The organism is Cytobacillus sp. BC1816, from assembly GCF_051353635.1.
GTDB lineage: Bacteria > Bacillota > Bacilli > Bacillales > Cytobacillaceae > Cytobacillus > Cytobacillus oceanisediminis_C.
In genome coordinates this window covers 3,130,207-3,187,877 of sequence record NZ_CP195611.1, presented here as the reverse complement: position 1 = coordinate 3,187,877, position 57,671 = coordinate 3,130,207, and the positions used below count along the sequence as shown (strand labels likewise).

40 protein-coding genes and 3 pseudogenes (1 of these 43 running past the window's edge) are annotated in these 57,671 nt (G+C 38.6%); 38 read left to right on the top strand and 5 right to left on the bottom strand.

The features are described from left to right. The first annotated feature begins 70 nt into the window (after window positions 1–70). Window positions 71–932: pseudogene (gene vanY, locus ACR42H_RS16150) on the top strand (VanY-A/VanY-F/VanY-M family D-Ala-D-Ala carboxypeptidase). Window positions 933–1,019: 87 nt separating this feature from the next. Here the strand turns inward: vanY and ACR42H_RS16145 are convergent. Further along, entirely contained in the window at window positions 1,020–1,751 is a 732-nt protein-coding gene (locus tag ACR42H_RS16145) for a DUF421 domain-containing protein (protein ID WP_436371842.1), read from the bottom strand. A 256-nt stretch (window positions 1,752–2,007) separates the two neighbouring features. Between ACR42H_RS16145 and ACR42H_RS16140 the strand changes: the two genes are divergently transcribed. The 4 genes from ACR42H_RS16140 to ACR42H_RS16125 all read left to right on the top strand — a co-directional run bounded on the left by ACR42H_RS16140 (window position 2,008) and on the right by ACR42H_RS16125 (window position 5,657). Further along, the gene (locus tag ACR42H_RS16140) at window positions 2,008–2,571 is read left to right on the top strand and encodes a TetR/AcrR family transcriptional regulator (RefSeq protein ID WP_113881627.1); all 564 of its coding nucleotides are present in this window, start codon (window positions 2,008–2,010) and stop codon (window positions 2,569–2,571) included. A gap of 83 nt (window positions 2,572–2,654) precedes the next feature. Next, window positions 2,655–3,815 carry an MFS transporter gene (locus ACR42H_RS16135; protein ID WP_436376967.1) on the top strand — a complete coding sequence of 387 codons (1,161 nt, stop codon included), beginning with the start codon at window positions 2,655–2,657 and terminating at the stop codon, window positions 3,813–3,815. A 278-nt stretch (window positions 3,816–4,093) separates the two neighbouring features. Next, window positions 4,094–4,558, top strand: a complete 465-nt coding sequence (locus tag ACR42H_RS16130; protein WP_436371840.1) for a hypothetical protein — start codon at window positions 4,094–4,096, stop codon at window positions 4,556–4,558. 136 nt (window positions 4,559–4,694) lie between these two features. Then, window positions 4,695–5,657 (top strand): DUF3231 family protein, encoded by a 963-nt coding sequence (locus ACR42H_RS16125; RefSeq protein WP_436371838.1) that lies wholly within the window; start codon window positions 4,695–4,697, stop codon window positions 5,655–5,657. 134 nt (window positions 5,658–5,791) lie between these two features. Here the strand turns inward: ACR42H_RS16125 and ACR42H_RS16120 are convergent, their stop codons facing one another. Further along, entirely contained in the window at window positions 5,792–6,631 is an 840-nt protein-coding gene (locus ACR42H_RS16120; protein WP_436371836.1) for an isocitrate lyase/PEP mutase family protein, read from the bottom strand. Between the two features lie 518 nt (window positions 6,632–7,149). Here ACR42H_RS16120 and ACR42H_RS16115 point away from each other — a divergent pair. Next, window positions 7,150–8,967, top strand: a complete 1,818-nt coding sequence (locus ACR42H_RS16115) for a LysM peptidoglycan-binding domain-containing protein (RefSeq protein ID WP_436371834.1) — start codon at window positions 7,150–7,152, stop codon at window positions 8,965–8,967. Between the two features lie 319 nt (window positions 8,968–9,286). Here the strand turns inward: ACR42H_RS16115 and ACR42H_RS16110 are convergent, their stop codons facing one another. Further along, window positions 9,287–9,790, bottom strand: a complete 504-nt coding sequence (locus ACR42H_RS16110) for a DinB family protein (protein WP_252245094.1) — start codon at window positions 9,788–9,790, stop codon at window positions 9,287–9,289. Between the two features lie 259 nt (window positions 9,791–10,049). On the opposite strand from ACR42H_RS16110, the gene ACR42H_RS16105 reads away from it, so the two are divergent. Beyond that, on the top strand, window positions 10,050–11,114 hold the full coding sequence (locus ACR42H_RS16105) for a tetratricopeptide repeat protein (protein ID WP_436371832.1): 1,065 nt from the start codon (window positions 10,050–10,052) through the stop codon (window positions 11,112–11,114). A gap of 128 nt (window positions 11,115–11,242) precedes the next feature. Here ACR42H_RS16105 and ACR42H_RS16100 read toward each other — a convergent pair whose 3' ends face one another. Further along, entirely contained in the window at window positions 11,243–12,277 is a 1,035-nt protein-coding gene (locus tag ACR42H_RS16100; RefSeq protein ID WP_436371830.1) for a GIY-YIG nuclease family protein, read from the bottom strand. 263 nt (window positions 12,278–12,540) lie between these two features. Here ACR42H_RS16100 and ACR42H_RS16095 point away from each other — a divergent pair, with 263 nt between their 5' ends. From ACR42H_RS16095 to ACR42H_RS15965, 27 genes and pseudogenes are all read left to right on the top strand, one after another. Then, window positions 12,541–12,912 carry a glycoside hydrolase family 30 beta sandwich domain-containing protein gene (locus ACR42H_RS16095; RefSeq protein WP_436371828.1) on the top strand — a complete coding sequence of 124 codons (372 nt, stop codon included), beginning with the start codon at window positions 12,541–12,543 and terminating at the stop codon, window positions 12,910–12,912. 587 nt (window positions 12,913–13,499) lie between these two features. Continuing rightward, window positions 13,500–13,946, top strand: a complete 447-nt coding sequence (locus ACR42H_RS16090; protein WP_061794443.1) for a YaiI/YqxD family protein — start codon at window positions 13,500–13,502, stop codon at window positions 13,944–13,946. Between the two features lie 35 nt (window positions 13,947–13,981). Then, window positions 13,982–14,173, top strand: a complete 192-nt coding sequence (locus ACR42H_RS16085; protein ID WP_048008527.1) for a hypothetical protein — start codon at window positions 13,982–13,984, stop codon at window positions 14,171–14,173. Between the two features lie 239 nt (window positions 14,174–14,412). Further along, window positions 14,413–14,940: pseudogene (locus ACR42H_RS16080) on the top strand (glycoside hydrolase family 30 protein); the annotation flags it as partial. Next, window positions 14,929–15,201 carry a glycoside hydrolase family 30 beta sandwich domain-containing protein gene (locus ACR42H_RS16075; RefSeq protein WP_436376964.1) on the top strand — a complete coding sequence of 91 codons (273 nt, stop codon included), beginning with the start codon at window positions 14,929–14,931 and terminating at the stop codon, window positions 15,199–15,201. The pseudogene ACR42H_RS16080 and the gene ACR42H_RS16075, both read left to right, overlap by 12 nt. Before the next feature lie 298 nt (window positions 15,202–15,499). After that, window positions 15,500–17,284: a sigma 54-interacting transcriptional regulator gene (locus ACR42H_RS16070; RefSeq protein WP_436371825.1), complete on the top strand. Its 1,785-nt coding sequence runs from the start codon at window positions 15,500–15,502 to the stop codon at window positions 17,282–17,284. A gap of 263 nt (window positions 17,285–17,547) precedes the next feature. Beyond that, on the top strand, window positions 17,548–18,528 hold the full coding sequence (locus ACR42H_RS16065; RefSeq protein WP_436371823.1) for an aminopeptidase: 981 nt from the start codon (window positions 17,548–17,550) through the stop codon (window positions 18,526–18,528). Window positions 18,529–18,544: 16 nt separating this feature from the next. Then, complete coding sequence (locus ACR42H_RS16060) at window positions 18,545–20,062, top strand: tripartite tricarboxylate transporter permease (RefSeq protein WP_436371821.1); 1,518 nt, start codon at window positions 18,545–18,547, stop codon at window positions 20,060–20,062. Continuing rightward, window positions 20,059–21,102, top strand: coding sequence for a tripartite tricarboxylate transporter substrate binding protein (locus ACR42H_RS16055; protein WP_436371819.1), 1,044 nt, complete (start codon window positions 20,059–20,061; stop codon window positions 21,100–21,102). Before ACR42H_RS16060 ends, ACR42H_RS16055 begins: the two co-directional genes overlap by 4 nt. 15 nt (window positions 21,103–21,117) lie before the next feature. Next, entirely contained in the window at window positions 21,118–21,564 is a 447-nt protein-coding gene (locus ACR42H_RS16050; protein ID WP_436371817.1) for a tripartite tricarboxylate transporter TctB family protein, read from the top strand. A gap of 118 nt (window positions 21,565–21,682) precedes the next feature. Continuing rightward, window positions 21,683–22,807, top strand: coding sequence for a 2-keto-3-deoxygluconate permease (locus ACR42H_RS16045; RefSeq protein ID WP_404324473.1), 1,125 nt, complete (start codon window positions 21,683–21,685; stop codon window positions 22,805–22,807). Window positions 22,808–22,823: 16 nt separating this feature from the next. Next, entirely contained in the window at window positions 22,824–23,588 is a 765-nt protein-coding gene (locus ACR42H_RS16040; RefSeq protein WP_436371815.1) for an enoyl-CoA hydratase/isomerase family protein, read from the top strand. 46 nt (window positions 23,589–23,634) lie between these two features. After that, the gene (locus ACR42H_RS16035) at window positions 23,635–24,630 is read left to right on the top strand and encodes an aminopeptidase (protein WP_436371813.1); all 996 of its coding nucleotides are present in this window, start codon (window positions 23,635–23,637) and stop codon (window positions 24,628–24,630) included. A gap of 37 nt (window positions 24,631–24,667) precedes the next feature. Continuing rightward, window positions 24,668–25,813: a CaiB/BaiF CoA transferase family protein gene (locus ACR42H_RS16030; protein WP_436371811.1), complete on the top strand. Its 1,146-nt coding sequence runs from the start codon at window positions 24,668–24,670 to the stop codon at window positions 25,811–25,813. 45 nt (window positions 25,814–25,858) lie between these two features. After that, a complete protein-coding gene (locus ACR42H_RS16025) occupies window positions 25,859–26,386 on the top strand; it encodes a gamma carbonic anhydrase family protein (protein ID WP_436371809.1) in 528 nt (175 codons plus the stop codon). Continuing rightward, window positions 26,383–27,690, top strand: a complete 1,308-nt coding sequence (locus ACR42H_RS16020; protein ID WP_436371807.1) for an aspartate aminotransferase family protein — start codon at window positions 26,383–26,385, stop codon at window positions 27,688–27,690. The genes ACR42H_RS16025 and ACR42H_RS16020 overlap by 4 nt, the downstream gene beginning before the upstream one ends. Beyond that, window positions 27,677–29,101: an NAD-dependent succinate-semialdehyde dehydrogenase gene (locus ACR42H_RS16015; protein WP_436371805.1), complete on the top strand. Its 1,425-nt coding sequence runs from the start codon at window positions 27,677–27,679 to the stop codon at window positions 29,099–29,101. The genes ACR42H_RS16020 and ACR42H_RS16015 overlap by 14 nt, the downstream gene beginning before the upstream one ends. 17 nt (window positions 29,102–29,118) lie before the next feature. Continuing rightward, window positions 29,119–30,519, top strand: a complete 1,401-nt coding sequence (locus tag ACR42H_RS16010; protein ID WP_436371804.1) for an FAD-binding oxidoreductase — start codon at window positions 29,119–29,121, stop codon at window positions 30,517–30,519. After that, window positions 30,516–31,814, top strand: coding sequence for a (Fe-S)-binding protein (locus ACR42H_RS16005; RefSeq protein ID WP_436371802.1), 1,299 nt, complete (start codon window positions 30,516–30,518; stop codon window positions 31,812–31,814). Before ACR42H_RS16010 ends, ACR42H_RS16005 begins: the two co-directional genes overlap by 4 nt. Window positions 31,815–32,263: 449 nt before the next feature. After that, window positions 32,264–33,271 (top strand): hypothetical protein, encoded by a 1,008-nt coding sequence (locus ACR42H_RS16000; protein ID WP_436371800.1) that lies wholly within the window; start codon window positions 32,264–32,266, stop codon window positions 33,269–33,271. A gap of 361 nt (window positions 33,272–33,632) precedes the next feature. Then, complete coding sequence (locus ACR42H_RS15995) at window positions 33,633–36,662, top strand: DEAD/DEAH box helicase (protein ID WP_436371798.1); 3,030 nt, start codon at window positions 33,633–33,635, stop codon at window positions 36,660–36,662. Window positions 36,663–37,696: 1,034 nt separating this feature from the next. Beyond that, on the top strand, window positions 37,697–42,229 hold the full coding sequence (gene avs2 / locus ACR42H_RS15990; protein ID WP_436371796.1) for an AVAST type 2 anti-phage system protein Avs2: 4,533 nt from the start codon (window positions 37,697–37,699) through the stop codon (window positions 42,227–42,229). A gap of 78 nt (window positions 42,230–42,307) precedes the next feature. Next, window positions 42,308–42,788 (top strand): annotated as a pseudogene (locus tag ACR42H_RS15985) (DEAD/DEAH box helicase family protein); the annotation flags it as partial. A 255-nt stretch (window positions 42,789–43,043) separates the two neighbouring features. Further along, a complete protein-coding gene (locus tag ACR42H_RS15980) occupies window positions 43,044–44,522 on the top strand; it encodes an ATP-binding protein (RefSeq protein ID WP_436371794.1) in 1,479 nt (492 codons plus the stop codon). Further along, the gene (locus ACR42H_RS15975; RefSeq protein WP_436371792.1) at window positions 44,509–47,154 is read left to right on the top strand and encodes a Z1 domain-containing protein; all 2,646 of its coding nucleotides are present in this window, start codon (window positions 44,509–44,511) and stop codon (window positions 47,152–47,154) included. The genes ACR42H_RS15980 and ACR42H_RS15975 overlap by 14 nt, the downstream gene beginning before the upstream one ends. Window positions 47,155–47,179: 25 nt before the next feature. Next, window positions 47,180–48,202: a PD-(D/E)XK motif protein gene (locus ACR42H_RS15970; RefSeq protein WP_436371790.1), complete on the top strand. Its 1,023-nt coding sequence runs from the start codon at window positions 47,180–47,182 to the stop codon at window positions 48,200–48,202. Window positions 48,203–48,205: 3 nt separating this feature from the next. After that, on the top strand, window positions 48,206–50,017 hold the full coding sequence (locus ACR42H_RS15965) for an AIPR family protein (RefSeq protein ID WP_436371789.1): 1,812 nt from the start codon (window positions 48,206–48,208) through the stop codon (window positions 50,015–50,017). A gap of 12 nt (window positions 50,018–50,029) precedes the next feature. Here the strand turns inward: ACR42H_RS15965 and ACR42H_RS15960 are convergent, their stop codons facing one another. After that, the gene (locus ACR42H_RS15960; protein ID WP_436371787.1) at window positions 50,030–50,476 is read right to left on the bottom strand and encodes a very short patch repair endonuclease; all 447 of its coding nucleotides are present in this window, start codon (window positions 50,474–50,476) and stop codon (window positions 50,030–50,032) included. A gap of 191 nt (window positions 50,477–50,667) precedes the next feature. Here ACR42H_RS15960 and ACR42H_RS15955 point away from each other — a divergent pair, with 191 nt between their 5' ends. The 4 genes from ACR42H_RS15955 to ACR42H_RS15940 all read left to right on the top strand — a co-directional run. Beyond that, window positions 50,668–52,398, top strand: coding sequence for a DNA cytosine methyltransferase (locus ACR42H_RS15955; protein WP_436371785.1), 1,731 nt, complete (start codon window positions 50,668–50,670; stop codon window positions 52,396–52,398). A gap of 538 nt (window positions 52,399–52,936) precedes the next feature. Then, on the top strand, window positions 52,937–54,385 hold the full coding sequence (locus ACR42H_RS15950; protein WP_436371783.1) for an ATP-binding protein: 1,449 nt from the start codon (window positions 52,937–52,939) through the stop codon (window positions 54,383–54,385). Beyond that, a complete protein-coding gene (locus ACR42H_RS15945; protein WP_436371781.1) occupies window positions 54,386–57,100 on the top strand; it encodes a Z1 domain-containing protein in 2,715 nt (904 codons plus the stop codon). Next, on the top strand, window positions 57,090–57,671 hold the 5' portion of the coding sequence (locus tag ACR42H_RS15940) for a PD-(D/E)XK motif protein (protein ID WP_436371779.1). The gene runs 354 nt beyond the window's last position; the window shows 582 of its 936 coding nt (coding positions 1–582); the start codon lies at window positions 57,090–57,092; its stop codon lies beyond the right edge, outside the window. The genes ACR42H_RS15945 and ACR42H_RS15940 overlap by 11 nt, the downstream gene beginning before the upstream one ends.

Genomic DNA, 57,671 nt, shown 5'->3' with positions numbered 1-57,671 from the left:
TTACCCTACTCTTTTTTTAAATAGTTTTTCCTATTCTTTAAGCAAGGAAGAATAAGGAGGAAGCTGAAAAATGAAGAAGTGGGTTTTTTACTAGTAGTTTGCCTGGGGGTAACATTCGTAAATATGGACTCTTTTTTTGAACCAAAAGTAAAAATACAAAATAATGATCAACTTGAAAGTGACATAGAGGATAACAGGACTTCTGAACATAGCCAAAAAGAGATGACAGAAGAACAAATCTATCAGGGAAGTTTGCTTTTGGTTAATAATGAATATCCGGTTCACCCGGAAAGTATTAAATCAGATGTCATCAATCTATCTGATCAGAGTGAACGGACAAAGGGATATGGCATATTAAATAGCGAAACTTATTTGTCTGAGGATGTTGCCCGTGAATTTTCAGAGATGATCGCTGCAGCAGAAAAAGAAGGAGTTCGAAATTTCTCCATTACCAGCGGCTTTCGAGGCTTTGAAGAACAAAGTGTCCTTTATCAGGAGATGGGTTTTTATTATGCCTTGCCGGCTGGTTATAGAAGCATAATTTGGGTTTATATCTTGATGTAGGATTTACTCAAATGAAAATGGCCGATGCACCTGAAGGAAAGTGGATCGAAGAAAATGCCTGGAAATACGGGTTCATCCTGCGCTATCCAAAGGACAAGACAGACGTTTCAGGAATTCAATATGAACCTTGGCATATCCGCTATGTTGGCCTGCTGTATAGTGCGATTATGATGGAAAAAATTTTGTTTAGAGGAATATTAGATTATCTAAAAGAAGAAAAACAAATCTCTGTTGGAATGAATGGGGAAAAATACACGATTACTTATTACCCCATACCTCAAACCAGGACGATTAACGTACCGGACGATAGCTATTTTGAGATTTCAGGCAACAATATGGATGGGGTATTTGTGACCGTCTACGAATGATTTCTTCATAAATAAGAAGCTGAATAAACCCCTACTTATAGTTAGGGGTTTATAATTAGAGATATAAAACTTCAAAACCTTGCTTTTCTAATGTTGAATAGGCGGAAGGTTTTGAAGATTATTTGTGGTTTTAATACTTACATATAGTTCATTCATATCGTTAACAGCTGCATAAAAGACATCCTTTACATCGAAAATATTTTTTCTTTCCAACTCCTCATAAAGCCATGATTCATTTAAATTCCTTGAGTATAGGACTTTTTCATAAATCTCTCCATCAATAACAACTGGTACATCAATTCCCTTATTAAGAACATTCGGTTGAGGAGGAATATGTTCAACTCGTGCAACTTCCTTTTCAGCATACAATTTAACAGATAAATTTCCATTTGCTTCAACTATGGCTAATTCAACATCCTGGACATTAAAAATTTGATGTTCTCTTAACATCTGTAAAATGGTATCAATCGAATACTGTATTTTTTTCATTTTGTTCACTAAAAATTGTCCTTGATAAATGACCATTGTAGGTTCAAATGTTAACAAACGGCCTATCTTACGATTTTTGATTTTCCAGGTTGTAATTAATTTTTGTAGTAAAGCTATTGCAATTATGGCAATCGCTGTAAATATATGATTTATCTTTGGGTCTGCAATATCAGCACCAACTACAGCACCTAAAGTTAAAATGACTAAAAAATCAAATACCGGCAATTCACCTATGGATCGTTTTCCCATATAAAGTGTTGCAAATAATGCTAGCGGCAAAATGGTGACAATTCGTCCTAAAACTTTTAATATTTGAAATGCATATTCCATAATATCACCTCATATAGGGAACTTTACATTTTAATATGACACAGATAATTATTAATTATTTACTTGTCATCAATAATAGGGTGCTATAGTTGAACAAGCACTTAAAGGATCTTTAACTGATTTTCCGAATATGTTAATCATAAGTATTAAATGCCAAAGCTCTGAAGCAAAACAACGAGAAAGAGAGAATTTATTTGACTTTTGACTCTGGATCTCTCATCTTGACACTTACTTATTAGTAAGTTACTATTGGGGCATGGAAAACAGAAAAAAACAAATTGTAGACTTAGCCATTAAATTGATCCAGCAAAAAGGGTATGTAGCCTTCAGCTATGATGACATTTCTAAACAGCTTGGGGTGACCAAAGCAAGCATTCACTATCACTTTGAAAAGAAGGAGGATTTAGGAGTCGCAGTTACAGATCGTATGTTATTGAGACTGCAGGAATCATTAATGTCAATTAAAAATTCGCCGGCTTCTGCTGAAGAGAAGCTAAAGCAGTTTATCCAGCAGCAGGCTCAAAGATTCGAGTGTACTGAAATTTGTCCTATTTCTTCGCTGCAGACGGATTATGAATCTTTGCCATCCATCGTACAAGAGAAGATTGGGGAAGTCAGCAGACTGGAGCTCCGAGTAATGAAAGAATTAGTTGCCGAGGCACAAGCTGAAAATATCTTAAATAGCTCTGATGATGCCCATCAAGTAGCGATAACAATATTATCAAGTGTTAAAGGAGCTTTATTATACAGGCGTGTTCTGGGTGATGATGTATTAGCCGATGTACTAAATCAGTTAAATCGTTTCTTAAAAAAACCGTAGAAACGGTTTTTTTAAAGGAAAAAACTTACCTTCTAGTAAGTAACTTTTATTAAAAGAAAGTGGGGATTACCACAGTGAAAAGAATGCTATTGGTTTCTCTATTGATGTCGTGTGGGGCTACCTTTATTACTCCATTATTCCCTCTATATAGTGAGACTTATCAACTGAACAGTCTGCAAATCACGATCCTGTTTGCTATTTATGCTGCATTTCTATTGCCGACTTTGTTGGTTACTGGAGAAAAAGGCAGCACGTGGGGATTAAAGAAGGTGGTTCGCATCAGTATATGGATATCCATTGCATCTACCTTGTTCTTTCTGGCAGGCAAAAATCCTTGGATGCTTTATGTCGCCAGATCATTGGAAGGAATCGCATACGGATCTTTTACTGGTACAGCTGCTGCTTTGCTAATGAAGCAAACGTCTCCGAGCCAAATAGGTGCAGCTCTCAAATTATCAGGTGTTACGATTCTCATTGGTTTCGGTCTGGGGCCAGCTATCGCAGGCTTGATCCTGCAATATATACATTTCCAGCCACTCCAATTGCCATTTTGGCTTCTGCTCGTCCTGCTTATCATCTCACTAATCGTGCTGGAATCTATTCCTAAAGATGCTGCTTCCAGTGAACAAAAACGCGTAAAGGCTAAGGTATCGCTTGGTGTGCCAAGCAATATCCGTTCTGCTTTCTTCTCAATGGCCGGATTGCCGATCTTCACAGTTTTCACCATCCAAGGTATAGCATTTGCTCTTATTCCTAATTTCGTCAAGAATGTCATTCATACGTCCAACCTTGCTGTCTCCGGATTAATTATTTTCGTGCTTCTCAGTGGAGCAGCAATGGCTCAGTTCATCCCCTGGCCGAGTCATCCCGTTACGCGTATTAGATTGGGCATCCTGCTTCTTGCTATGGGGTCATGGGTTATTGTTTCATCTGGATTAACATCAAGTTTGCCGCTGCTCTGGACAGGCATTTTCATCCAATCTATCGGAGGCGGGTGGACTTTTCAAATTGCCTTACGACTTGCCGGACAGTTACCGGAACCAAAAGAACGGCCAAGAGTCATATCGGCCTTTTACTTGTGTGCGTACTCTGGATTTATTGTTCCCGTTATTGGAGTCGGAATGCTTACTCAATTTTTCAATTTGAACTTTTCGCTGATTATACTAAACCTGTTTGCTGCATTTATTGTTGTATATGTCCTGCTTTATTCCGTAAAATTTAAACGCACTTATCCGAACATATAATTATTAATGCATTATCAACTAATAATGAGATCTTCTAAATCTAATCATATATGCTTTAAAATCCAGCTGCCGGTTCGGCGGCTTTTTTTCTCCTATTAAAAGGGAGTTTAGTTTGAGAAGAGTGCTTACATAATAAAAAGTGTACTGATGAGTAATAGTGAATTGTTATCTTCAAGAGCTGCAGAAAAGGATAATACGGTAAATATATTGCTGCTATTTAAAAGGGGATTATATAAAGAGAATGTGATCACATTGAAATGGTAAGGGGTCAGAATAGAATGGGGACATCTATAGAAAGGCTATTATGGAGTATTGCACTTCCTGGTTTTGGGCAATTTTTAAATGGAAAACTGATAAAGGGAATAGTTATTGTATTTTTAGAGTTCCTTATCAATGTGCAAGCGAATTTTAACGGGGTCATTATTTCAAGTTTTCATGGAGATATTGAAAAGGCAATAGCAGAAACCAATTATTTGTGGCTGATGTTTTACCCTTGTTTGTATTTCTTTGCTATGTGGGATTCCTTTAAAGATGCCGGAGGAGGGAAAAACAGTTATTCTTTTCTTCCGTTTGTGTCTTCAGCATACTTTGTTACGGTGGGATGTATATATTCCTCTACCTTTAAGGTTTTTGGGGTATTATTAGGGCCTATTTGGCTTCCCATATTGTGTGTAATACCAGGTGTCAGTGTGGGATTCTTGTTAATGAAGATAATAAGGAAAATACACATCGAACCATTCTAAACAAGGCAGCATTTTATTGTTAAGCCCTTAGAGGATTGTCACTGTCAGATATTTAAACCTAATACAATTTAATGAATAATTAGCATTTTCAATTACAAACTAAGAAAAGAAAATAAATTGTGGAGGGGCCTTTTAAATGAATTTAAACGAATTAGGCTTTCTTTGGTACTTACATTCAAGTTCAAATATGGTCAATATTTTTTTGGGAAATCTGATTGAGACTGCTGAAGATACTGATTTGAAAGATGTATTAACGGAGATTAAAACACTTTCAACATTTCAGGAACAAGAGGCTTGGCAGTTCTTAGCTGATAATGGATTAAATATTACACCGTTTTTTAGTGAAAATGATTTACATAGCCCTACAGAAAAGTTATTTTCTGATCAATTAATGATAGAAATTCTAAAGCATATAACAAGTAATGGACTGGGTGTACTTTCTTTTCAATATACAGACTTAACCGTCCCAAAGGTTAAGAACTTTTACAAAGAAATACTCAATAAGTTAATTAAAATTGACATTTCTATATTGAATTTGCTGGAGCACAAAGGTTTACTGCAAAACAGGTCTTTTTCATACAAGGATGCTGAAGACAGAGAAAACAAATTATTTAAAGTGGCATCAACCCAGCAGAGGCCGCTTAATGCTGTTGAATTAGCCAGTATGTTTGGTTCATTTCAATGTAATAATGTTGGTTTAGCTCTATGTACTGCTTTTTCGGATGTGGCAAAGGATGAAGATACAAAGAGTTTTTTGCAGGATGGGATCAAATTGTCCTATCATCAAGTGGATGTTTTATCCGAAATATATAGAGAAAACGGAGTCCCGACAACCACCGGATTAGAGTCTCACGTTTATAAGGTGAATAATTCCCCATTTTCAGATAAGCTAATGGCTAACTTAACCATGTTCTTAAATCCCATTGGAATCGGCAATCTGCAAACTGCTGTGATTTCCAGTTATAAAAAAAGTCACGTGAAAACACTAAAGGAATTAATTGAACAGGTGGAAAGCTATTCGGAGCAAGGGTTTAAGCTATTGGTAAGGAAAGACTGGTTTAATGAGCCGCCGGTAACCAACAGGTCAATTGATAGTTAATATTTAGAGTCAAACAATCTAAAACATTCCCTGAAAATCATCAAAATGGGAAGGAGAACAAAAAGCCGATTTGTTGATTATAGAAAAATCGGCTTCTCAAAATTCATCATTTTGTTGTTGGGTATTAGAAGTTCTTATTGAATGAATTCAGTTAATCTTCTATAAGAAAGAACATCCCCATTTGTCATTTGATGAAAGGTCTGGCGGTTTATAATCTCTTCACTGATAGACCGTAAATAAGTTAATGTCGCTCTGAATGGGCTGGAACCACAGCTAAGCCTTTCAATTCCGATCTCAGATAACTCCGATAAAGAAGGCATCTCTGGGTCAACCAATAAGTTAATCGGACAAGAAATTTCCTCCCTAATCCTTTTAATAATCTTCCTATCAGTTAAACCAGGAATGAAAATGCAATCTGCCCCTGCATCTTGATAGGCTTTTGCCCGCATTACAGCTTCTTGTAAACGCGTTGAAGAATCCCCAGCATTTAACCAATATAAATCTGTCCGTGCATTGATAAATAACGGCATATTTCTGGATTCCGATAGTTCTTTGATAGCTGCTATTTTTTCCACTTGGGATGAAATATCAAATATTGGCCGGTTAGGATCACCTGTACCGTCCTCCAGATTTATCCCGATAGCTCCAGCAGCAGCTACTGCTTTTACGGTCTCTAAAACCTCTTCAACCGTATTTCCATAACCTGCCTCAATGTCTGCGCTCACAGGAACATTTACTGATTTGGCGATATTTTCAATCGTTTCAACCATTTTGTTAAGAGGTATACTTTGCCCATCCAAATATCCCAAAGAAGCAGCAATGCCAGCACTTGTTGTCCCGATCGCTTTAAAGCCGCATTCTTCAAACATTTTTGCACTGATTACATCCCATGCGTTTGGCAGAACAAATGTGGACGCTTGCTGATGTAAGTGGTGAAAGGTTTTTGCCTTTAATGATTGTTCTTTGCTACTCATAATATTAGGCTCCTTTTCCTGATTTGGATTTAAGTTTCTTATTGCTTCATTTCTATTATAAGAGCTAAATAATACGATTTTCATCGAAATATGGAATGCATATTGTTTTCTCAAATGAAGTCACAGTGGAAGTCCTCTTAATGACGAGGCTATGGTTCGAAACCCCGGATGGTGTCCTTGGAGGTGCGGGGATCATCGAAATCTTTAGACATTATCTTTTAGAGCTGGCGATTACGAAGCGAAGAGGGCTGCATAGTAAAAGACCTTCCTATTTGAAGGTTTTTTATTTTTTCACCACAATTTTTTTCCGTAAATATGATTCTTTCAAGTTTTTCTTGAATCGAATCATGCTATACAGATTTGTAATAGAGCTATCTATATAGGAATTAAATTTCTTTTTTATCTAATTCTTCCTCATTTGCACTGAACCTCGCACTTTCTAATGAATAGTATATGGGCAGATAGTGTGTGCACATTTAATTCCTCAATGGAAATTTATTCTTTGGGAAGTGAAGATCATGCAAATTTTTTATACAGTACGTTCAGGTGATACGCTGTATGAGATTTCCAGGAGATGGGAAATACCGGCCGATTCCCTTATTGCGGCAAATAATTTGAAGCCCCCTTACACGATTTATATAGGTCAGCAGCTGTCCGTTCCACCTGGTGTTGATGCTGTGCGTGTCAAGCAAGGAGATTCAGTGTATCGAATTTCACAATTTTACAAAGTTCCGCCTTCAGTGATCATAGAGGCGAATCAGCTTCAGCCACCCTATGTCATTCAGCTCGGTCAATTATTAAAAGTTCCGCCAGGTGTTCCATATTATATCGTCCAGCCAGGGGATACACTTTATCAGCTTGCCATTCGTTTTAATGTCATTACGAATGGGGAGCCAAATACTGAGCTTATTCGTTTTGTAAACCAGCTTTCATCCTCACAGCTATTTCCCGGAATGAAATTAAGGATTCCATACGCCCCTCCTGGTGGCCAAGGCCTGATTGCCTATACTGCTGATCGAGGAGGGCAATATGATATTTGGTTATATAATCCCCGGACAGGGGAGAACGTGCAGCTCACCAGTGGATTGGGTGACTCTTTTTCAAGTCCAGAATGGTCACCTAATAGCAGGAGAATTGCGTTTATTGGAAAGAACAGAATTATATATGTTGTGGATGTTGCATCTGGTGCGATCGCTCAAATCGACCAGATGGAAGAAGGTGCTGAATTCAAATTGGATTGGTCGCCTGACAGCAGCCAAATTGCTTATACGAAGCAAGGTCACATTATCATGTACAACGTTCTGTCTCATCAAGCGCAAAGCATTCAACAGCCTGACTCAACAGATGTTCAATGGTTTCCGAGCGGCAGGGAACTGCTTTTTCAGGCACCGGATGAATCAGGAATTAGCCAGCTTTTCCGAATTCAAACCGATGGATCCGGGAAACAGCAAATTACACGTAACACAGGAGGGCGGCTTAATAATGCCCAGCTATCGCCCAACGGAAGCTTTGTTCTTTATACAACACCAGGTGTCAGCATCTCCATCATTCACACCATCGAGCTTTCAACAGGCAATGTGGTTGAAGTAAAAGGCGGGCCCCTTGCAAAAAATTATTATCCGACATGGTCACCTGATTCTTTGAAAATTGCCTATAGCTCTACCGCCTTTGAAGATCGCGGGTATTTTTCACAAATTCGAACAGTGGGGAGGCGAGGAGAAGAGGATCGGATTTGGGCTATTTCTAATTGTTTTGCAACGCCTGTCACATGGTCAACAGACGGAACAAAAATAGCCTATCTTAGTGGATGCAAGGAACAGGAATTTGCAAGTGAAATGTGGGTTATCGACCTCCGTCACCCTGTCCCGATAAGGCTAATTGCAGGAGTTAACATTCAGTCACTTCAATGGTCTCCAACTGCCATATTGGATGGTGCCCAAAAGACCTATACGAACACGACCTACAAGGTTACTTTCCAATATCCGTCAAACTGGCGAAAAGTGAACGAGGAAAGATACGAAAGTGCTGACGGCTTTTTTCAAATATCAGCGATTTCAGCAGGTGAAAACTTAGATGAGGTGTGCCATGGAGAAGCGTTCCATCCATTAATGCCCTATGGATCCATGCCAAGCATCTTGAAGACTCGAATTCAAAACCAGGAAGCCTGCTACATTTTTCCCTCTGCGGACCAGCCAGCAGAAATGCTGAATCAATCCGCTTTAATCGTAAGGTATCCAACTCCCATTACAATCCAAGGTCAAACCTACAATTACTTCATCTTATGGGCAGACCAGCCGCATCTAAAGGAGATAGCTTTAAGTTTAATCTTTTTATAAACATGTGGGCCTGTCCTTCGGTTCGATGAAGTATTAGCCGTACTGTGGAGGCTAGGCTCTTTTTTTGTTCCTATTCAGGGCAGCTGCCCTAAAAGACTTATACCATTTTGAAAGATCGACAATTATCCTCGGGTTCTTATATATAGTGGCGCTGCTTGGATTTTCTTCTGGTTTAACAGAATTTATTAATATGGTCATTTGATAAAAGGGGAGGAAGGAGAAGAAGAAAAGGGAAATAGAAAGGGCTGCTTAGGATAGCCCTTTATCTAGAAACTAAGAAAAACGCCCGGCCATCTCCGAGCGTTTTCCTCATTCCCTTTTAAAGCGGCGGATTAGTGACACCTAAATTAACCCAATCTTCTTTTGGCGGACCATACACCCCAAATGGCTTTAATCCTGCCTGGCGGATGAGAATGGTCAATTGCCCCCGGTGATGCACAATGTGTTTGATTAATCCCATCAAAATTTGGGCATTGGTTTCTTCTCTTCCAAATGCATTCTGTGTCTGGCTCAATGAGTCATCTGTCCATTGCTGTTCAATCGCCAGAGCAGCTTCCTCACTCAACTTTTTAAATGTATCCGCAATTTCTTTTGCCGAAGCGGGGACATTTTCTTCATTGACAGCCTTTTCTATTTTTAACCCGAAATGAGCTAAATAATCTGGAATACTTGCTGTTAAATGCCAGGCAATTCGCCCTAAGGTGCGTCCTTCCGGGTAAACCTGCTGCTTTAAAGAGTCATCTGTTAATCCGTCCAACACCTTTTGCGTCAGCACTGCCTCTCTTTTCCATTCATTAATAAAGTCTGAAATGGTTACATACATTAATCGTTCCTCCATTCGTTGGATATTATAGGTAAATCATAAAACATTTGTTCGTGTTTTTCAAGCTCAAGTAAATATGGGAGAAATTAAAAGATCTATGCCACCTATAATGTATGAGATTTGCTACAAAAAATTCATATTTCATTCGACAATATTCGCGCGAAACGGAGGAATGATTTCTATATAGTTGAAAGTGTTCCTGATACAAGATAGATGCGGTGTCAATGCTGGCACCTTTGAATAGAAATGAGGTGTAGGGATGAGGACTTTAAAGATAAAAGACTTAACCCTGGACGAGCTGGAGCTGCTTGAACAGGATCTTCACGAAAACGGGGAAAAAAGCGATTACGGCTTTTACATGCAGCTTGTGATCGTTTATGAAACTATGTATAAAAAACTAAGAAGCTTAGCCAGAAACAGCGGTCCGGAATATGATAATGCACTTCAGTACACGAAGAAACTGCTTGTTTCCCATCTTATCAAATTCGGAGCATATATAAAAATGAATCATTTCAAGGATGACGGTGACGCTGTAGAGTCTCTCATCAAGGCCATCGGTTTAGAGCAAAAACTTCCCATTGCCTATTATCGTCTTGGTTTTCTGGCTTATAAACATGGCAAGTATGGATCAGCTGTACGCTATTTTCAGCAAGCCCTGAATAAGCAGCTTCTGAATGACCCAAGGTACGCCCTTAATCAGCAGCAGGAATTCCATGCACATATGTATCTGGCCAACAGTGCTTTATATGTTGCCAGCCAAACCTATGATACTATGGGAAAACTCCCCTTTTCGCCTGAGGAGCAGCTGCCGAATCCAGAGCTGTCGCCATTATTTGAAACATTGGCATCGAATGAAAAATACTTACAAAACCATGCGTTCTACAAAATAACAAAAAATAAAACCGAAACATGTTCAAAGGAAGCATGTGAAGACCTCTATGAAAACAGTGAATCCAATGAACTAGTCCTGTACTTTAATGACCGCGAAAATATTCTCTTATTTAATGGAGAGGAAGTCATTGTCACCCCAACCCAGGCCAATATGATCAGACACTTCCTGCTCTCCTCCAGCAAGGAAAATCCCTGCACGAGAATCACCATGCGTGATTTCTATGGTAGAACGGGAACCGATGGAGAGGTAAAGAAGAACACCTTTATCAAATCTATTGAAAGACTGAGAGTATCTCTGAGATCAATTGATATACCTGAGGTTATTGATGTTACTCAGTACAGGGGGGAGACTGCTTATTATTTTAATGAGTCGGTACCTTTTACTGTTTTGTTTAGGGTGGATGAGGTTTTTGAGAATGAGTATGTGAGCTGAAATGTACGAATGAGGAGCCTAATCAGCGGTTATTATAACCTGCCGATTAGGCTCCTTTGCATGGAATGCATGTCACAGATCGGTCTTACCTGGAGGGAAATGCAATAAGAATAGCCCCCATATTCATATTAGATAAGGGGCTGGAAGTGTTGAAGGTTATTTAGTAAATTCTTTACTTCCTGACCCAGTGTGGAATGATTCTCAGGGTCCAGCCAGCTTTCTGGAATGATTAGATAAGAGCAGCTGTCGCTGTGTAAATAACGGTAAATAATATGCGCTGCAGCGATTTCATGTCTCCTAATGTCTCCGGCAGCATTTCCTTCATCTTTTTTAAAATAAGCTAAAATGCTCGTTTTTATTTTTTCCTCAATGCCGCCTACTTCTGAATAGTTGTGGCTGAACAGAATCTCCGTCCTTTTCATAAGGAAAAGTTTAATCGTTGAATCTGTTAATCTTTCGATAGCGGCGATATTATGATTTTCTTCGGTGAATTCGATCACTTTTTCTTTTCTTAACAGGGAGCTTACTGCCTGTATATGATCCCGATAGGCGGAGGCCGCTTCAAATTCAAATGCTTCAGAGGCGTCCAGCATCATTTGATTCATGTCCTCCAGAATACTCATGTCAGTGCCTTTCAGAAAACCGATAAACCTGTCCAGGATGTCATTGTACTCTTGTTCCGGTGGCCCGCCAAGACACCGGCCAAGGCAGGAGCCTAAGGAATAATTCAGGCAGGCGGAGTTCGTTCCATTGGGATTGCTGCAATTCAGCTTAAAGCATTCCTTTAAACCCCGGAGAGCTCTTTCCACATTGCTTCTGCTTGTAAAAGGGCCAAAATAAATCTTGCCGTCATTCTCAATGGGATTAAAGGTAATATCAATTTTACGGTGATTGCCAGTAAGGCTGATCGAGATATAAATGAATGACTGCGGACTCTTCATCATTCGATTATATAGCGGCTTAATGCTTTTAATTAATTGGCATTCAAGCATAAAAGCCTCGAATTCAGTATCTGTCAGGATATAGTCGAAATCCCTTAAGTGTTTGACCAGCTTTTTAATCTTTGGTGAATGATTTGTGGAGTCCCGAAAATAAGACTGAACCCGATTCTTTAGATTTTTCGCCTTCCCCACATATAGAATTTGACCTTGGGAATCCTTCATCAAATATACGCCTGGAGTTAAGGGCAGGTTTTTCACCTTGTCAGGGAGATTAATAGGGATTCATTCCTTTACTGGGATATTTATTTAGTATTTTATCATGGGATGGGATTTGGGGGCTATTTCTCTGATTTGGGTGTTGGCATGGATATGTACTGCTTGTGAAGGCATGAATTTGAAAACTTAGTTAGTCAATTGCAACCGGCGGCGGTAAGGCAGGAGAATGGCATACCGGAAAGCAGTATGGCCGAAACATCATCGGCGACTTGAACAATCACCTTGAAGCATGGATTGACTGGAATCTAGTGCTGAATGAAGAAGGCGGACTGAATCATGTAGGGAACTATTGCGATGCGCCAGTGATTGTGGATACGAAGAAGGACGAGGTGCACTATAACAGCTCCTACTATTATATTGGGCATTTCAGCAAGTTCATTAAGCCTGGAGCCAGGCGAATTGGCAGCCAGACATTGAGTAACCGCATATTAGCCACCGCCTTTGAGAATATCAATGGTGAAACGGTGGCGGTTTTGATGAAAGAGCATGACAGAGAAGAAGAAGTGTCTTTATCCTTTGGGGGGAAAATTATGATGGTGGTTCTTCCTGAGCATTCTATTGCGACGGTTTTTATTCATTGATTGAATAGAAGGGCATGACCCCGGCTATTTAAATAAGTTGCAGGTTGGATTTCTATTTTTTCGGGGACCCTTAAGACAATAAACGTTAAAAACACCCTTTTGAAGGGTGTTTTTAACTGTACAGTACAAATATACTATGATTTATTAAAAGTGTTACCGCATTAGCAAAGTAAATTTGTGAACTATTGTACCTATACAAACGGGATCGAGAGTTGATCAACAATAAACAATATTGTTATTGTGGTAAATGATGTCTTTTGTTGTATAAAAAGGATAGATGTATACAGGTGATCATCCTGTTCATTTATCCTTTTTCTTTTACACCTATAAAATGTGTGACTTTCTAATCAAGTATTTAGTTCTAAGGTATCCTAGAGATTTAATATAAGCAGATGATTTAGCTACCTATTTTGTAGGCCATTGAACGACCATTTGCCAACAAAATTCTATAAAGTATAATATGAGGATAGAAAAATACAGCAAAAGGAAGAACTCTTGATTATTTTTAAACAAAAGTCACCAGACTCTTTTATAGTTGAAAAAGATTAAGTTAAATAGTAAGTCGAACTTCTTAACAGGAGGGAAAGATGAAAATTTATGTGGATGCAGATGCTTGTCCGGTGAAAGATATTATTATTGCAGAAGCAAGGGATTTTGAAATTCCGGTTATCCTTGTTACAAGCTTTTCTCATTTTTCTAATGCAGAACAGCCATCAGGAGTGAAAACCATTTATGTTGATTCTGGAGCAGATGCTGCAGATTATCGGATTGTGAAGTTAGTGGAAAAAGGAGATATTATCGTGACGCAAGATTATGGTCTTGCGTCACTAGGTTTAGCAAAAGGAATTATCGTCCTCCACCATAAAGGATTTAGATATACAAATGAAAATATTGACCAATTATTACAAACACGTTATTTAAGTGCAATGGCTAGAAAAAGCGGACAGCGAACGAAGGGACCAAAGCCTTTTACAGCAGAAGACCGGGAGCAATTTAGGGATCTTTTTAAACAGGTTATTTCACGTAAAATTTAAGCTGAACTTAGAGATTCAGAAAGGAGCTAAATATTTTGAAGTATTTAAAATCGCAAATGCAACAACTAATTAAGGAAAATAAAGAACTCCATACACGCTTTAAAGAACTGAAGGCTGAGCATGGTCTTGAGAAAAACAATGCCCTCAAGGCCTTGTACCATTCAGAAGTTGCGGATGGAGGAAAGTATCAGGTAGCTTACCAAGCACTTGATCAGCCCAAAAAGTAGACTCTTATATCTAATTATACTTACTAAAAATTCTGTTATAAATGCTGGATGGTATAAGTGGATTAAGTTAGTGACCAAATTATGAAGTGGGTTGCTACGCAGTACAACGATACTGCGTATTCGAACGACATATAATTGTTCTCTTTGTAGAAGAATGTACTTATTAACGAGGGCTTGAGTTTAATAAATAATAAACTTGAATCACAGAGGGACGGTATTATTCGAAGTACATAGCGGCGATGGAAGAGGAAGGGGTGCCCATCTGGGGAATCACCATTCAGAACGAACCTGAAGCAAAGCAGGTATGGGACTCCTGCCTGTACACAGGTGAAGAAGAACGGGATTTTATCAAAAATCATCTTGGTCCATCCTTTGAGAAACATGGCCATGGTGATGTGAAGATTATCATCTGGGATCATAACCGGGATGTCATTTTCGACAGAGCCCAAGCCGTCCTGTCCGATCCAGAAGCTGCTAAATATGTGTGGGGAACGGGAGTCCATTGGTAAGTGTCTGAGGAAATTTAGAATCTTTCCAGGGTTCACGATGCTTTCCCTGACAAGCACTTAATTTTCACAGAAGGGTGCATAGAAGGCGGTCCTCAGCCAGGCGAATGGCATACCGGAAAGCGGTATGGCCGAAACATCATTGGCGACTTGAACAATCATCTTGAAGCATGGATTGACTGGAATCTCGTTCTGAATGAAGAAGGCGGACCGAATCATGTCGGGAACTATTGCGATGCGCCAGTGATTATGAATACGAAGAAGGATGAGGTTCATTATAACAGCTCCTACTATTATATTGGGCATTTCTGCAAGTTCATTAAGCCAGGAGCCAGACGAATTGGCATCCAGGCATCGGATAATCGCCTATTGGCCACCGCCTTTGAAAATATTAATGGTGAAACGGTGGCGGTTATGATGAATGAGAATGATAGCATAGAAGAAGTGTCTCTATCCCTTGGTGGGGATAGTATGATGCTGGTTCTTCCGGAGCGTTCTATAGCGACGGTTATTATTCATTAATAGGAGAACAGCCCTGATTGGGGGCTGTTTTTTTGTATATTGTGTAAGACTTGTAAGCATGTATCAGGTGCTTTTTCTTAATACAATTTTGTAGGGTGTCTTATCCATTTCTTAACTATTTTATCGATATATTTCTTTCCAAAGAGATATTAAAAAACACTAAGACTTAATGAATATTCAGAATTTTCCAGAGGTTTTTCTCCTTTCGAATCGAATGATATATATTATCCTGCAATTTTGTAATGACTGATAAACTGTCCTGCTAATTATGAGGATTTAATGTACGAGGAGGATGGGAATGGGTAAATCGATCCTTTTTGAAATTCAAGAAGAAGTGAACTTAGTAGCAGAAGCCATTAAATCTGTTCTGTCTTTAGAAGTAATTATTTATGATAAAAATAAAGTTGTTGTTACGGCCACAGGCGGGGGCACGCATGCAGTTGTGGGTGAGCCGGTTCGAGGGCATATCATCGCAGAAGTCTTAAAAACAAATCAGCCTGTTTACAACTTTGAGCCAGGTTTTCATGACGTGTGCAAAAGCTGTATCCTTCATCAAAATTGCCCTGAAAAATCAGATGTTTCATATCCATTAACACATGAGGGTGAAATTGTCGGGGTTATCAGTTTAACGGCGTTCTCTGAAAAACAAAAAAATGAATTTAAAGAGAAGCATCGTATTTTGTCCAATTACCTCGGTAAAATGGCAGATTTAATCAGCAGCAAAATAAATGGAACATCGCTTTTAAAGAAATATTTATCCACCTCTCAAATGCTGCAAGTGACGATTCAATCCATGTACGAGGGAATCATTGCTGTTGATCAGAAAGGGTACATTTTAGAGATGAATCCTTCTGCAGAAAAAATACTAAATATAAGAAAACACAATGTTTTAACTTTGAATATTTCAGAAGTTATTCAAAACCTTCCGATTACAAAAGTATTTTCAACAGGACAAGGATACTTGGATAAAGAATGTTCTCTTATAGTAAATGGAAAACTGATTCAAGTCATTATCAGTGTTAACCCTCTGATCCATAACAGCCAAATTATTGGATGTGCCATTACCCTCAAAGATTTAGCCGAAGTTCAAAAGTTTGCCTATTCTATAACATCTGAGGTAGATGATTCCACATTCGATATTATTGTGGGAAAAAGCCCTGCTATATTGCAGACAAAGGCTGCAGCCAAAAAAGTTGCGGCAACAGATTCTACAGTCATCTTTTTGGGGGAGAGCGGAACAGGGAAGGAGCTTTTTGCCAGAGCACTGCACCAAGAGAGCAAAAGAGTAAATAAACCATTTCGGGCCATTAATTGTGCAGCCATTCCTGAACATTTACTGGAAAGTGAATTGTTTGGATATAGTGAGGGTGCGTTTACGGGTGCAAGGAAAAGTGGAAAGCCCGGAAAATTTGAAATGGCACAAGGAGGTACTATTTTTCTGGATGAAATAGGTGATATGCCATTGCATTTGCAAGTGAAGCTGTTAAGAGTGTTAGAAGAAAGAAAAATTGAACGGATTGGTTCGAATAACTCAATAGATATTGATATCAGAGTCGTTGCAGCAACCCATAAAAACTTAGAAAAAATGGTAGCTGACGGAGAATTTCGGCAGGATTTATTTTTCAGGCTAAGCGTCATTCCGCTTCATATTCCCCCGTTGAGGGAAAGGGATGGGGATATTCTCGTCCTGCTCCAGCATTTTGTGCAGCACTATGACAAAATTACGGGAAAGAAAGTGAGAGGTTTCACTCCTGATGCGGAGAATCGGCTATGTTCGTACAACTGGCCAGGTAATATACGTGAACTTCAAAATGCTGTGGAATATGCCATAAACATGGCAACTGACCACTGGATTAGAGTAGAAAACCTTCCTCCAAGAATCCGTGAACAAAATCACCTGAAAGCTGATAAAGAAAATATTACTCTGGCAGAAATGGAAGAAAGAATGATCATGGACGCATTAAAGAGATATGGTGATACATTGAATGGAAAGAAACAAGCTGCAGATGAACTTGGTATAAATGTAGCAACTCTATACAGGAAAATTAATAAATACGAGCTTAATCGCAAAATGCAATTATAGTTCGCAAATTGCAATTATAGTTCGCAAATTGCGATTACGTTAAAAACATAGCAGATTTGTCTTTTCTTCTTAATTTGGACAGATCTCCTATGTTTTTTTTGCAATTTGCGAACAATGGACCTTAGTGATGTTTTCGATAAAAGAGAAGTTGTCTTGTATATCCCTTATAAACTGGGAGTCTTAAAGAAAAATAAAGAAAAATCATAACTTGGCACGGTACTTGCATTCTAACTAGTTGAAGTAAAAAAACGAGGGGGAGTGCAATGAGAATCATCAATAAAATGTTTATGATGAAGTCCGTTCAGACTTTATTGCAGACATGTCTAAATGTAAAGCCTGGAGAAAACCTATTGATTCTAACGGATACAAATACGACAGAGATTGGAGAGGTTTTCGCACTTGCCGGGGAAGGGATGGGAGCAGAGGTTGTTATGACAATTATGAATCCCACCACAAGGCATGGGGATGAACCGCCAAGAATCATTGCAGAGGCAATGAAAGCAGCTGATGCGATTGTTGCACCAACGACTTTTTCTATTAATCATTCTACTGCGAGAAAAGAAGCAAGTAATGCAGGAGCAAGATTAATATTTATGCCCGATGCGAATGACGAGGTTTTCTTAGATGGTTCACTGGATATCGATTATTTTGCACAAAAGAAAATAATCGATAAGGTATCCGCCATACTTGAAGAAGGAGAACGGTTGAGCATAACAACCCATCTAGGTACAGAGCTTTCTATGTCCATATCAGGACGTCATGCTGTACCTCAAACTGGAATTTGCCATGAACCTGGAAGTATTTCACCCCCGCCTTGCATTGAAACAGCAGTGGCACCAATAGAAGGGACGGCAGAAGGAGTCATGTACATTGATGGGGCCATTGTGCCGGGAAGGGCATGTGAAGATCCGGTTAAAGTCGTCTTTAGAGAAGGAAAAATCATTTCCATTGAAGGAAAAGAAGATGCTGAAATGCTTAAGCAAACGCTGGAAAGTTACAATCATCCCAATGTATATTGCGCAGTGGAAATGGGAATTGGCATGAATCCAAAGGCGAAAATTGGAAGAGGAGGGCAGCTGGAAGACGAGGCAGAGTACGGAACGATGCATATTGGAATTGGCAATGGCATTACATTTGGAAGCAGTATCAGAGCCCCGGGGCATTGTGATTTAGTGATTCGAAAACCGACAATCAAAGTGGATGGGAAAATCCTTATGAAAGATGGAGAACTCTATATAGATTAGGGGGAGGGAGGTTTATTTGGGAGAATTAAGTCTAATTGGCGAATCACTGGCCAGTTTCTTTACAGTTAAAATCATGCTTTTGTTTCTTTTTGGGACAGTTGCCGGAATGGCAGTAGGCGCACTCCCGGGTCTTACCACTACCATGGGAGTATCCTTGCTGATTTCATTTACCTGGGGGATGGAATGGATCGAAGCAATGGTTTTAATTGTGTCGGTTCATATAGGAGGAACCTATGGCGGGTCCACGCCAGCCATCTTCTTAAATATCCCTGGTACGCCTGCATCAGCTGCAACTGCTATGGATGGCTATCCAATGGCCCAGCGGGGGGAAGGAGGACTGGCAAGAGGACTAGCAACCTTTCAATCCTTTTTAGGTACGATTCTGGCAGCTGTTTTATTTCTGATCGGGGCGCCGCTCCTGCTGGATTTAAGTATGAACTTCGGGTCATGGGAGTATTTTCTGCTTGCCATGTTTGGAATTATTCTCAGCGCAAACCTAACGGCAGAATCACTGTCCAAGGGGCTTATTTCCGGGGCCTTAGGGTTAGCGCTAGCCACTGTAGGCGTGGACAAGATCACAGGTGCCCAGCGTTTTACTTTTGGAGAAAGTTCTCTAATGGATGGTTTTAGTCTAATTGCCGTTTTAATTGGAGTATTCGGAATAGCTGAGGTAATCGACTCTATTATGCAGCTGAAGAAGCCTTTAAAAGCGGAGAAATTCCAATCTATAATTCCACCGTGGAAGATGATAGTTAAGTTTTTGCCCGCGGGCGGAAGATCTTCTGTTATAGGAGCAACGATAGGAGCGATACCGGGGGTTGGGGCTGATGTAGCAGCCTGGGTTTCCTACGATGTGGCCCGCCGAAGAAGTAAGAAGCCTGAGACCTTTGGCAAGGGAAATCCAGAAGGAATCGTTGCAGCAGAAACGGCGAATAACGCTTGTGTGCCAGGTACATATATACCGATGTTAATACTTGGTATCCCTGGTGACGCAGTCACAGCTGTTATTATAGGAGGCCTTTTGCTTCACGGATTGCAGCCGGGTCCGCTTTTACTGACACAAAATCCGGATATTTTAAATCAATTTTTTATCATTTTAACGATATCCGCTGCGTTTATGCTTGTGTTTGGATTATTTTTCTCTTATTTGTTTCAGAAAATCCTATCTGTTCCCAGAAGTATAGTTTTGCTGATTGTAACGGTATTTAGTGTGGTAGGGACTTTTGCAGTAAATAACCGGCCATTTGATATTGGAATTATGTTTCTTTTTGGCATCATCGGTTTTCTTATGCGCAAAGTCGGGCTGGCTGCCCCTCCTTTAGTGTTAGGGCTGATCCTTGGTTTAATGGCGGAACAGAATTTCCGAAGAGCGATGGTGAGTGCGGATTATTCATTCGGGCCATTCTTCACACGGCCAATTAGTCTTTTCTTGCTGGTCTGTATTGTATTTCTGCTTTTAAATCAAAATTCATTCCTGACAAAACGCTTAAAGCATTTGTGGGGGAAAATAAAGCCTAAGGGGGCAAACGGATGAAACTAAAAATGATGTATCTGACTCTATTTTCAGGGGTTCTGATATTGAGTGCATGTGCTGGTAACCAATCAAATCAAAAGGCATCTGGAAACAGCAAGGAAGCCGAAAATAATTACCCTTCACAGCCAATTGAAATTATTGTCGGTTTTGGTGAGGGAGGAGGCACTGACACAATGGCCAGGACCCTGCAGCCGATCCTTCAGAAAGAATTGGGAGAATCCATTGCGGTGAGAAACATGCCTGGAGCCTCCAGTGCATTGGCCCTTGAATATGTTAACGAACAGGAGTCGGACGGACACACCATCCTATTCCAAACCGATCTGGTCCGAGTATTTCCAACAATGGGCATGACAGATTTAACATACAAGGATTTCGAGCAAATTGGAATTGGCGCAATGGGGATTGCCAATTTTACAGTTAAAGACAACTCTGACCTGAAAACGTTTGATGATGTGGTTCAGCTATTAAAAGATGGAAATGCGAAGGTTGGTGTGGCAGCGATTGGGGACCCATGGCACCTCACTTTGGAGATTGTGAATAGTGTCGTGGGTGGAGATGCCGAAATTATCACATATGACTCTGGTTCAAATGCTGCCATGGCTGCCATGAAGGGCGAGGTGGATTTCTCAATCAGCGGGGTTAATGAGGTAGTGGATCTGCTTCGGGCAGGGGATTTGCGTTCACTGGCTGTTATGGATAATAAAGCTTTTGAAGTGGATGGCCTTGAATCAATTCCGCCGGTCACTGAATTTGTTTCTGATTTGGAAAAATATGTACCGGAAGGAACCTGGTGGGGGCCAGCTGTGAAGCGCGGAACACCTGAAGAAATCGTAACCAAAATTAGAGACGCATACAACAAAGCGATCAGCAGTGATGAATTTAAGGAATTTACAAAGAAACGGGCAATTGTCCTAACAGATATTGAAGATAGTCAAGAATATACAAAACAAATCACCGAAAAAACAAGCTGGCTGCTTTGGGATATTGGTGTGGGAAAACGGTCACCGGAAGAAGTAGGAATCAGCCGGCCAAAAGAGTGATAGAAAGGAGAAAAGATGCGGATAAATAAAGATTATCTTTTGGCGGGAATTGTTTTCGCGATTGGTCTCTTTTTTGTAATAGGCAGCTATAATTTCCCGCCGGGAGAACATTTTTTAAATTCATCTCGTTCATTTCCCATGCTGCTCGGCTATAGTTTGACAGGTCTATCAATCTGGCAGTTTGCCCAAACGTTCAGAAAGAAAAAAGAGGAGGAAGAGGAAACAGCTTCTGTCTCCATTCAGGAAGTTAAAAGAGGGATACTATATCTGCTTTTAACAGTTGTTTATATCTTTCTGTTAATACCTTTCATAGGGTTTCTGTATTCTACTTTAATCTTTTTACTCATTGGCATGCTGTATTATAAGGAAGTTCGCTGGTATACGGCCACATTAGTATCCATAGGGATGATTGGATTCATATATGTGGTGTTTGAAAAACTCATGTATATTCGATTACCTTAAAAACGAAATTATTATTTACTCTCTTACATGATCCAATGATTCAATGAAAGACGAGGAGACAGGATTTAAAGAATTCGCTGTAAAAGGAAATCAAATAATAGATATGGCGGTGATTTAAATGAGGATAAAGCAAACAATTGAAAGAGTTCCCGGAGGACTGATGGTCATCCCGCTGATGCTTGGCGCTTTATTTAATACGATTGATCAGCTTCACATTCCATTTATAATGAATTTCCTTAAAAGCATAGGGGTATCGCCGGTTGAAGAAGGAATTTATGAGTTTATGAAAATCGGAGGATTCTCGGAAGCACTCTTTAAAACTGGAACGTTAACACTCATTGGCTTGTTCTTATTTTGTGCAGGCAGCCAGATGAATTTGCGGGTAGGCGGAAAGGCTTTAAAGAAAGGAATTCTATTAACAGGAAGCAAGTGTTTGACCGGGATTGCAATCGGAATTTTATTTGGGATGTTTTTTGACCCAATGAATGGTCTGCTTGGATTATCTACCCTGGCTATTATTGCCGCCATGACCAACGGAAATGAAGGAATGTATGCAGTGTTGACAGGGCAATATGGGAATCGGTCAGATGTTGGAGCCATTTCCGTCCTGACTCTGAATGACGGTCCTTTTTTCACCATGCTGGCTTTGGGGATGGTTGGCGTTAATTTTCCTTTAATCGCATTCATAGCTGTCCTGCTTCCAATTGCTTTAGGGATGCTGTTAGGGAATCTGGATGAAGACATTCGGGAGTTTTTAAAGCCTGGAGAAACGCTGCTTGTACCATTCTTTGCTTTCTGTCTTGGTGCAGGGATGAATTTCATGAGTTTCTTTAATCCTGAAGCTGTTTGGGGAGGTTTAGCTCTCGGGTTTGCCACAGTCATTTTTACCGCATTAACCGGAATCCTGGTCTATAGGCTATTTGGAGAAAAAAGTACGATTGGCCCTGTTGCAGAAGCATCGACTGCGGGGAACGCAGTGGGTACACCTGCTGCAATCGCAGCGGCAGCATCAGTGGCAGCGGGTGCCGGTCTGATGACGGTGGAGAAGGCTCAAAGTTTTCAGGAAATTGCCAATTTAGCCACAATACAAATTTCCATTTCTACTATTACTACCTCGATATTATGCCCAATAGCCGTCATTTTATGGGATAAGTATCAAAGAAGCAAAGGCATAGATGGACGTCTGGAGGATATACCCGGAAAAAAAATAAAAATCTCTGCTGAGCTCGAACAGGAATCTTAGAAGGGTGATGAAAAGCTTGGAAAAAATTCATGCTGAAATATCCGATTTTATTTGCACCATTACCATTAAGAACCCGCCAATGAATATCTTGACAAAAGAATTTCGGGAAGAGTTCGTTCCCTATATGGAGAAGCTGAAAACCTCTTCGGATGTCCGGGTTATTATCCTTACGGGAGAAGGGGATCGGGCATTTTGCGCGGGAGCCGATTTAAACGAAGAAGGAGAGCTGACTCCTGAATCTGTCCGGCATTTCTTAGAGGAAGATTGCAGAATTTACGATATTGTCAATGAAATGCCCCAGCCTGTCATTGCCGCAGTTAATGGCTATGCGTTTGGCGGAGGGTTTGAGCTTGCCTTAGCCTGTGATATTCGTATCATGTCGGAACGTGCCAAGCTTTGTGCAGCAGGGGTAAAGGTTGGACTGGTTGTCGGGCCAACTCGTTTAGTAAGGCTGTTGGGTGAAGCATATGCCAAAGAAGTGATTTTGACAGGCAGAACGATAACAGCTGAGGAAGCGTTGCAAAGAGGTTTGGCAAGCAGAGTGGTATCCCATGACAAGTTACTGACAGAAGCGCATGAATGGGCACAGCTGATTGCTTCCCGTGCTCCAATCGCAGTTAGACATGCGAAGAACACGATTCAGAAAACGATGGATTTTGAGTGGCAGGAAGCAATGGAACAGGAACTGGATGCGTTTATAGAATGCCAGGATACATGGGATCACAAGCATGCGATTGAATCGTTCTTTAACAAAAAGCAGCCAGTATTTAAAGGTATATAGTTTTAAACTTTATAAAAATTGATGAATCAGGGAGTTGTTTTAAAAGATGAAAGAAGCACTAATGTACCCGGCCGCTACAGCACTCGTAAAAGTTCTGGCAGGTGTTAAGAGCGGGGAAAAAGTTGTCATCCTGACAGATTTTTTAACGGATGGAATCACAAAAGTTCTGGCATCTGTGGTCTGTTCACTCGACGCTGAGCCCATCACGATCTCAATGCCGCCAAGGAAAGGGCATGGAGATGCATTGCCGGATGCAGTCGCAGCGGCTATGAAGGAAGCCGATGTGATCATCGCACCGACAACCTATAACATTGCCCATACAAAAGCCCGCCATGATGCACAAAGGGCAGGAGCCCGAGTATTAATCTTGCCTGAAGCACATGAAGACATTTTATTAAGCAAGGGGCTGCGTGCTGACTTTGCTGCACTAAGACCTCAAGTTGAGAAACTGGCAGACATATTGACAGCTGGTGAATTTGTCCATATCACGACATCCCTTGGCACAGATTTAAGATTTTCCATCAAAGGGAGGTCAGGTAGAGCTCTAACAGGGTTTGCAAACAGTACGGATGTTTCGGCAGCTCACTGCATCGAATCCAGCATTGCTCCGGTTGAAGGAACCGCTGAAGGAATTTTAGTGGTAGATGGGAGTATTCCAGGGGTGGGTCTAATAGAGACTCCAGTTGAAGTGGTATTTAAGGAAGGAAAGGCGGTTTCGATTACAGGAGGCAGAGAAGCTGAGCAATTCAGGAAAATATTAATGGAGAAGAATGATGAAGAAGGCAATATCTATTTTGCCGGTGAGTTTGGCATAGGCATGAATCCAGAATGTGAATTGGAAAACAGCATGCTAAGTGATGAAGGGGTTTATGGAACCATCCACATTGCTTTAGGTACGAATGCATATATCGGGGGAACTGTGAAGGCCAAAGGGCATTACGATATGGTCGTAAAGGGCCCGCGGGTCGAAATCGACGGCAAACTCATTCTGGACAATCAGGAACTCTATTTATTTGAAGATAAAGCCTTAAATAGACTTTGAGAGAGTGGAATCCATTTTAAAGAAGGAGATGGTTTGAATGAGTGCATTGGAAGGCATTAGAGTAATTGACTTAAGCCAGGTTATGGCAGGTCCTTATTGCGGTATGCTGCTGGCCGATATGGGTGCTGATGTCATTAAAGTTGAACCCCCAAAAGGGGAAAGCACCAGAAGATGGTCCCCGTATAAGGAAGGGGAAAGCGGCGCGTTTATGGCGATAAACCGGAACAAGCGCAGCATAACGCTTGATTTAAAAAGCGCAGAAGATCAGAAAGTATTTTATAAGTTAATTGAAACTGCTGATATTTTGATAGAAAATTTCCGTCCCGGGGTAGTTAAGCGTTTAGGCGTTGATTATGAAACACTCAATCAGATTAATCCGAAACTGATCTACTGCTCTATTTCGGGATTCGGCCAGTATGGCCCATATTCATCCCGCGGCGGTTATGACTTAATCGCACAGGGAATGACCGGAATTATGAGTGTGACAGGTGAACGGAATGGCAACCCGGTAAAATGCGGCCTTCCAATTATCGATTTGGGTTCAGGCCTGTTTTCTGTCTATGGTATTTTATCCGCATTGTATTCCAGGGTTCATTCCAATGAGGGGCAGTATATTGACGCTTCTTTATATGATACGGGACTCGCATTATCGGTCTGGGAAAGCACCCAATATTGGTTTACTGGGGAAACACCTGCACCTACCGGAAGCGGACACCGCTTGTCTGCTCCATATCAGGCATTTCGTGCAAGTGATGGTTATTTTACTGTTGGTGCAGATACACCGCATCATTGGCCAGTATTTTGCCAGATCATCGGCAGGCCGGAATTCTTATCTGATGACCGATTTGCTGATGATGCCTCACGGATTCAGCACTTAGATGAATTTGTCCGATTAATTGAGGAGAAAACGAGTCTGAATCCGAGACATTACTGGCTGGAAAAATTCGAAAAAGCGGGAATTCCTGCTGGCCCGATAAATACCTATCCCGAATCTTTAACAGACCCGCATACACTGTCCAGAAGAATGATAGAAGAGGTTGTGCATCCTGTTGCCGGGAAAATAAAAGCATTAGGGATTCCTGTCAAACTATCAAAAACACCTGGAAAGATCGCGAAATCGGCTCCTGTGTTGGGAGAACACAAGGAAGAGATTCTAAAAGAATTAGGACTCGCAGCTAAATAAGTTGTGATAGATAAATCCTGATACTCATTAAGGAGAAGGATATGCATGATTGAACAATTAAAAGGGCGGGTTCCTTTCATTCATGCCGAAACCATGATACATGGCTCGGCACAAGTGATTGGCGACGTCAGAATAGCCAAAGATGTCAGTGTATGGCCTCAATCAGTTTTAAGAGCAGATGATGATAATTTTATCGAAATTGGTGAAGGAAGTAATATTCAGGACGGCTGTATCTGCCATGTGACACCTGAGGCTCCTTTAAGGATAGGGAAAATGGTAACTGTAGGGCATGGTGCCATTTTACATGCCTGTACGATCGAGGATGGAGCTTTGATTGGCATTGGTTCGATTATTTTAGATGGGGCTGTCATTGAAAAAGGAGCACAAGTTGGAGCGGGTGCGTTAGTTCCTCCAGGGAAAGTGATTCCTAAAGGCAGCTTAGCAATTGGAGTTCCTGCCAAAATCGTGCGGGAACTAACAGAAAATGAAATACATGACCTGGAAAAAAATGCAGAAGAATACATCGAGCTATGGAAACGAGATTATCGTGAAGAGAGTGAGGAGTCATTATGATTAAAGAGAATAAAAGTTTAGCAGAAAGAGGCGACCGTGTTTTGCCCCCGGCTGCCAACAGAGTAACGAGGATAGGTGTAACGAAAGCATTTGGCTCAACCATAGAGGATGAGAACGGAAAAAAATATCTCGATTTTGCCAGTGGTGTAGGAGTAAATAATGTGGGACACTGCCATCCCGAGGTAATTGAAGCGGTTAAGCAGCAGCTGGATACCATGATTCATGTTGGCCATAATGTAGCTTACTATCCATCCTATATTCAATTAGCGGAGGAACTAAATGAATTAACCGGATCACAGAAAATGGTGTACTTTTCAAATAGCGGAGCAGAAGCGAATGAGGGAGCTATCAAATTAGCGAAAAAAGCGACAAAGCGTCCAGCCATCCTATCATTCAAACGTGGATTCCATGGACGGACACTCGCAGCGACATCGATTACTTTCTCAAGCTCAGCTTATCGTCAGGATTATGAAGGCCTTCTTCCAAGTGTATATGCTTGTGAATATCCATATTCTTTTAGAACCGGGCTTAGTTATGAAGAAGAGACGGAACGATGTATTCAAAGCATCAATGAAGTATTCCAGTATCAAGTGGCTCCATCCCAGGTGGCAGCCATCATCCTTGAACCTGTACAGGGAGAGGGCGGGTATATTGTACCTCCGAAAGAATTTTTGAAACAAATAAGAGAAATATGTGATCAGCAAGGGATATTGCTTATTTTTGATGAAGTTCAGACCGGATTCGGAAGAACAGGAAAAATGTTTGCCTATGAACATTTTGGAGTAGAGCCGGACATTCTTACCTTAGGAAAGGGAATTGCTTCAGGCTTCCCTTTAAGTGCCATCATTTCCAAGAGGGAAATTATGGAAAAATGGGAGCCGGGAACACATGGAGGCACTTATGGCGGAAACCCTGTCTCGTGTGCGGCAGCCTTGGCTTCCATTGAAATTCTAAAACGGGAAGGAATAGATAATGCCCAAACTTTAGGGGGATATCTAAAGCAGCAATTATATGATTTACAGTCAGAATATTCTGTAATTGGTGATGTTAGAGGTCTGGGCCTGATGATCGGCATTGAGTTTACGGATGAAAAAGGCCGCCCGGATGCCAGTACAGTAAATTGGCTGAAGAATTTTGCTTTAGAACACGGAGTCATTCTTTTAACCTGCGGCACTGAGAAGAATGTTTTGAGGTTTATCCCGCCAGTAACGGTATCAAAAGAGGAACTTGACCAGGCAGTTTCTGTACTGAAAAAAGGATTGCAGCAGCTCGCAAAAAAGGAGAACGGTCATGCTATATATTAATGGTGAATGGAAATCTTCCAAAAAAAATAAATCGATAACTGTGTATAATCCTGCTACTTTAGAAAAATTCGGTACGGTCGCTTATGGAGGGAAAGAAGAGGCCGAGGAAGCAATCCAGGCAGCATCCGCTGCCTTTCAAGACTGGAAGAAAACAAGCGCAGTTGAGAAATCGCAATATCTTAGAAAAATTGCCGATTGTCTAAGAGACAGAGAAGAAGATCTGGCAGTAACCATTACAAAAGAGATGGGCAAACCCCTGAAAGAATCCCTTGGTGAAGTCAAACTGGCGATTTCCTATATGGATTGGTATGCAGAGGAAGCGAAGCGTATTTATGGAGAGACGATTCCAGCTTCCAGCCGGGATAAGCGCATACTGGTTCTGCAGGAGCCGGTTGGAGTGACTGGCGCGATTACACCATGGAACTTTCCAGCCGCCATGGTTACCCGCAAAATTGCACCAGCGTTAGCTGCCGGGTGTCCTGTCATCCTAAAACCAGCTTCAGCTACTCCTTTAACGGCAGTGAAAATTTTTGAAGCCATTCATCAGGCTGGTCTGCCAAAAGGAGTAGCCAATCTGATTATTGGACCTTCTAATGAGATTGCTCAAACGTTATTAGACAGCAAGCAGGTGCGAAAACTGACTTTCACAGGTTCAACGGCAGTTGGGAAAAAGCTGATGAGGGACGCATCAAATACGGTCAAAAAAGTTTCAATGGAGTTAGGCGGTCATGCCCCCTTTATCGTATTTGAGGATGCTGATTTAGAGAAAGCCGCAGAAGCAGCGGTTGCAAGCAAGTTCAGGAATGCAGGACAAACGTGTGTCTGTACAAACCGGATTTATGTTCAGAAGGAAGTGGCAGAGGAATTTACCCGCTTGTTTGCAGAAAAGGTAAATCGTCTGCAAATCGGGAATGGCATGGATGATGATACAGATATTGGGCCATTAATTAATGAAGAGAGCCTTGAAAAAGTCATTGAACATGTGGAGGATGCCAAAGAAAAAGGCGGTGTGGTGATTTGCGGCGGATCACTGGCAAATATGAATACTAAAGGTGTATTCTATCAGCCTACTGTTATTCAACATGCAAATGAATCGATGAAGATTGCAAGAGAAGAAACATTTGGCCCAGTGGTGCCGATTTTCACCTTCGAAACGGAAGAAGAAGCAATCGAACGGGCCAATCATCCAGAATATGGACTTGCATCCTACTGCTTCACTTCTGATTTAAATCGCGCCTTCCGGGTAATGGAATCTCTCGAATATGGCATTATTGGCATTAATGATTCGATGCCGACAACAGCGCAAGCCCCGTTCGGAGGAATGAAGGAAAGCGGTGTAGGAAGAGAAGGGGGCAAGTACGGAATGATGGAGTATCTGGAAGAGAAGTTTGTGTCGCTCAATATTGGATAACCAAAGGGGCCATCAGAATGGAATTATTAATGGAGGAAATAAGAAGCATAATACCTTCAGACCAAATATTAACGAGTTTGGCTGATCGATATAGTTATAGTTATGATGCTTCATTCGGCAGCTATCTTCCTGAAGTGGTCATCCAGGTGAAAAATAAGGAGGAGATCTCTTCACTTCTGAAGCTGGCCAATACATTTAACATACCGGTATACCCCAGAGGTCAGGGGACTTCCTTAAGCGGAGGTCCTCTCCCTGTTAAGGGGGGAATGGTTTTAGATATGTCCCAATGGAATGGTGATTTGAAAATTTACCCGGATGATTTGGTGGCTGTCGTATCACCAGGTGTACTGACAGCGAACATCAATCAGGAAGCAGAAAAGTTTGGACTCATGTACCCCCCTGATCCAAGCAGTGCCCATGTATCAACGATAGGAGGGAATTTAGCGGAAAACTCCGGCGGACCAAGGGGCTTAAAATATGGGGTAACGAAGGATTATGTTATTGGTTTGGAAGTGGTAACACCTGAGGGAGAAATTATCAAAACAGGTGGAAAGACTATTAAAAATGTAACTGGATATGACTTAACAAAATTGATCGTTGGATCGGAAGGCACGCTTGGCATCATTACGGAAGCAACACTGAAATTAGTGCCAAAGCCACCAGCATCAAAGACCATGATGGCTGTCTTTGATGATCTTGTCCAGTCAGGACAAGCGATTTCGAAAATATTAACTTCCGGAATCCTTCCGGCCAAAATGGAAATAATGGATCAGTCCTCCATAATAGCTGTGGAGAACTATCAGCCGCTGGGGCTCCCTATTGAGGCAGAAGCCATACTCTTAATAGAACTCGATGGCCACCCTCTGGCTATTGAAGAAGAAATGAAAACAATAGAAGAGATTTTTACAGATTTTGAATCTGTGAAAGTGAAAATTGCAGAAAATCAGGAAGAAGCACAGAGTTACTGGAGAGCAAGAAAGCTGGTTTCCCCGGCTATTGTAAAAATAAAACCAACGAAAGTATCTGAAGATGCAACAGTACCCCGCAGCAAGATACCCGATATGTTCCAAAAACTAAAAGAAATCCGGGAGAAATATGATATTCATCTAGTCGTGTTTGGACATGCGGGTGACGGAAACCTTCATCCAAATATAATTTGTGATAAAAGGGATACGGAGGAAATGATACGTGTTGAAAAAGCAGTAGAAGAAATCTTTAGAGCTGCTGTTGAACTGGGAGGGACACTCTCCGGTGAACATGGAATTGGCACATTGAAAGCCCCTTTTATGGAAATGGAATTGGGTGCAGCCGGACTTGATATGATGAAACGAATTAAACAAATATGGGACCCGAATAACATCTTAAATCCCGGTAAAATCTTTCCTGAAGAAGGCCAGAAGCTGGTGCTTAGGGAATGAGTACAGGAGCCGGTCTAAAAGACAGATTACATTATAATGAGACGTTTAATTGTGTCCAATGCGGATATTGCCTGCCGGTTTGCCCCACTTACGAAACGATGAAGAGCGAGGTGCATTCGCCGCGTGGCAGGATTAATCTTGTCAAAATGCTGGCAGAAGACAAAATCAAGGCAGAGGATTTGCGGGAACCCATTGAAAAATGCCTGGGATGCCGAGCCTGCGAAACAGCCTGTCCCACCAGTGTTCAGTATGGGAAGATTTTAGAAGGAGCAAAAGAAGTTCTAGAATTTGCAGAGGAAAAATCGAGAGCGCAAAAAATAAGTGAATCATTGATTTTTGATCAAATGTTTCCATCGAAGCGATGGATGACTACCTTTGGAAATCTTTCATGGTTTTATCAAAAGTCCGGGCTGCAAAAAATGGCACAAAGAACAGGTATAACCCAATATGCCCCTCTTCATCTGGGGAAATTTGAGTCCGTTCTCCCTGACCTTCCATCTCCCGCAGAACGGAAAAACAGGGCTCGCCTCTTCAAAGCCATTGGTTCCAGGAAAGTTACTGTTGGATTTATTACCGGCTGTGTAATGGATGCCATCTTCTATGAGACGAATCGAAACACAATCGACCTGCTGACCAAGGCAGGAGCTGACGTACTTATTCCTGTAAATCAGACGTGCTGTGGAGCACTGCATGCCCATGCCGGAAAAATAGCGGACGCTAAAGTTCTTGCCAAAAGAAATATAGAGACATTTGAAAGCGAAAAAGCAGACTATATCGTTAACAATGCTGGAGGATGCGGCGCGACTCTTTTGGAATATGGTGAACTTTTTAAGGGCGACATCGAGTGGGAAAGCCGTGCACAAGCCTTTTCTTATAAGGTAAGAGATGTTTCACAGGTGCTATCTGAATTAGATGGTTTGAGCTTTACAAAGGAAGTGAATGGAACAATAACCTTTCAGCCATCCTGTCATATGATCAATGTTCAAAAGGTAAAAGATGAGCCATTATCTTTATTAAAGCAAGTAAAAAGCAAAGGGTACCGTGAAATGAAGGACAAGGAACGGTGCTGTGGATCGGCTGGCATCTATAATATTGTTAACTACGAGGATTCGATGGAGATATTGGATATTAAAATGAAAAATGCAAGAAACACAAATGCATCTATAATTGTAACTTCAAATCCGGGCTGCCTGCTGCAAATGAAATTAGGTATTCAAAGGGAAGGGATGGAGAAGAGTGTAAGAGCTGTTCATCTTGTAGATTTGCTGGTTGAGGCTGGGGCGGTTTCTAAATGATCAATAAATTATATAAATGAAGTTGCCTGCAATGGATTCAACAGTCATCCCCATATAAACATCTTTAAACACACGGTTTTCATAAAAAAATGGGGCATCATCCGCACAGTGAGAATACTGCGCGGTTTTTTAATTGAAATTTATTGATTTAATGGTTGTGTGGCAGGCTCCTAGCATCACAAAAATTTTTGTGGGACTTTGTTTTCATGTTATTTAAACAAATCTCTTTGATTTACTATTAAGGCAACCTAAATGCGGAAGTTAGTTAATGAGCAAACTAAACAATAACTATTACTTTTTTATAGATCTAGAGTTAAAAAATAACTACTGTGCAAATATATACTTTTTGTTTTATGATACATATCTTAAGATATAGTTATATAAGCGTGGCTATAGCTGTGTGTGGTATAATATGGTATAAAATTGTGTTATTAAAAAGGAAGATGTAAGTGGATTATTTTACAATAATAAAAGACTATTTAATAGAAGAAATGAAAAATACAGATGCTTTTTCCGGCTTTATCCCCGCTTTAATGACATTGGTAATTACGGTAGTATTAACCATGTTGACTAAAGTAAGGAAGAAAAGAGAAGTAAAAATCAATTTTAAGCGAAACAGCGAAGTAATCCTAGAAAATACTGAGAAATCCACTATGGTCGGTAGGGAAAATCAGGATTCCACTTTTGATGAAATTTCCATACTAGTTGACCGATTTCTTAAAGTCTATACCATTCATGGTATTTCTATTAATCAAATTTACTCTTTTGTTGACAAAGAATTTGACTTGAAGATTTCAGACTTCAAGGATAAGAATTCAATTATTAATGTTTTAAATGCAGAACTTTTGGAATGGACTGCTAAGACTTTTGGTGTTCAAATAGAGTGGATGTACGGAAAGACAGAGAAAATTTTTCCTTCTCGATATTTTTATAAACGGGTAGTGAGCTTCTGCAAACAGGTAATAGCACTGAGAGATAAGGTTGAATTTATTCAAATTATATTCATACGAGAAAGTAATTTAAACTACAAAAGTGCTGACGAACAGCCAGTAGGAATCATTGTGGAATTTTGTAAAGAAGTCAATGGAAGTAATCTTTCATTATATTATCCTATTACTGAATATGGGGATTGGAGTTATTGGAAATCTAGGTATCAGTTAAAATCCATTGTTTATCTATTGGAAAAAGTAGATGAGTTTAACCTTTCTCCTGTTGGAATTAAGTTGAAAAAAGGATCTATTGATCGAATAGTTTCTGGAAAAGAGTTTATTCAAGAAATTTTTAATGTTAATAAAACACTATATACCTGGCATCCTTATGATTATACCTCAAATCCACGGCATTACCATTCATTAGAGGGTGATGAGTATAAAGAACTAATAGACTATATTCAGAATGAAAGATATGTTTATAGATTAAAAGAGGGATTAGTAGTAAAGAGTGGAGAATCTCAATGAGCAAACCTATAAATGAAATTTATCTTTGTGTTGCTGATTGTTTAGTCTATAAATCAAAACTCTGATGCTTAAAAAAGAAATTAATTTAAGAATGTGCGGATCTAGGGTGTGAAAATGAAAAATTGAAACTCGATCTTCACAGTGAAACACTGCAAAGACGTATTTATTGGATTCGGGGAATTTTGTTAAATAATGCCCAAATGACTTTTTCCCTGATGAAAATAATATAAAAAAATAGTTTGATTGCCTTTAGCAGCTATCCGAACTCAATGTCTAAAAATATAGGTGGAGTTAGGTAGCAATACGATAAATAAGGAAAAGAACTAAAAAGGACAATTAACACAAAAATAGGTGATTATTCTTGAAGAATGAAGAACATCAATTATATTATGAAAAGCTATACTCCTATCAACAGGATGCAGTGCAAATAGTTGATAGTTATTTGAAATCAAAATCTCAAAAGCAGTGTTTAATAAAAATGCCTACTGGAACAGGAAAAACAGTAATAATAGGTTATGTATCAAACTTCTACAAAAAATATAAAAATATACTTGTAATCTCCCCTTCGGATGCTGTTACAAGGCAGCTGCACAAAGAATTAAAAACTGACCTTAAGAATAAACTAAATATTAATCAAAAATTTAAAGCGGTTGAAAGACTGTATAAAAGTAATGCTAATGAAAAAAAAGATAAAGAGAATATTATTCTTGTGGCTACAATGAAAGCGATAGATGATATAAAAAAAACTAAAGAAACCTATGAAACGATAAAAAACAAAATTGACCTTATTATTTTTGATGAAGGTCACAGGGAGCCAGCAAGTGGTTGGAGAGAAACTATACGGAATCTAAATAAAAAAGTAATTTTATTTTCTGCTACACCCATTAGAAATGACAACAAAGGTTTTATATTTGATAGAAAATATTTTTATAATTATTCAATTCAAAGCGCAGTTAGAGATAAGCATATTAGAGAAGCTAAGTTTTGTAAGGTGGATTGTTATGATATTGAAAGCTTTATTGATAAATCGCTAGAAAAAATCAAAGTTTTTAGGATTGAAAATGGAAACCCTGATATTAAAGTAATCTTTAGAGTAGAGAAAAGTGATGATATTAAAGAAATAAAAAAAAAACTAATTGAAAAATATTCAGAGGAATCAATTGCTATCCATGATAATTTTAATAAAGAAGAGGACCTCGGTAATTATAAAAATGTTCCTGATTCAGCTGAAATTAATGAAATAATTTGGATACATCAAAACAAGGTAATTGAAGGAATTGATAATAATCAATTTTCAGTTCTCTGTATATACTCCTCTTTTAGGGATGTGAGGTCATTAGTTCAGCAAGTTGGAAGGGTCATTAGGAAAAATGATGATTTATCTGAGAGTTTAGTAATATATAAGGAAGATATCATCGATCAAAAAAAGTTGTATCAAGAATATCTATATTATGAAAAAAGACTAGAGAATAATCCTAGTATAATCGACTTTAATTTCGATGAATATTTCAATAAAGTCATTGAAATTCTTCCTCCAGTAATGCATACTGACAAAAGATTTTTAACAAAAGTTAACTTTCTAAAATCTGAAAACTTAGAAGAGTATATGAATGATTTTAGAATCCCCTTAAAAACTAACGTTTTTGTTAGTAAAGGAAAAATTGAAGATACTTTTTTTAAAAATATTACTGAAATTACAAAGTTAAATTTAATTGAAAACCATGCAGGGAAAATAATATACGAAATATCTGAACCAAAAACTCAGAAACTTGTTTTAGTATATGCTTTATATAAAAATTCTCCAATATTAATGAGAAATTTTTTCTTGGAAACAAAATTAGGTATTACAATAATTAAGCTAGAAGGAGACTATCTTTTTCATTATGATAGTAACAATTTAATTGTAGAGGAAATTTTTTTAAGCTTTAAAAGAATTTCTCCAGAAAATTTAGAAAAACTTTATGATGAAGATAGTATGTTTAAAGAATTAACGATAAAAAATGGTATTATAGCTAACAATAATATTAGAAGGCAAACTATAAACACAGAGGATATAAATGCTATTGCTCCTTCTATAACTGATAAATACAAGTTTTGTACAACTATCCAAGGTACTGCCAAGGGTCATGATAATCATAACAGAACCAGATACGTTGGTTTCAATAATTCACGGGTGTCAGACTCCTCAGAATTATTCTCATTAAGCCAATATTTTAATTGGCTAAAATTTATTAAGGAAAGTTTCATTAATACTAAGCCAAAGTCTCATGTGTTTAAAAGGTTTGCCCCCGTAACAAAAGTTCCAAAAAATAAAAATGCTGTTAGTGTCCTGCTTGATATAGCACCACTTAGAGACTTTTTACATACTCCATCAGGTAAAATACCAATAATACAAAATCTAACATTTAGAGTAAATGAAGAACAAACGTTTAATTTTAATTTTGATGAAAATACTGTCTTGGTAAAGATAGACTTTGATAAAGAAAATAATATTTATAGATTAATTCCAGATGAAAAAGTTAATTTAGATATTCTACATAGGAAAGAAAAGGTTAACTTATTCGAATTTTTAAATAAAACGCAAAAATTTCAAATCATAACACAGGATACTCAATACGTTTACAATCAATTTTACTTTTATCAACTTAATATTGAATTTAATGACCAAAGATTGCAGCCTATATTAATTGAATACACTATGAAGACAGGATCTATAGCTAATGAAAAAGGAGAAGTTGTAAAGAAAAAATTAAGGAATAAAATTGTGAAATATGACTGGGATGATGATTCATTATTTCGCTTAGTATCAAGTCAAGGTCTAACCTTGGATGATGATTGTAAGGAATCTGAATTACTAAAAGAAGAACTCAAGTCTTTAAATTACTTAATTTGTACAGATTTGAATAAAGAAATTGCTGATTTTATTGGGTTAAATGAAAAAGATAACAAGGTATATTTTATTCATTGTAAGGCAGGAGATAGTAAATTATCAGCGTCGGCCTTCCAAGATATCTGTGGTCAGATTACTAAAAACCTTGATTATACCCATCCATTAAGCATAAGGGAACCCAAAGACGTTAATAAATGGGATGGCAAATGGGAAAATGAAAGTTATTGTATATCAAAAGATAGATTAATTATTAATGAAGAAAATTTAACATCTAAACAAATTTGGGATAAAATTAAAGACATTTCTAGAAAACCCGAATCAGAAACATTCGTTTGGGCATTGCTAGGTAATATGTTCTCTATTGAAGAGTATAAGAAAGAGAAGAGTAAAGGAATTAATCAAAAACCAGAGGTAATACAAATAGATTATATATTAATGTCAACCTGGGAAGCTATCCAAGAAACAGGCGCAAAATTTAGAGTGTTTTTTGATAAAAAATAATTTTATTTTAGTAAAATCTATTAATTTAATTCATGTTTTTGGAAGGCAGATCATTAGGGAAATTTAGCAAATTGCTAATAATCTTGCCATTTTTGCATTGTTGTTTAGAATGTCTTCACAAGTTTCACTAAAGGTTAGTATTTAACATCAAAGGTCAATATTCTTTAAGTTCACATTCTACAACTATATAAGCTTCTTAGGAGAATGACTTAAAGGAAAAAGCGCTTCTGAGTTTAGAAGTGGGTAGACCTGATTTTTTTGATCTTAATAGCCTAACTGTACAAATTTAGTAGCCAAGCAAAAACAGTCCTTACAGGTAGGTTGTATCCCATTTTTATAACTTCATTAGCTGGAATTGCATTATCCTTTGAAACAATAACTTCCCAAGGTATATCTAAATGGTAATCATAAGGTAGTTAAAGTCCCATCTTTTAGATTTTAGAAAGGCAGCATATTAAATTAAGGACAGGTTAACTAAATAAGCTATTACCTTAATAGCCATTCTTCTATAAAGGAAGTGTGGCTATTACTATCGTAAGTAAATTGTTATCATAATATGTTGCAAGGAGAGTAATGAATGGAAAATAAAAGGAATATCTGCTACGGAGAACATGAATCTAAATTTGGTATTACGAATGCCTGGGATACTAAGGTTCACTCATTTTTTTAAATAAATGGAGAATAAGGGATGGAAATTTCCATCCCTAAATTTATTGAGAATTATTGAAATAGCTGAAACTATTATTAATGAAACACTTGTTTGTTCTATAGGGAAGCCCAATCAGCGGCATCCCCATTTAAATATATCAAAACCATTTATTTAGCAGCAGCCCCTTATTATATATTAATAAATGCTTCTATCCATTTGATCTACTTAGAATCAACAATTTGAAAAGTATCTATATTTATTCATTTTACCTCCCTCCAAATTAAGTAAAATTTTGTTAATATGAAGATATATTTGAAGTTATCCAGTAAATATTTATTTGAAGTGCGGACTAGTACACATTTTTATAGGAGGAGGGAACCCTATTTTGTTAAATTTAGATTTTACTAAAATAAGAAGTTTTGATGGAAGTCAAGATAACGGATTTGAAGAGCTTATCTGTCAACTTGCACATTTAAAAAAACCTAAAGATGCTAATTATTTTGTTAGAAAAGAGGGAGCTGGAGGAGATGCAGGTGTTGAATGTTATTGGAAGCTCCTCTACGGAACAGAGCATGCATGGCAAGCAAAATATTTTCCAAATAGATTGGAAGATGAGCAATGGAATCAGATTTCTAAATCTGTAGCGACTGCGCTAGAAAAACATCCACAATTAACAAAATACTATGTTTGTCTACCTAGAGATTGGACAGACAGTAGAAAGGTATCAAAGTCTGGAAAACCTGTTCATTCAGCCTGGATGAAGTGGGAAGAACTCGTTAAGAAATGGACACTGTTAGCTGAGTCAAAAGGAATGGCTGTTGAGTTTTTATATTGGTGTAAGCATGATATTAGTCTAATGCTTCAAACCGATGATCCACAATTCGCTGGCAGAGCATTATATTGGTTTAATGAACCTGTTATTCAACCACAGTTACTCAAAAATATTGCCTTAAATTCGAGGACATCCTTAGGAGAGCGATTTACCCCAGAAAATCATTTAGACTTACCCATAGCTGAACAATTTGATGGATTAGGTCTAACTCCAGAGTGGAAAAAGCGATTAAGAGAAAAAAGAATTATAATTGTGAATCAAATTAAAAAACTTGATACAGAGTTCTTTGCAAATAATAATTTTAAGAAAAAAGAAACCTGTTGGACTGATTTATATAAGGAACTAGAAAATTTAAGTAATGAGTTCCTTATTTTAATAGAACACGAGACTCCTTTAAATAACTTTAAAAGTCTCCAAAGTATATATTCCACCATAGAAGTGTTACTGGATACGTGTAATACTACTATCTTGAACATATTGGAAAATGAAACGGATACAAAATTAAAAAAGCAGTGGAGGGACTTTAACAGTACTTTCCGTCAATTAAAGGATAAATTAGATGAAATAAAAACATTCTTATTTGGAAAAGCTGTACAAGCTATGATGAGTAAGGCTGCAGTCCTTCTAGGCGAAGCTGGTATAGGAAAGTCTCATTTGTTGTGTGATATTGCTCTTAAAAGATTGGATGCGTCTTTACCAACACTCTTTTTGCTAGGTCAACGTTACTCTGGAGGTAATCCTCTAAACTTTATATTAGATCAATTAGATATTCGGGGGGTGTCTTATAGCAAAGTTTTGGGTGCACTAGATGCAGCTGGTGAAGCTAAGAATACTAGAACATTAATAATTATAGATGCAATTAATGAAGGTAATTACAGGGATGAATGGATGGATCATATTTCTTCATTTCTATCAGAAATTGCAAATTATCACCATCTATCAATAATATTGAGTTGCCGTAGTACATATGTAGATTACATCCTTCCTGAACTAACAGAAGACATTCTTACCAGTGTTTATCATCCAGGTTTCAGAGGTTTTGAACATAGAGCAGCCATGAAGTATTTGGCTAATCAAGGTATATCAAAGCCAAGTGTCCCAATTACTTCACCTGAATTTAGTAATCCACTATTCTTAAAAACTTGCTGCAAGGCAATAAAATTAAATGGTTACACATCTTTTCCAAAGGGGTTATATGGGCAAAGCAAGCTCTTTGATTTTTATTTAGAGAGTGTAGATAAAATCATAACAAGGAAAAAGAAATATTTACCCGGGCAAAGAGTAGTACAAAATGCATTGAACGAGTTCATCCAATTACTTTATCCTGATAACTTGTTTGGTATAACAGTTCCACAAGCAACTAAGGTAGTAAATGAACATGATACCAATCCTCACCATGGAGACACATTAATCTCGTTGTTAATAGATGAAGGATTACTATCGTTAGATATAATCACAGAACATGATTCAAAGCGTGTAAAAGAAGTAGTGAGGTTTACATACGAAAGATTTAGTGATCATTCCATTGCCCAATATATTATTAGCCAGATCAACCAGGAAGATATCGCAAGTCACTTTAAAGAAGATGGTTCGATTGGTAAATTGATTAACAAGGGGCTTAGTAAGTCAGGTCTAATTGAAGCAATTGGAATAGGATTTCCAGAGAAGTTTAAAATGGAATTCATCGATTTCATTCCAGAAGACTTCACTTACTATAATTGGTTATTTTCTACTTCTTTTACCGACGTTTTACAATGGCGGGCAAAAGAATCATTTACCAAAAGAACTACTGAGCTTCTAAACAAGATAAACAGTAATGGTGCCTATAAAAAGTCTATCGATAAGCTATTATCCTTATCAACAGAACCAGAGCATCCGTGGAATGCAGATTTTCTGGATAGAAATCTTAGGCGTATGAAGTTAGCTGAACGTGATGCATTTTGGTCTACGCATATTGCTGTTAGTGATTGGGAAGAGGACGAGGATCAAGCTGAATCGGCAGTTAGAACTATAATAGACTGGTCTCTATTGGCAAACTTAAATGAGGTAGAGACTGAAAGGTTACGTCTAACAGCTATTACATTATTATGGATGACAACTACCACTAACAGAAGAGTTCGTGATCAATCAACAAAATCCTTGGCAAAGATACTCTCGTTTGCACCACAATTAATACAAAATCTTATAAGAGAGTATAATAATATTGATGATCCCTATTTAGTAGAGAGGTTGTTCGCTGCTATTTTTGGTGGGGTTTGTAATATTGATAATGAAAAAGAAATAAAAGAACTAGCCCAGATTGTTTTTGAGTATGTATTTAGGGATGAAAAACCATATCCACATATTCTAATTCGGGACTACGCAAGAGGTGTGTTGGAACTAGCTTTTTATAAAGGAATGCTTCCTGAAGCAATTAGCACGGAAGATTTTAGACCTCCTTATAACAGTGAGTGGCCAATTAATAATCCATCCCAAGAGGAAATAAGTAACTCAATCGGTGATGATTCCTCTTCTGCAATACTAAGATCAGTCAGTGGGATATTAGGTGACTTTGGAAAGTATGTTATGGGCTGTGTTCATAATTGGTCTCCAACCCCATTAAGTGAAAGAAAGCCTGAAAGTTCTTACGAGATACATCTCAAATTAGCTAATACATTACCTGATGATTTGAAAAGTAGATATATCGCTATAATTAAGAAAAAATCAGATAATTCTAGAACTGAGCACTTTAATATAAGTGATTTTTTAGAAACAATAAAATCCATGGGAGAGAATTATAATGATGATAAGGAAGAAGTAGTAGATGAGTGGGAAGTTCTAAAAGAAGAAGTAAAAGCTACTTTAGACGATAATCAAAAAGAATATTTTAGATGGGTTTGTGGTCAAGGCATCAATGATAAACCAGCAAAGTTCAGTCGAAAGTGGGCTCAAAGGTGGGTTTGTAAAAGAGCCCATGAGTTAGGATGGAAATCATCATTATTTGCATCTTTTGAGAGAATTTATACCCAAAATTATGATAGGTCACCATCCAGGATTGAACGAATAGGAAAGAAATATCAATGGATTGCTTTTCATGAACTGTTAGCATATATGTCTGATAATTTGTACTGGATTGACCGTTGTTATAGTGATATTGATGATTCAGAGTTTAGAGGACCTTGGCAAATCCATCTAAGAGATTTGGATCCAACTTTGTGGCTACGGGAAACAGGAGACTCAGGATGGGATGAATTTGAACATACATGGTGGCAACCTTTTACGTTTCCATTTGTTGAGGATAATTTAGAACACCAGAAATCATGGCTTTGGGATAGAACAATAGTTCCTTCATTTGAAAATTTAATTGAAGTTAAAAACCCATATGACGATAATAAGTGGGTGGTTCTCCGGGGTTTTTCTAAATGGAGTAAGAAACCTGAACAGAACGAAAATATAATACCTACCCAGGACGGTTGGTATAGAATAAATACCTGTATTGTAGATAAAAATGACGTGGATAGTCTTAGAAAGGAGCTTGCAGGGAAAAACCTGTGTGACCCGCATGTTATAAGCCCGAGTTCAACAGGACATCAAAAATTCTTAAAAGAATATCCTTGGCATCCATGTTATGAAGAATTGATCGATTGGATTAATCCAAAGTCCGAAGCTAACTGGCATGACTTAATAAAAGTTAAATATCATATTCCCACAAATACTTATGAATGGGAGTCTGGAAGCACTGATAAGTCATTAAATGAATCAATCTCATTTAACCTACCAAGTAAATATCTAATAAGCGAACTTGGTCTTAGATTAAAACAGTATGAGTATGGAGAATGGGTTGATACAAATGGAACTAATGCATTTTTAGATCCAAGCAATAAAGAAAAAGGACCTTCATATGCACTAGTAAGATCTGAACTATTAATTGAGTGGTTAGAAGAAAATAACCTCAAATTGATATGGCTCATCGGAGGAGAAAAACAACTTTTTACAAGTATGGCTAACAGATTCATTGGTCGACTTGTTTATAGTGGTATCTATACTCTTTCTGATACAGGAATTGAAGGTAATATGTGGTTTATGGAAGAGCAAGGTGAAAATTAGTGTAACATTCTTAATTAGATTTCCAAACTGAAGTTCATAGTTTTCAGACTTGCAGATTCCTTAGCAAGTTCTAAAATTGAGCATATGAATAATTGCTATGAGGAACTATATACGCCTTTCGTGAACAGTAAGGTTATTGATCGAATTGGAGAAGCTTCTTCTCAATATGCTGGCAATGCTATTGAGGATGAACTTAAAATCGTTCCAAATAAAATGCAGCAGGCTGCCTTAGAACAAATTCAAACTTTAAGAGATGAAGGCAAGCACAAAGGATTAATTATATCTGCAACTGGCCCAGGTAAAACATATTTGTCTGCATTTGATGTACGAAGGTTTGCTCCAAAACGAATGCTTTTTATCGTCCATCGTGAACAAATATTAAATAAAGCAAAAGAAGACTTTAGAAGGATCCTTAGTGGTCATGAAGAAGACTTCGGTATTTCTTTCCGGTACAACTCGTCAAAAGAACTCTAGATATTTATTTGCTACAATACAATCTATCTCTAAAGAAGAGCACTTGTCTTCCTTTTCTAAAGAAGTGATGAAGTACTTTACTCTCCCGTTCTTAAATAACTAAACAATAATGGATTTGATTAAGACAGAATTTTTCTGTCTTTTTTTATGCATATATTATCAATATACTTTAACCTTTTACTTTTTTCGAAAGGGTTATTTGATATCCTTTATAAAAAAAGGTCTTTGTTTTAAGTAATTAACATTCTGTAAATATAAGTAAATCCCCATCTCTACCTATTTATATATTAAATTTTTGTTATAATTGTTACAAACCTAGTAATGAAACGGAGTTATTCGAATGGAAACCGTACTGACGAGACCTTCTGCGGCGCCTGTTATTCAAGCGCTTCGTTCGATTGGATATAATGCAAGTACAGCGATTGCTGATTTAGTTGATAATAGCCTGGATGCCAGGGCAGTTAAAATACATATTAATTTTGCCTATGGCGAGAGTGATGGGATGATCACAATTTCTGATAATGGCACTGGCATGGATGAAGAGATGCTCCAGACTGCCATGAATATTGGATCCAAGGATCCGAGAGCAAAAAGGGGAGCAAATGAACTCGGACGTTTTGGTATGGGTTTAAAAACTGCATCTTTTTCGCTGGGGAAACGGTTAAGTGTGCTATCCAAAAAAGATGGAGTTTATAACGAGAGATGCTGGGACCTGGATCATGTATCTGAATGCAATGAGTGGCAGCTGTATACCAAAATTCCTGCAGAAGTCAGGTCTAAAATGGGTGAAATTGAATCCGAAAGCGGAACAATTGTATGCATTGACAAGCTTGACCGCTTTATGGGGTATGGAGGAAAGCGCAAGCTGAAAGAAACCAGTTTCTATAATAAAGTTGCCCGGATTAATAGGCATCTCGAATTCGTATTCCATTCCATCCTTGAAAAGAGCGAAGTTGAGATGTTCATTAACGGAAAGGAAATTCTGCCATGGGATCCTTTCATGCGTTATCACCCAAATACCATGGAAGGCGAAATGCAGATGCTTAGGATTAATGAGAACCGAATTAAAGTACAGTACTTTATTTTGCCGCATGCATCTCATTTAACAGAGCCGGAATACAAAAAGGCTGGCGGTTATAAAGGCTGGCGTGATCACCAGGGGTTGTATATATACAGGGAGAATCGCCTTCTTTATTTTGGCGATTGGATGGGGCTGTTTCCGAAAGATGCAGCTTCACAGCTTGCCAGAGTACGAATAGATCTTCCAAATGCAGCCGACTCAGACTGGCAGGTGGATATCAAAAAGTCGGGCATTAACTTGCCTGAAGATGCAAAAAGAAGGCTTGAGGCCATTTCCTCTATTGCGCGCAAAGTTTCTAGAGATATATTCTATTTCCGGACCCAGCCAGGTCCGAGGAATCCTTCCATAAAAGGCAGCCTGAATACATGGGAACAGTCTGGGAGCGAGGATGGCCCGCAATTTATTTTAAACCGAAATCATCCGATCCTATCTGAACTTCTAAAAAATCTGGATGATGAAAATGCAAAGCTATTAAACTTGTATCTTAAATTTGTTCAGCTTGGGTCTCCAAGCAATATTATAGATTCTCCAAAGGTCCAGGAAGAAGAAGTCCAGGATGTACCGGACAGCCAGAAAGATCTGGTTATCCAATTTGCTTCTTCCATGCTGAAGTTGAATGTGGCTGACAATGAAGAGCAGCTGTTTAACATTCTCTTAACGCAGCCGGCCTTTGACGGCCTAAACCGGGCAACCATAAAAGCAATCACAACGGAGGGGAATTTGATTGTCAGCAATTGATAATAAGAGCCTGTTCGAACAGGCCTTTACGAATAACTATTATATGTTAAAAGCCCACTCTGCAAATTCTGAGGAAGCAGCAGAAAAAGCACTTGAATTAGCGAGAGTACTGGCATCTGGTTTTGGTCCTATTGATGATGCACAATTCCAAAAATGGTCTCTTGAAATGTTCATGAAATACAAAATCGGCTTGGAGGTTCCCAAGGATTATGTCATGAGGAACTCGAAAGAAAAAAGCTGGTTTGAGGCTAAAATGGCTGCAAGCGGATTTTTCTGGACCAGGTACCGCAGATATCTGTCCGAAGCAAAAAATTGGCCGCTTGAGGCAGTTACCGCCATTGATGAAACAACCAATCAGATTATGGCATCGATTGGAAATCCAAAGTCCATGGAGCCATTCGATAAGCGCGGCCTTGTATTGGGTTATGTCCAGTCAGGTAAAACAGCCAACTTTACTGGCTTGATCAATAAAGCTTATGATGTCGGCTATAAGCTGATCATTGTACTGTCAGGTATTCATAATGACTTAAGAGCTCAGACACAGATACGTTTGAATGAAGAGGTAATTGGAAACCGGACAGATAAGGATGGCAATCCAATTGGAGTTGCCCAAATTTATGCGAATACCGCTGAGCATATCATTTCATCATGGACAACAGAAGTAAATGATATCAAGTCCAGCCAAAGAGGAACCAGCAACCTGAACTCGCCAACCCTGATGGTTGTAAAGAAAAACAAAACGGTTCTGGAGTCACTCAGAGATCAATTAATCAATCACCGTGATTTATATAATCTGGATATCCCCGTCTTAATTGTTGATGACGAGGCAGACCAGGCGTCCGTTGACACTTCCAATCCAGATAAAAATGAAGATCCGAAAACGATTAACCGTCTAATCCGGCAGATACTTGAAGTGTTTAATCGAAAAGCATTTGTGGGCTACACGGCAACACCGTTTGCCAATCTTCTGATCAGCAAAGAAGGAAGGACAGACGAGGAAGGGGATGACTTGTATCCGAAAGATTTCCTCGTCGGCCTGCCAAAGCCTAAGGAATATTGCGGTCCTGAAGAATATTTCAATGTGGAAGAGGATGCAGAAGACACTCGCCCTAGTTTGATCCGCCATCTGCGGCAGGAAGATCTTGAAGTATTTACGACGATTAAAAAGAAATCGGATGCAGATAAATTTGAGGAAGTGCCTCCGCAAATGCGTGAAGCCATTCTTGAATTCCTTCTTGTGATTGCCATCCGCAATTTGAGAGGGCAAAGAAAGAAGCATAATTCCATGCTCATTCATACATCACGCTTTAAGGATGTGCAGTCGAGTGTAAAAGATGAAGTTTCACGCACTTTTGATGCCATCTCAAAACAGCTGCAATATAATCCTGAAAGCACTGTGATAGCAGAGCTGCAGGAGCTCTATGAAAATGACATCCTCCCTGTGAGCAGGGATTGGCCTAACGAAAACCACAAGGAATACGGCTGGAATGAAGTATACGAAGAGCTGAGGAAATGCTGCGAGACGATTCAGGTATTTGAAATCAATGGAAACAGCCGGGATGCGCTGGATTACCATCAATATAAAGAAGATGGCCTGAATGTAATAGCCGTAGGCGGAGACAAATTATCCCGTGGTCTAACACTGGAAGGCTTAAGCATTACCTATTACTTCCGGAACACGCTTATGTATGACACACTCATGCAGATGGGGCGCTGGTTTGGTTACAGGAAGGGCTACATGGATTTGTGCCGCATATATACGTCAGTTGAAATTGCTTCGAATTTTGAACATCTGGCAATCGCTATGATTCAGCTGCGCCAGGAATTCGACCGGCTTGCAGCTATGAAAAAAACGCCTTCTGAATTTGCTGTTAGGATGCTGAGCCATCCAACGATGATGCTGACCAGTCCTCTGAAAATGAGAAATGCAGTCACATCTAATGTTATTTACGCAGAAAGTCTTCAGCAGACCAGGCTATTTGATCCAAGCGAAAAGGTACTAAAAGGGAATATGGATACTGCGGTAAAGCTGGCAAACAAGCTTCCCCTAGAAAAGATGGCCTATAGAAAAACAAACTTTTATTCGGCTTCTGGTGTGAAAGCAGACATCATTAAGGAATTTCTATCAGAATATCAGACTGCTGACAGCAACATCGTTAATTCTGTATTAATATCCGATTATATTGACCGTGTGAATAAAGAGGGAGAGCTGACGGATTGGACAGTTGCAGTAGTTGAAGGGGACCCATCAAAAGCTTCTGGACTATCAGAGTATCCTGTTGAATTAGGAAAGATCAATTTGAAATCGGCAGCTGCACTTGGTAATAATGTGACTGTTCCTGAGTGCAAGGATCAAATCAGAGACATTGGGGCAATTGTGTCTCCAAACCACGAATATATGGATCTTGATTATGAAAAAATTAAAGGACTCAAAGAACGTAAAGATATACGAAAGGTACGAGAAAAGGAAAAGGGATTAATGTTAATTTATCCTCTTCATCCAGAAGTGAAGCTTTTTAAAAGTTTGGATGTTGACTTCTCTTCAAAACTAGTGCCGATTGGAATTGCATTCTCTTTTCCTGGAACTGAAATCTACGATAAAAGCGTCTACCAGACTAATAAAACAGTCTGAATAACTTTATTTAAGGAGAGTAGCTGTGTTGAACCTAAAAATAGAGTTTGAACAAATGATTCAAGAGCTTAAAAACCAGGACGATAGTGAGGTATATAAGCTGAATGTCCTGACATACGAGAACCCTGTTATGTTTGCAGGAATCGATCCTGCGAATCATCATCGTCAGCTGTACATTGATCTCGGAACGGAAGCATGGGACGACAGCCAGGAAAGAGCCCTTCCAAAATGGCGGGGCATGTCTGTCAAAGTGGAATACTTTGAAAAGCTTTTTCTCTTAAAAGAACATTACTTCCTTGTAATCCGTCAAGAGGATGAACAAAGCCCGGAAATTTTCGATGTCGTCCTCCAGAACCTTGCTGAACATTTAGTTGCTGAAAAAGAAGAGTCGCTATTTTCTACTGTATATAAGGTGCTTGACAGATGGAGGACTTTCTTTCAGCGAGGCGGATTTAAACGGCTTTCTGAAGAACAGCAGCGTGGGCTATTTGGGGAATTATGGTTTATCAATGAATGGCTGGACAAGCACCCAGGCCAGCCCCCTCTCATTATTGAGCAATGGGAAGGGCCGACCAAGGGGCGGATTGACTTCAAAGGTTCCAGGTGCGGGCTTGAAATCAAAACAGTGATTGATAAATTATCAAAAACCATTAAAATATCAAATGAGAACCAGCTTAAGTTAAGTGAAGCCGTTTCTTCAATTTATCTATATGTCTGCTTTCTTGAACAAAGCCGGACACATGGCATGAGTCTTCAAGAGCTGGCCGGACAGGTCCGTGCCAAGCTTGCAGAACGATCTGAACGAATTGCTCTCATTTACAGCGATTTAATGACTGATCTCGGCTTTAGGGAAGAAGAATATGGCGATACATTGTTTTTTGTGGAAAAAACAGAAGTTTACGAAGCAGGGGAAGATTTTCCACGGCTGTTAAAAGAGCATCTGCCAAAGGGAATTTCTCATGTAAGCTATAATATTGATCTGACTCATTGTACGGAATATGAGAAAGATCCGGAAACCATATATCAAATGTTTAGAGTGGAAGGGTAAAAGATGATAGAAACTAGACAAAGAAAAGAATTTCTCCTCGATTTCATGGAGGAGCTGGAAGAAAAGGCAATAAAAACGGGCAGCTATCAGGTTCCATTCCTGGAGAAAATGATTTCCTTTATGGACAGGCCTGACGATCCGGAAACCCTTATTCCTCCTTATAAAGATACATCAAAAAATATTGCCGTGAACGCCTATTCTTATGATGATGAGAACCAAGTTTTAGACCTGTATGTGGCCGATTACAATTTTGAGCAGAACGAAGAAGATCTGCTTTCTATTAATATGACTGCTGTAACGGAAATTGCCAATCGGGTTAAGCGCTTTGTCACAAATGCAAAGTCTCTTCTTCAGACCATTGACCATTCACTAGAAGCTTATGATCTTGCTAAAGTCATAGATGAAGAGATGGAGAATATTAATGAGATCAATATCTTTGTTGTGACAAACCTGTACTATTCTTCAAATAAGCCGGTAGAGATGACGATTCCAGGCATCGAAACTGTGAATGTCCAGGTTTGGGATATTGACCGGGTGCAGCAGCTGATCACTTCCGAGCAGGCTGTCGAGACCGATTACATTGATTTTGAGAGAGACTACGGTGAAACATTTGAGATGATGTTTGTTCCGGATCCATCTAGCGGAGTAAAGGAATTTGATTGCTATGTTGGCTATATTTCAGCTGAATTGCTTGCTAAAGCCTATGATGAATGGGGTCAAAAGCTGGTCGAGCGAAATGTTCGTTCTTTCCTTCAGGCAAGGGGCGGAACCAACAAAGGCATTCGCGATACGCTAAAAGATCCATTCCAGCGCAGAATGTTTGTGGCCTATAACAACGGCATTTCAACCGTGGCGCGCACAGGTGATTTTGAGCCTGTGGAAGATGGAGTGAATCAATATAAAATCAAAGGTCTCAGCGGCTGGCAAATTGTGAATGGCGGCCAGACAACAGCATCCATTCACAAGGCTTATAAGGACGGAATCAGCCTGAAGGATGTCTACGTCCAGGCAAAACTGACAATCCTTCAAGTTAATGAATTTGTTTCGAAGGATCAGCACCTGCTGGAAGATGAAATGATCTCCCGCATTTCACAATATGCCAATACGCAAAACAAGATCAATAAATCTGATCTATTGGCCAATACACGCTTCATGTCTGATTTGGAGAAATTCTCGCGCAATATCTGGATTCCGGCAAAAGACGGAAGAAGGCCAGAAAGTAAATGGTACTTCGAGCGTGCCAGAGGCCAGTATATGGTGGACATCAACCGCCGCAAGCGAGGAAAAGAGCAGACAGATTTCAAGAAGCAGTACCCGAAAGATAAAGTCCTTACAAAAGTCGATTTGGCTAAATACTTTATGTCTTGGGAAGGCTATCCTCACGTTTCAAGTAAGGGCGGAGAGGAAGCATTCAAGAAGTTCATGGATCTGAACAAGACTTTCTGGAGCGGCAGCACACAGGATAAGATTACTCTATCCGTGTATCAAAAATTAATTGCCAGAGCCATCATTAATCAGCGCGTCAAAGAAATCGTTGATGAAATGAAGCTGAGAGGCTACAAGGCAAATGTCATTTACTATACAGTGGCAATGCTTCATCACCTCTACAGCGAGCAAATTGATTTGGTTGGTGTATGGGAAGAACAGGCACTTTCAGATAAATGGGATGATATCGTACGTACGATTGCAGATAAGACTTTGTTCTATCTGAAAGAATCTGCTGGTGAGCGGAACGTAACGCAATGGGCGAAGCAGGAAGCTTGCTGGATACAGTTTAAAGAAACCTGCTCCCAGGAACTGAAAAACTTAATTTAACAGAAAAACACCCTAATCTTCTGATAAAGATTCAGGGTGTTTTTCCTTTAAAACTGAATGGGTTCTAATAAATTCAGCTAAAGAGTCAACTGCAGCATCGAAGTCCTGTTTGAACTCATGCTCCCAGATGCGCATCACTTTCCAGCCGTTATCCTGATAATACTGATTCACTTCCTGATCCCGGCTGACATTGCGAGCCAGTTTTTTTGTCCAATACTCCTGATTGGATTTTGGCATATTCCCGTGAATCGGGCAGCAATGCCAGAAGCATGAGTCTATAAAGATGACGATTTTATATTTCTTTATGGAGATATCCGGTTTGCCGTACATTTTCGCATTTTTACGGAACCGAAATCCTCGCCTCCAGAGAGCCTTCGTGATGGCATTTTCCAGCATTGACTGCGACTTGATGGCTCTCATGTTATTGGATCGCTGTTCTTTGGTTATTTTTTCAGGCATGGAATCACGTCCGGTTTTGAGTTTATATTGGAATCTTACCCATGAGTGCTGAACATTACACCATTTGACATGAATCGAAGAAAAATAATTATGTTATAATTGAAAAGTTGACTAAAACTACTTTTCGAACGAATGTTCTTATATTAAAATATAGATAGAAAGACTACTTCTAGCAGAAGTGAGGTTTTAAGATGGAGAAACTTAGAGTAATGGATCTTTTTGCAGGGGCAGGCGGTCTCAGCAGCGGCTTTGAACAGACCGGGAAATTCAAAGTGAAAGTTGCTGTCGAAATCAATGAGAACGCAAGAAAAACCTATGAAATGAACCATGAAGACGTTATTTTACATAAAGATATTACAAAGCTTAAGTATGTAAATGACGAGGGAGAAAAGATTGATGAATTCCGAGATATTGATGTGGTAATTGGCGGCCCTCCATGCCAGGGATTTTCAAATGCAAATCGTCAGCAGAATACTCTTATATCTTCGAATAATCAGCTTGTAAAAGAATATCTGCGTGCGATTGAAGAGATTCGTCCGAAGGCTTTTGTGATGGAGAATGTGAGGACGATGGAGTCGGAGAAACATAAGTTCTTTCTAAATGAAAGTGACGAAGCTGAACTCGTTAAGCTGGGAATTGAGCCGGCAGAAGAACATATTAAAATTGGCAAAAGCACATCATACGCTGATAAATTAAGGGAATTCCTTCTGAATGCTTACACAGAGGGAATAGAATTAACACCATTCATGATTAATAAGGACTTAATGTCCAAATTAACTTCACTACTAAAACATTCTAAGAAGCAATCAAACAAAGATCTGCTGAACTTCATACAGAAAGAAACAAACCAAAAATACTTATTAAAGACAGTAAACCAGCAATGGCTTGATCAGCACAGTGAATACTGGGACAGCCTGTATCAATTAGACTGGGTAGATTTAGGCGATATATTAAAGAAATTAATGGACGGAAATGCTCAAGATAACAGTTCATTTAAAGAAAAACTCGAGAATATCATTGAAGCACAAAAAGTCATTTATAAGATTTCAGAGGTTATAGACAACCAAGTTAAACTATTTGATATTCAGGTGAAACAGCATGATCTTGAAATCACCATCAAATCCTTCAATGTGTTTAACTATATAAAAAGGAAGCTGTCTAACTTAGGCTATGTCTTTAATGAAGACAAATATATTTTCAATGCTGCTCAATACGGTGTTGCACAGGAAAGAAGAAGATTAATTCTGATGGGCATCAGAAAAGACTGTTTGAAAGCTGAAGCGGTAGTGACACCAGAGCCATTATTTCAAAGCAGGGACGAGTATAACAAAATTTATGATGCGATTGGTGACTTAGAGAACATTTCGCCAGAAGTTGACGTGAAAAAAGATGAAATGTATAAGGATTCTCATCGTCCATTAATCGGCAGTCCATTAAATGCATACCTTAACAACAGTGATAAAATCTATAATCACGTTAGAACAGAAACGCGTGAGGTAGCTTTAAAAAGATTTCAGTCACTGAAAGAAGGGCAAAACTTTCACGATTTGGATGAGTCGTTAAAAACAACCTATACAGATCATAGCAGAACACAGAATACCATCTATAGAAGACTTGCTTATAATGAACCTTCTGATACAGTACTTAATGCAAGAAAATCGATGTGGGTGCATCCTGCTAAAGACAGAGCTATAAGTATTAGGGAAGCTGCTAGGCTACAATCCTTCCAGGATTCTTATAAATTTTTTGGGTCAAAGGACTCTCAGTATCAGCAAATAGGGAATGCGGTTCCTCCGCTGCTTGCAAGGGCGATTGCTGAGGGGTTACTAGAGTCACTTGGTACTGAGACTGAGCAGAATATGAAGGGAATTTTACGTTTGGAAAAAAAAGTAAATAATATAGAAGTTTTGAGTGGTAATTAGAATAATTATGTGATTAGTTAAGCTGTATCCAATGGATGCAGCTTTTTTATTTATTAACTCTACTTTTTTTTTAGCATGGTTATTTGGTAAAATATTTCCTAAGGATAGCTAAATTTTTGTATACTTAAAAATGTTAAGAATAAATAAATCAGTTCAGTTTAACTGTACCTTGCATCTATTTATTCAATTACTTTTTATATGAAGGAAAATTAAGAAATTTTTTATTGATTTTTAATTCAGGTTTATTTAATGCTGATAATAATATTAATTTATCTAAAAACAGATATAATCTACTTTTAATAAGGATTTTTTTAAAAAAATTTATTAGAGGTTATGCATTAATAAACTTAATTTTTTTATTTTCGGAGATGATCATAAGGAAGTGAAAGTGTCACAAAGACAGACCTGTGTATTTTTATCTTCTATTAAACTCTTAAAAGCTCATACATAAATTTGCATTTTAGGGAAAATAAAAGTGCTACCCTTATCTGTATACATTAGAAAAAATATAAGATTTTACGTGAAAGGAGATATAGAAATGAGAGACCATGAACTACCCCCTTATGCTCCTGCTCTAATGGAGTCAACAAGGGCAATTGGTTACTCAATTGAGACCGCAATTGCAGATATTGTCGATAATAGTATTACAGCTATGGCTAATAAAATAGAAATAAATTTCTTTCCTATTGGATCTCCTTATTTATCAATTTTGGATAATGGTATAGGAATGACAAAATCTGAGTTAATAGAAGCAATGCGTTATGGGAGTAGCAACCCTCTAGATACTAGAGGAGAGGAGGATTTAGGTAGATTTGGATTAGGTTTAAAAACCGCTTCAATGTCCCAATGCAGAAAGCTGACGGTTATTAGTAAAAAAGGGGAAACTTTTTCTGGGGCACAGTGGGATTTAGATCACATAGCTAGAACCACTAAGTGGTCACTATTATTATTAGCAGAAGAGGATTTCAAAGCATTTCCTCATGTTGAACAACTTAAGGAAATGGAATCAGGTACTTTAGTTATCTGGCAAGAACTTGATAAAGTAAAAGAGGGTACTACCAATTTGTCCACAATAATGGGCAGGTACATGGATAATGTCCGAAAGCATTTATCCCTAGTCTTTCATCGATATATTAATGGTGAGGTTGGAATTCAAAGAGTTGCTATCGAGATTAATAAATTGTCAGTTGAAGCTATTGATCCGTTTCTCACGGAAAAAAGCACTCAGGTCATAGACGATGAAATTATTAACATTGATGGACAGAAAGTGATTGTACGACCGTATCTACTTCCTCATATTTCTCAGCTGAATGAATCTGAGATTAGTATGTTAGGGGGAGAAGATGGTATTAGGAAACTTCAGGGTTTTTATGTATATCGTAATAAACGTCTATTAATATGGGGAACTTGGTTTAGGATGATGCGTAAGGGAGATTTGTCAAAATTGGCAAGGGTCCGAATTGACATCCCAAACTCACTGGATTCTCTCTGGACATTAGATATAAAGAAATCAATGGCAATTCCACCGGCTATTGTACAACAGAATGTTGCTAGCATTATAAAAAGACTCGGAGAAGTTAGTAAACGTACATGGACTTTTCGGGGAAGAAAAGAAATTGATGATGATAAGATCCATATTTGGAACCGTCTTAAAACAAGAGATGGGGGGGTCCTATATGAAATCAATAGAGATCATCCTTTAGTTGAAGCGATAAGTTGTAATAATAAAAGAGAGATACACAATTTATTTAAACATATAGAAAGAAGCCTCCCTTTAAATCAGTTATATGTCGATTTAACAAGCGATCATAAAATTGTAAAGGATAGTGAATTATCAGAAGTAGATTTAATTCAGATGATTAAGGGGTTACTTTCTGGTTGTAATAATGCAAAAGAAAGACAAGAAATGATTAATAAGTTATCTATAACAGAACCTTTTGCTCAAAATACAGATTTGCTCGAGAAGATGCTTCAGGAGGCACAATAAATGTTAAGTCAAAACGCACATCTACTTGAACGATTTATTTCTATTTCACTTAATACAAAATATCCTTCGACCCCTCCGGGAGAGGAAGCACTCTTAAATGAGGCAAATTCCCTTCGATCCAATTTTTCAGTTACTAATGAAGAGTTTGAACAAATTATTAAAATTCTAAAAGCATCTATGCAAATCACCATGGATGTTGGATTGTTTATATCCGATCAAACTAGTGACCATCAGTCTTGGCTACCAAGCAGGCGTGCGGAAATAGACTTTTTTTACTGGAATCGATACAAAAGATATCTCGAAGAAGTAGAAGGCTGGAATAGTAGGGTTACAGCAAATTTAGATACAGTATCTACTGAAATAGTGGATTTATTAGGTGATCCACTGAGTAAAAAACAATGGCAACGCCGGGGTTTAGTGTTAGGCGATGTTCAGTCGGGAAAAACTGTCAATTATACGTCCATTTGTAATAAAGCAGCTGATACCGGATATAAAGTGATTATTGTTTTGGCAGGAATGCAGGAAAACTTGCGAGTTCAAACGCAGGAGCGTTTAGACAAGGAATTTGCTGGTAGATTGAGTAAGAATTTGTTAAAACTTAAAGGCAATAAAGAAGTTAGGAATGTTTTTGATGGAGTGGGGAAAATAAATTCGTCCAAACGTATTTCAGCGTTTACCAGTGTCTTATCTGATTTTAATTCAACTATCTTAAGAAGTAACGATTTAACCCTAAGAAATAATAATGAACCTGCTTTGTTTGTTGTAAAGAAACATAAAACTATACTGAAGAATTTGGAGAATTGGTTAGTTTCAAATAATGCAGATTCTAATGGTAAGATTGATTTACCACTGCTGTTGATTGATGATGAGGCAGATAACGCATCTGTAAATACCAAAAAAGAGGAACAAGATCCAACCGCAATCAATTCAGCAATTAGATCTATTCTAGATAAATTTTATCAAGCTTCATATGTTGGTATTACAGCAACTCCCTTTGCAAACATTTTTATAAACCCTGATTCTGAAGATGAAATGGTGGGGGATGATTTATTTCCAAGAGATTTTATTTATGTCCTCCGTCCTCCAAATCACTATATTGGGGCTGATGCCATGTTTGGTGATTCCGCCCGATATAGGGATAGTTTAGTTGAAATTGATACTGATGAAATTGAGCAATTCTTTCCATCTAAGCATAAAAAGGATCTTGAAGTAGATGATTTACCTAACAGTCTATATGAGGCATTAGGATATTTTCTATTAGTAAATGCTATTAGAGATATTAGGGGAGATAATAATAAACATCGCTCAATGCTGGTTAATGTAAGCCGTTTTACTGATGTACAAGTTGAAATAAAAGATCAAATTATAGTATGGCTAGAACAAGTACGTTCTGATGCGAGAAATTATGCTACTCTGAGTGAAAAACAAGCTCTGTTAATAGAATCTCTTAAGTACTTAAAAGGTATATGGGATAAGTACGAATTGGAGAGTAAAGCAGGTATTCCTTGGGAAGAAATGCAGCAAGAATATCTTTATAAAGCTATTGCCCCTGTGGAAGCACGAGCTGTTAACCAAAAAACAGGAGCAAATAGTCTTGATTACTACTCACATAAAGAAAAAGGATTTCGGGTAATTGCTGTGGGTGGTATTAGTCTCTCAAGGGGATTAACTTTAGAGGGATTAATTGTAAGTTATTTTTATAGAAATTCACAAATGTATGACACTCTTCTTCAAATGGGAAGGTGGTTTGGATATAGGCCAAACTATGATGACATTTTTAAAGTATGGATGGCAAAGGATGCAATAGATTGGTATGGCTTTATAACTGAAGCTGCAAACGAACTGAAAAACGAGATAGCTCGAATGAACAGATTGAATTTAACACCAAGGGATTTTGGACTTAAAGTAAGACAAGACCCTAATTCTCTTATAGTAACAGCTCGTAATAAAATGAGATCTGGCACGCAGGTTAGTAGGCCAATTAGAGTTACGGGCAAGCTGCTAGAAACACCTCGTTTAAAATCTAAACCAGAAGTATTAAAATCCAATGAAAGGGCTTTCAAGAGATTTGTTTCAAAATTGGATACTGAAGTTAATAAAGTTAAAAATAGAGTTATTGGGCAATTATGGACTGGTATCAACAAGGATTCTGTAGTTGATTTACTGAGAAGCTTTGATACGCATCCATGGCACTTAGCATTTCAAAGTAGAGCATTAGCTGATTTCATTGATAATAATGGTGATCTAGTTGTATGGGATGTTTTTCTTCCCAATGGATCTGGTTCAGAATATCATCTTGAAGGGGCAAATGGCATAATCACTGTTAATAAGCAACAACGGATATTAAAAGAAAAAGATGGAATGATTAAAGTATCAGGCACAAAGGTAAGGGTAGGTTCTGGTGGTGCAACTCGTGCGGGCTTGTCAGAAGAACAAGTGAAAAAAGTGAAAGAAGCCTTTTTAAAAGCAAACCCTGGTAAAAAAAGTATTCCAGATAGTGCATACTTAATCGAGGAAAGAAATCCTTTATTGTTATTACATGTACTTGAGAATAAAGATGAACCAACCCTAAAAATTCCAGAGACTCTTTTTGCTCTTGCAATTGGTATCCCGGGTGATGGTGAAGTGCAAACAGCAAATTATATAGTAAATCTAGTCGAATTAAGGGATTGGATGGATGTAGACGATGAAGAGGATGAAGACGATGATAACTAATGAATCCTTGCTTCTAAAATGGAATACTCTAACCTTTAATGCAAATGCTTTTGTTAGAATTGATGCCGACCATTTTTTAGAGTGGTATATAGGATACGAAAATATAAATCAGAAAGTTTTGTTACTAGTTACTGAATTTGAACCTGATACTCTACCATCTTCTAAATCTGTTCAAGTTTCTACAGGGAAACGTATTGATGGTAACTGGGCGCTTTCCTTTAAGTTGATTCGTGTTGAACAGGAAGATGTTTTTATTCGTCTATGTTCTGACTTAATCGAATCCTCGCGCAAGCAGCAAAATAACTTATCAGGACTAGAGTGTGTAATTAGTAGATATAATCAGTGGGCGAAATTGATGGAAATCTACAAGACAGGTGTACTAAGTGAATCAATGCAAAAAGGGTTGATAGGGGAACTTTGTTACTTAAAAGAAACCATCAGAGGTGGTATGTCTTTAGGTGTTGCAGTAAATGGCTGGTTAGGACCTGAAAAAGCGGATCAAGACTTTATTTTTTCCGATAGATGGCATGAAATTAAAGTAGTAGGTTTAAGTTCAAGCGTTGTTTCAATT

Coding starts and splice junctions, on each gene's coding strand:
- ACR42H_RS16145 (WP_436371842.1), bottom strand. CDS start 1,751: ATGGAATATGCATTTCAAATATTAAAAGTTTTAGGACGAATTGTCACC.
- ACR42H_RS16140 (WP_113881627.1), top strand. CDS start 2,008: ATGGAAAACAGAAAAAAACAAATTGTAGACTTAGCCATTAAATTGATC.
- ACR42H_RS16135 (WP_436376967.1), top strand. CDS start 2,655: ATGCTATTGGTTTCTCTATTGATGTCGTGTGGGGCTACCTTTATTACT.
- ACR42H_RS16130 (WP_436371840.1), top strand. CDS start 4,094: ATGGGGACATCTATAGAAAGGCTATTATGGAGTATTGCACTTCCTGGT.
- ACR42H_RS16125 (WP_436371838.1), top strand. CDS start 4,695: ATGAATTTAAACGAATTAGGCTTTCTTTGGTACTTACATTCAAGTTCA.
- ACR42H_RS16120 (WP_436371836.1), bottom strand. CDS start 6,631: ATGAGTAGCAAAGAACAATCATTAAAGGCAAAAACCTTTCACCACTTA.
- ACR42H_RS16115 (WP_436371834.1), top strand. CDS start 7,150: ATGCAAATTTTTTATACAGTACGTTCAGGTGATACGCTGTATGAGATT.
- ACR42H_RS16110 (WP_252245094.1), bottom strand. CDS start 9,790: ATGTATGTAACCATTTCAGACTTTATTAATGAATGGAAAAGAGAGGCA.
- ACR42H_RS16105 (WP_436371832.1), top strand. CDS start 10,050: ATGAGGACTTTAAAGATAAAAGACTTAACCCTGGACGAGCTGGAGCTG.
- ACR42H_RS16100 (WP_436371830.1), bottom strand. CDS start 12,277: ATGAAGGATTCCCAAGGTCAAATTCTATATGTGGGGAAGGCGAAAAAT.
- ACR42H_RS16090 (WP_061794443.1), top strand. CDS start 13,500: ATGAAAATTTATGTGGATGCAGATGCTTGTCCGGTGAAAGATATTATT.
- ACR42H_RS16075 (WP_436376964.1), top strand. CDS start 14,929: ATGAATACGAAGAAGGATGAGGTTCATTATAACAGCTCCTACTATTAT.
- ACR42H_RS16070 (WP_436371825.1), top strand. CDS start 15,500: ATGGGTAAATCGATCCTTTTTGAAATTCAAGAAGAAGTGAACTTAGTA.
- ACR42H_RS16065 (WP_436371823.1), top strand. CDS start 17,548: ATGAGAATCATCAATAAAATGTTTATGATGAAGTCCGTTCAGACTTTA.
- ACR42H_RS16055 (WP_436371819.1), top strand. CDS start 20,059: ATGAAACTAAAAATGATGTATCTGACTCTATTTTCAGGGGTTCTGATA.
- ACR42H_RS16050 (WP_436371817.1), top strand. CDS start 21,118: ATGCGGATAAATAAAGATTATCTTTTGGCGGGAATTGTTTTCGCGATT.
- ACR42H_RS16045 (WP_404324473.1), top strand. CDS start 21,683: ATGAGGATAAAGCAAACAATTGAAAGAGTTCCCGGAGGACTGATGGTC.
- ACR42H_RS16035 (WP_436371813.1), top strand. CDS start 23,635: ATGAAAGAAGCACTAATGTACCCGGCCGCTACAGCACTCGTAAAAGTT.
- ACR42H_RS16030 (WP_436371811.1), top strand. CDS start 24,668: ATGAGTGCATTGGAAGGCATTAGAGTAATTGACTTAAGCCAGGTTATG.
- ACR42H_RS16025 (WP_436371809.1), top strand. CDS start 25,859: ATGATTGAACAATTAAAAGGGCGGGTTCCTTTCATTCATGCCGAAACC.
- ACR42H_RS16020 (WP_436371807.1), top strand. CDS start 26,383: ATGATTAAAGAGAATAAAAGTTTAGCAGAAAGAGGCGACCGTGTTTTG.
- ACR42H_RS16015 (WP_436371805.1), top strand. CDS start 27,677: ATGCTATATATTAATGGTGAATGGAAATCTTCCAAAAAAAATAAATCG.
- ACR42H_RS16010 (WP_436371804.1), top strand. CDS start 29,119: ATGGAATTATTAATGGAGGAAATAAGAAGCATAATACCTTCAGACCAA.
- ACR42H_RS16005 (WP_436371802.1), top strand. CDS start 30,516: ATGAGTACAGGAGCCGGTCTAAAAGACAGATTACATTATAATGAGACG.
- ACR42H_RS15980 (WP_436371794.1), top strand. CDS start 43,044: ATGGAAACCGTACTGACGAGACCTTCTGCGGCGCCTGTTATTCAAGCG.
- ACR42H_RS15965 (WP_436371789.1), top strand. CDS start 48,206: ATGATAGAAACTAGACAAAGAAAAGAATTTCTCCTCGATTTCATGGAG.
- ACR42H_RS15960 (WP_436371787.1), bottom strand. CDS start 50,476: ATGCCTGAAAAAATAACCAAAGAACAGCGATCCAATAACATGAGAGCC.
- ACR42H_RS15955 (WP_436371785.1), top strand. CDS start 50,668: ATGGAGAAACTTAGAGTAATGGATCTTTTTGCAGGGGCAGGCGGTCTC.
- ACR42H_RS15950 (WP_436371783.1), top strand. CDS start 52,937: ATGAGAGACCATGAACTACCCCCTTATGCTCCTGCTCTAATGGAGTCA.
- ACR42H_RS15945 (WP_436371781.1), top strand. CDS start 54,386: ATGTTAAGTCAAAACGCACATCTACTTGAACGATTTATTTCTATTTCA.